This is a genomic window from Nocardioides allogilvus, assembly GCF_003047285.1.
GTDB classification, from domain to species: Bacteria; Actinomycetota; Actinomycetes; order Propionibacteriales; family Nocardioidaceae; genus Nocardioides; species Nocardioides allogilvus.
Window position 1 is genome coordinate 1 of sequence record NZ_PZYX01000007.1, and the last position, 56,671, is coordinate 56,671.

Here is a 56,671-nt window from a genome sequence, read left to right on the forward strand (position 1 = left end):
GCCTCCGGTTCGGTGAGATGCGTCGCTGCTCCACACCTCACCCGGAGGCCTTCACCTGTGTCTAGAGCCGCTGCCTAACCTCCGTGGACAGAACACCTAGGGTGTGCCCGTGACGACGTTCTCCGCCGAGCTGGCCCGACAATTGCGTGGTGACGCGGGTCGCCCGTTCATCACGTTCTACGACCACGCCACCGACGAGCGGGTCGAGCTGTCGGTGACGACCTACGCCAACTGGGTGGCCAAGGCGGCGGGGCTGCTCGTCGAGGAGGGCGACCTCGAGCGCGGGATGCGGCTGCGCATCGACCTGCCCACCCACTGGCTCGCCCCGGTGTTCATGGCCGCCGCCTGGACGGTCGGGCTGGCGCTCACGGACGACGACGACCCGGACGCCGTCGTGTGCGATCCCGACACACTGGCCGACTGGGCCGAGCGGGCCGACGACCTGCCGGTGCTCGCGTGCAGCCTGCGCCCGCTCGGGGTGCGGTTCGCGGAGCCGGTCCCGGCCGGCGTGCACGACGTCGGCATCGAGATCTGGACCCAGCCCGACGCCTTCTCGCCGTGGGACCCGCCGACCGGCGACGACGTCGCGTGCGACCTCGAGGGCCTGCGCCGGACGCAGGGAGAACTGATGGAGGCGGCCGCCGCCGGGAGTCTCCTCACCGACGGCGGCCGTCTCTTCTCGGGGACGAACCCGGCTTCCCCACCGGGGATCGCCACCCTCACCGAACCGCTCGCACGCGGCGGTTCGCTGGTCCTGGTGCGACATCTCGCTGCCGAGCGGTCGCAGTCGACGTACGACGCTGAGCGCGCCACCCACCGGGTCTAGCCGGCGAGGTTGTAGGCCCCCATCCCCTCACCGAGGAAGCGCGGACGCGCGACCCCGGAACGGGTGCCGGAGTAGAGGTAGAGGTAGCCGGTGCTCGGCTGCCGCACGAGGTAGTCGCCGGCCCCCTTGGCCTTGATGTCGCTGACCGGGATCACCCAGTCGAAGGGCGTCAGGTCGGTGGGCAGCCCGGTGCGGGCCACCGAGCGTCCTGCCACCGCGCGGCCCGCGCTGATGGACGTGCCCGTGCCGGCGAAGACCGACAGCGCGCCGCCCGGGGGCGTGCCGAGCAGGTCCGGGAAGCCGTCGCCGGTCACGTCGCCCACGGCCGTGATCCCGGCGATGCCACCGAAGCCGGACCCGATCGCCGTCGGCGAGGCGAGCTGGCCTGCACCGTTGCCGCGGTAGAGCCACAGGCTGCCGTCGGTGCCGCGGGTGATCACGTCACCGGCACCGTCCCGGTCCCAGTCGCCGGCGTTGATGATCATGTCCGCGTCGGCGATGACCACGCCGGTGTCGATCGGGGCGCCCAGCTCGAAGGTGCCCTTGTGCGGCACGACGACCAGGCTGTTGCCCTTCACGCCCACCAGGTCGGGCGCGCCGTCACCGACGAGGCTGCCGGCCGACGTCAGCGAGCGCAGGGACCGCATGTTGGCCGCGGGACCCAGCGGCAGCGAGAAGGTGCCGTCACCGTGCGCGAGGTGGATGTAGACCTTGCCCTTGGCGCTGCGCGCGACCAGGTCGCCGCGCCCGTCGCCGTTGAAGTCGGCTCCGCCGGTGATCCGGTTGTACGCCGACCACGACCCGGGCACCGCGGAGCGGTCGCCGAACTTCCCCGTTCCCGAGCCGGCGTACGAGAAGAGCCGGCCCTTGGCGTCGCGGGCGAACACGTCGGGCGCACCGTCACTGTTCTGGTCACCGACACCGATCAGCTGGGTGTAGTTGCCCAGGCCCTTGCCGAGCACCGAGCGGAGGAAACCGCCCTTCTTCGTCCCGAGGAGGGCGACCATGCGGCCCTTGTGCCGGGCGACGAGGTCGTTGCGGCCGTCCTTGTTGAGATCGCCGACCGCCGTCATCAGCGTGTGGTCCTTCGTGGTCTTGACGACCTTGGAGGTGGCCTTGAACTTGCCGTTGCCCTTGCCGGGGCGGATCCGGAGCACGCCCTGCTTGCTGGTCGAGACCAGGTCGAGCACGCCGTCGCCGGTGACGTCGGGCGAGACCAGCACCTCGGGACGGTTGGCCCAGCCCTTGGCGGAGGTCACCGACGCCTTGCTGAACGACGTCAGGCCACCGGTGGGCAGGATGAGCGCGCGGTTGTCGGCGGCGCTGCGCACGACCATGTCGGGGTAGGCGGCTCCGACCAGGTTGGACTGCGGCGCCGGGTCGGTGATCTGGAGCGGCGGCGGCGGGGCCGGGGCTGCCGGTGCGGCCGAGGAGGCGTAGGCCCGGATGTTGGGGAGCTTGGCGTAGAGGTAGCGGCCGGGGCACGCGGTCTTGCCGGCGTCGCGGTGACCGCTGATCGCCTGGAACGTGGACTTGCCGACCTGCTGGGCGGTCGAGGCGGGGTTGACGCCGTTGATGGCGAGCTTCCAGGCGAAGAGCGCGCCGTAGGACTGCAGCATCACCTCGGGGGGCTGGACGACGTCGAAGTTCCCGATCGCCGACATCGCGAAGGAGTAGTCGTTGTAGCCGAGGGTGTGGGCGCCGACAACGTTCTTGTCGACGCCGCCGTAGCGGCCCTCCCAGATGCGACCGAACCGGTCGACGAGGAAGTTGTAGCCGATGTCGCTCCAGCCCCGGGACTTCACGTGGTAGGCGTAGATGCTGCGCATGATCGCCGGCACCTGGGCCTCGGTGTAGTCGTTGGCGTTGACCGTGTGGTGCACGAAGCCGGCGCTGACCGTGCCGTAGCGCAGCGACGACTTGTTGCGGATCGACTCGTCGGCGCCCCACTGGGCGCGGCTGTAGATGGTCGGCATGGCCGGAGCGGTGCGCGCCGCGCGGAGCGAGATGGCGCCCTCGCTGCGGTCCTCGAACTCCTCGTCGTAGGAACCCTGCGCCTGGCTGCCCGACTGGGTGCCGGACTCGGCCGGCGCCTCGGTCTCGGTGTCCTCGGCAGTGCCGGGCTCCACCACCGCGAGCTTGAGGTCGGCCGGCAGCGCGGTGGCGGTCTCGCCGTCGACCGCAGCCTTGACCTGGACGTCGTCGACGTCGCCGATGATCACCGGGTCGGTGCCCGGGCGGGCAGCGGCGGCTTCTGCCGTGTCCGCGTCGGGGGCGTGGTCGTCGTGGTAGTCGATCGTGCTCCAGCCGCTCCACGTGCCGTCCTGGCGCGTGCGGACGAGCACGGTGATGCCGCCCTCGGGGATCTCCTGGCCATGGGCCCACGTGACACCGACCGCGCCGTAGCCGGAGACGCTCTGCGGCCGGCTGGTCACGTGGTCAGCGGCGACCGAGCCGCGCATCAGCGTCGATCCGGCCAGCGGGCGGGCATCGCCGCTCTGCGTGGTCAGCGGCACCTCGGTGACCTCGGAGGGGACGGCCGCCGTCGGCACGGTGGCCGACGCCAGCGCGCCGGTCAGCGCCGGGGCGCCTCCCGGGGCGGGGGCTCCCACGATGTCGAGAGACAGGACACCTGCTGCCGGGGTGAGCACAGCAAGGACCACACCGAGGGCCAGCAGCTGCTGGCACGCAGTGACGAAACGGGCTTGAACAGGACGCATAAGTAACGACTCCAAGTGCGCGGGGAAGGTCACACAGGAAGCAACAATCACACCAGTCACTCTGGTTCGCCAGAGTTCGTGAGTAACTACAACGTTGTAATTTCCACTCGCCACGCCGATGACTTTGCGAAATGTCAAGTTTTGACGCTGATATTCGCACGCAACGACGCCGCGCGGGGTAGTTCAGTGAGGGTTGGTGGCCGTCAGGACGAAATCCGACGAACTCTCACTGAACTACCCCGCGCGGGGGTGACGTGGCGCGGCGACTCAGATGTCGGCGCCGAGCCCGTCGTCGGAGGAGGCCTTGCCACGCTCCTCGTCGTCATCGTCGTCGTAGTGCAGGAACGCGATGCCCTCCTCGACGTCGCCGTCGAAGGCGAGCTTGCCGTGGTCGAGGACGAGCACGCGGCTGCACAGGTTGCGCACGGAGCCGGGGGCGTGCGAGACGTAGAACATCGTCACGCCGGACTTCACGATCTCGTCCATGCGCTTCTTGCACTTGCGCTTGAACGGCCGGTCCCCCACGGCGAGGGCCTCGTCGGCGATGAAGATGTCGGCGTCGACGTTGATCGCGACCGCGAAGCCCAGGCGGGCCTTCATCCCCGAGGAGTAGTAGGCGACCTCGGTGTCGAGGAACTTGCCGAGGTCGGCGAAGTCGACGATCTCGTCGAACTTGCGCAGCGTCTCGTTGCGCGACATCCCGAGGATGGCGGCGTTGAGGAAAAGGTTGTCGCGCCCGGTCAGCTGCGGGTCGAAGCCCGCGCCGGTGGCGATCAGGCCGGCGATCCGGCCACGGGTCAGCACCGAGCCGGCGTCGGGACGCATCACGCCGCTGACGAGCTTGAGCAGGGTGGACTTGCCGGAGCCGTTGAGCCCCATCAGCCCGATCGCCTCGCCCTCCTGGACGGTGAAGGAGACGTCGTCGACGGCGTTGAAGACGTCGTGGGTCTTGCGTCCCCGTGCCTTCGCGAGCGCGAGCTGCTTGAGCGAGCGGTGGTAGGACATCGTGAACGACTTGGTGGCGTTCTCCACCTGGATCATCGTCGTCATCAGAGGCGCTCCGGGACCTTGGCCTCGAGGCGCGAGAAGAGCCGCTGGGCGAGCACGACGCCGACCAGGGCGATCAGCGTCATCACCAGGCCGCGGGTGTAGAGGTCGCCCGGCAGGTGCAGCGCCTGGGTGTAGGTCGGGTCGCTGGTGGTGCCGGTCCAGAACCCGCGCTGGATGAGCAGCACGGCCTCCGCCATCGGGTTGAAGAGGTAGTAGGAGGCGATCGGCTCGCCGAAGCGGTCCTGCACCAGCGTGTAGGGGTACATCATCGGCACGCTGAACGTGACGAACTGGGTCAGCGTCTGGGCGACCTTGCCGAAGTCGCGCATGAAGACGTTGGCCACGCTGAACACCAGGCCGAGCGCGAGCCCGAGGAGCGCCACGAGCAAGAAGCCGAGCAGCGCCGCGGCCATGCCGGCAGCGTCGGGCCGCCAGCCCAGCAGCACGCAGACGAACACCAGGATGACCATCATCGGGAAGGTGTGCCAGGCCGCCACGAGCATGCGGGCGACCGGGAACATCTCGCGGGGTACGGCGAGCTTGGTGATCAGCGACCGGTTCTGCACCAGCGACTGGGTGCCGCCGTTGAAGGTCTCGGTGAAGAAGTGCACCATCACCATGCCGGCGAACAGGTGCACGGCGAAGTTCTCCATGCCGGCACCACGACCGACCATCACCTGGAACAGGAAGTAGAACAGGCAGAAGCGGATCGCGGGCTGCAGGTAGCTCCAGGTCCACCCCAGCACCGTGCCCTGGTAGCGCGACTGGATGGTGTTGCGCACCAGCATCCGCAGCAGGTAGCGGCGGCGGACGACCTCAGCCAGACCCGTCGCCGCCGGCGGCACCAGCGGCAGCGCCTCCAGCTCCTCGGGGGTGCTGCGACGCCGTACCGGCGACGGTGAGCCTGTGGTCATTTCCACGGCTCGAAGGTCTTCTCCCACGCCTCCGGTGAAGTGATGTCGCCCAGGGCTGCGCGATATTCGGCGGCCAGGCGCGGCCACTCCCGCTGGAACTTCGCGTGGATCTCGACGGTGCGCTTCATCAGCTCGCGGAACTTCTCGGGGTCGCGCTGGTAGAGCGCGGCCGAGGTGCCGTCGGGCATCGAGACGACGGCCGAGTCGTAGCGAGCGATGCGGTACCACTTCGCGTCCATCGCCGGGATCTCGGCCTCGGGGTTGCGCTGCGCGGTCGGCCGCACCGACTTGAGCTGGCGCAGCGGCATCGTGGCCGCGCGGACCAGTAGCGACTTGCGGCTCGGCACCCCGGAGTCGTCCTTGCCCTTGCGCGGGGGCTTGTGGCGGCGTACGGCGGGGAAGCTGTCGGGATCGGCCTGCAGCTGGGCATCGGTGAACTGCTTGCGGAACGCGTTGACCTCGGCGAGCTTGCCGGGGAGCATCTCGTGCAGGCCGTAGGGACCCGCCAGCACGTCCTCGAGCGCCTTCAGCCGGAGCTCGACCGTGGAATATTGCATCGAGACCAGGTGGGCGACCTGGTGGTTGAGGCTCTCGCGCACCATGCGGCCGCCCCGCTCGTAGGCCGAATGGAGCAGCGCCGCCACGAACCGGTTGCGCTGGTGGAAGTAGGCCTGCCAGTCGAGGGCGTCGTTCTTGTCGGTCCACGGGATGTGCCAGACGGCCGCACCGGGGAGCGAGACGGTCGGGTAGCCGGCGGCCTTGGCGCGCAGGCCGTACTCGGAGTCGTCCCACTTGAGGAACAGTGGCAGGCTCAGCCCGATCTCCTCGAGCACCTGGCGCGGGATCAGGCACATGAACCAGCCGTTGTAGTCCACGTCGACGCGCTTGTGCAGCCAGCGCGTCGAGCGCAGGTTGCGGGCGCCGAAGTCCCAGTCCTGGAACACGCCGGGGGCCGAGAGCCACCAGAAGCGCCACGGCGTGATGACCTCGCCGAAGCTGTGCAGGCGGGTGCGGGCGTAGATGGAGAACATGTGGCCGCCCACGATCGTGGGGCGGCGGGCGAGGTCACCGAAGGTGATCGATCGGATGATGCCCTCGGGCTCGCAGATGACGTCGTCGTCCATCATCATCGCGTAGGTCGCGGTGCCCTTGCGGACCGACTCGAGCTGGCCGCGGGCGTAGCCGCCGGAACCACCGAGGTTGCCCTGGACGATCACGCGCAGCTTGTCGCCGAGCGCCTCGGCCGCCGCGGGGTAGAACTCGGAGTCCTGCATCAGCTGGGTGCCCTGCTCCATCACCATCACCTCGTCGAGGTAGGGACGGAGCTCGGGGGTGCTGCCCAGCTGACCGATGAGCTTGGCCACGAAGTCGGGCCGGTTCATGGTGGTGATGCAGAGGTCGACGGTGCCGTGATCGGCGCGGTCCTCGGGGACCTCGGCGGTCCACTCGGCCGAGCGGACGACCACGTCGTGCTCGCCGGCGACGACGTCGTACCAGTACCAGCCGCCGTCCACGAAGGGCTTGAGCGGCAGCTCGAAGACGAAGGTCGAGCTCTCCTCCGAGCCCGTGGTCACGGTCTCGACGCGCTGCGAGCGGCCGTTGGCCATCGAGCGGTAGACGGTGACGGTCGCCCCGGCACCCTCGATCTTCAGGGTCAGCGTGACGTCGGTGACGATGGTGTAGCGCCGCCAGTAGGACGCCGGGAACGCGTTGAAGTAGGACCCGAAGGAGATCCGCTGCTCCATCGGCAGGTGCAGCGCCTCGCGGTCGAGGATCTGGTCGGGGTGGATGCTCACCCCGGTCGAGGTCGACTGGCGCATCTGGGCGCTGTTGAGGTCCTGGGCCGCCCGGCTCGATCCGACCTCGTACTTGTCGGCGTCGAGGACCGCGGCCTCCGGGTCGACGTACAACCGGAAGACGTCGGTGTCGCCGTCGATCGGCAGGACCTGTCGCTGGAGCAGACGGGTCACCGTCGCTGCCGCGCTGTGCTTGGGCTTGGTGGCGGTCGTCGTCATTCGTCCACTCCTCCGCTCGTGAGCGGCACTCCGTCGACGAAGTGCGGCTTGAGCTTGTTGTCGAACATCGACAGCGCCGACCCGATGGCCATGTGCATGTCGAGGTACTTGTAGGTGCCGAGTCGACCACCGAAGAGCACCAGCGGCTCCTTCTTGGCCAGGTCGCGGTACTTCAGCAGCTTCGCGCGGTCGTCGGCGGTGTTGATCGGGTAATAGGGCTCGTCGTCGTCCTCGGCGAACCGGCTGTACTCGTGGACCACGATGGACTTGCCGGGCAGGTAGGTGCGCTCGGGGTGCAGGTGCTTGAACTCGAGCACGCGGGTGAACGGGACGTCCGGGTCGTTGGCGTTGACGACGCCGGTGCCCTGGTAGTCGTCGACGTCGACGGTCTCCTGCACGAGGTCGACCGTGCGCCACGACAGGCGGCCCTCGGAGTTGTCGAAGTATTCGTCGACCGGGCCGGTGTAGACGACCGGCACCTTGCCCTTGAACTCGTCCTGCACGTCGAACCAGTCGGTGTCGACACGCACCTCGATGTTGGGGTGGTCGGCCATCTTGTTGAGCCACGCGGCATAGCCCTCGGTGGGCAGGCCCTCGTAGGTGTCGTTGAACCAGCCGTCGGCGAACGTGTAGCGGACCGGGAGGCGCGTGATGATGTCGGCACTCAGCTCGGTCGGGTCGGTCTGCCACTGCTTGGCGGTGTAGCCCTTGATGAACGCCTCGTAGAGCGGGCGCCCGATCAGGCTGATCGCCTTCTCCTCGAGGTTGCTGGCCGTCGCGGTGTCGAACTCGCTGGCCTGCTCGGCGATCAGGGCGCGCGCCTCGTCGGGGGTGTGGGCCTTGCCGAAGAACTGGTTGATCAGGCCGAGGTTCATCGGCAGCGAGTAGACCTGCCCCTTGTACTTGCCGAAGACCCGGTGCCGGTAGTTCGTGAACGTCGTGAAGCGGTTGACGTACGCCCACACCCGCTCGTTCGACGTGTGGAAGAGGTGGGTGCCGTACTTGTGCACCTCGATCCCGGTCTCCTCGTCGATCTCGCTGTAGGCGTTGCCACCGAGGTGGTAGCGCCGCTCGAGCACCAGGACCTTGAGGCCGAGCTCGGTGGCGCAGCGTTCGGCGATGGTGAGGCCGAAGAAACCGGATCCGACGACGACGAGGTCTGGCTGGGAAATCGAGCCCTGGGACAAGGGGGTTACTCCTGAGGTGTGGACGTGCCGGAAAGTCAGGCGCCGCGAGTCTAGCGAGGAGGTGCGGCGGATCCGGAAAGGCTGCGCATCCCCCGTGCCGACCGAATGGCCCGGATCACGTTGCCCGCCTCGCCGCGACCGCCGCGGACCGGGCTGAGCAGCACGACGACGACCATGATGAGCCACGGCTTGAGGCGGACGAGCACGTTGTCGCCGTACCGGAAGTGCACGACGAACAGGTTGCGGAACATGTAGAAGCCCTTCCAGCCAGCCATGTCGTGCTGCTGGTTGAAGTCGAGCTGGCGGACGAGCCGCGCGTCGCGCACGGCCCAGATGCGGAACCCGGCCCGGCGGGCGCGGATCGCGAAGTCGACGTCGTCGTAGAAGATGAAGAACTCCGGGTCGGGGAAGCCGATGGCCGTCACCACCTCGCGGCGCACCATGAAGCCCTCGAAGGCGACGTTCTCGACCTCGACGCGCTCCGGCAGGTCCGCCCGGGTGGCGTACGTCGAGTCGACACTCGCCGTCTTGGGCCGGATGGCCAGGGGGTTGGCCAGGTCGAAGCGAATGGCCGCCTTCTCCACGAGGTTGCCGTCGAGGTCGTCGCGCACCGCCATCAGGCAGGCCTCGTCGGTCGCCATCAGCACCGCGAGGCAGTCCGGGTCGGGCACCACGTCGTCGTCCATCAGCCAGATGCGGTCCCAGCCGGCGTCGTACGCCGCTCGCATCCCGACATGGAAACCGCCGGCGCCGCCGAGGTTGCTCTCGGTGGTGGTGACGTGGAGGGGCAGGTCGGTGCGGGCGTCGAGCACCGAGCGCGTGTGGTCGGTGCTGGCGTTGTCGATGACGATCACCGCATCGGGCAGGTGCGTCTGGGCAGCGAGCCCGTCGAGCATGCCGACCAGCAGGTCGGCCCGGTTGTAGGTGACGATCACGACCGCCACGGTCTCGCTGGTCACGTCAGGAACCTCTCGTGGCCGTCGTACTCCCCCGCCAACCCGTCCCGCATCGCGCGGGCGCTGAGCTTGAGCCGGGCCAGGCTGGGCCTGGTGAACGTGTAGAACCAGATGGTCTTCGCCACGAACGCCAGCGCGTGCAGCGGACCCCGGTAGTCACGGAGGTTGACGAGGTTGTTGCGAGCCATGCAGTAGTGCTTGAGCTCGCTCGGGCTGTGGTTGTAGGTCGTGCGGCCGAACGCCATCGGCGTGCCGAGCTCGCCCACGCTGGGGTGTCGCACGACCGCGTCGGTCACCGTCGCGACGCGGGCGCCTGCCTCGCGGGCTCGCCACAGGTATTCGACGTCGTCACCCCAGATGAAGAACTCCTCGCGGGGCAGCCCGATCCGGTCGACGAGCTCGCGGGTGACGAGCACCCCGTTGAAGGGGATGACGATGTCGGCCAGCACGCCGTCCCGGTCCTTGGCCCGGACCTGCGCCACGGTGCGCAGCGCGGTCGGGCTGCCGGGCGGGCGGACCGGGAAGACGAGGGTGTCGCTGTCCTCCTCGTCCACGACGAGCGGGCCCCAGAAGTCGTAGTCGTGCTCGAGCAGCCGTGCGAGGCAGTCGCGGTCGGGCAGGCCGTCGTCGTCCATCAGCCAGACCAGGTCGGCATCGCGATCGAGGGCCCAGCCGAGGCCGTCGTGGAAGCCGCCCGCGCCGCCGCGGTTGCGCTCGAGGGTGCGCGCCAGCACCGGGGTCTCCCCCGTCGTCGGGACGCCGGCCAGCCAGGCGCCCGTGCCGTCGGTCGAGGCGTTGTCGATCACCAGCACCTCGTCGAGCCCGGCGACCTCGCCCAGCCGCTCGACCAGCCGTTGCACGAGGGCGAGCCGGTTGAAGGTGACGACGACCGCTACGACGCGTCGATCCGGTCCGTGGGCCACGCCGTACACCCTAGGGTCAGCAGACCGATCCGAGGTCGTCGGCCTGGTTCGCGGCGTAGCCCTCCTTGAGCGAGCCCAGGGAACCACCCGTGACAGGCGGCGTCGCGGTCGGCGTGGCTGCCGGTGCCTTGGTGCCGGCGCCGCCCTCGGCCGGCGCCGCAGCGACGTCCTCGGTGGCCGGTGTCGGCGTCTCACCCTCGGCCCGGTCGATCGCGTCGGCCACCATCGCGTGCACGACGTCGATGTCGGGGTCGGCCGTGACGACCTTCGGCGGCACGAGGCTGACGGTGCCGATCTTCTGCGACTTGGCCTTGATCGCCAGGTCGAGGAAGCGGTCGACCTCGCTCTTCGGCACGTTGGTCGAGATCATCTGCGACGACGCCGCGGCGATCTTGGAGAAGTTCCGCAGGGCGTCCTGGGGGCTGATCTGCTGGAGCATGGCGTTCATGACGCACTTCTGGCGCGCCATCCGCGAGTAGTCGTCCGAGCCGTCGCGGGCCCGGGCGAACCACAGTGTGTCCATGCCGTCGAGCTTGCGCGTGCCGGGCTCGATGAAGCGGTAGAAGTCGTCGGAGGGCAGCCCCACGGGGATCCGGTCGCGGACGGTCAGCGTGACGCCGCCGACGGCGTCGACGAGGCTGCGGAAGCCGGCGAGGTTGACCATCGACCAGTAGTTGATCTCCAGGCCGGTGATGCCCTCCACGGCCATCACGGTCGCGTCGACACCGGGTGTCCTGGAGCCCTTGAACAGGTCGGTGTGGTCGCCGGCCCAGGTGCTGACGCCGTTGAGGTAGCAGTCGTCGCAGTCGAAGCCCTTCGGGAACTGCTCGGCCATGACCGAGCCCTCGGCGAAGGGGAAGTTGGCCATGTTGCGCGGCAGGCCGACCAGCACGGTCTTGCCGGTGCGCGCGTCGATGCTGGCCACGGTCAGCGAGTCGGGGCGCAGCCCCCAGCGTCCCGCGCCGGCGTCCCCGCCGAGCAGCAGCACGTTGAAGCGACCGTCGTGGGCGCCGACGACGTCGCCGTCCCCGAACATCGTGATCATGAAGTTTCGCTGCACGCCGGCCATGTGGGCACCGAAGAGCAGCGCCGCGACCACGGAGAAGCAGAGGACACCGTTGACACCGACCACGGCGAGCCGGTGCTGGCGCTGCAGGCCGAGCGGCTGCCCGAGTCGCCAGGCGTCCATGAACAGCAGCGCCCAGCCGACGGCGAGCGCCATCAGCACGATCCGCACCAGTCCGAGCACCCAGGTGTTGGAGATCGCCCAGAAGGCGAAGCCGTGCGAGAAGTAGGAGATGACGACCGACAGCAGCCCCGTCGCGATCAGTCCGAGCCAGACGCGCATCGCGATGCGGCCCACCCGTCTGTTGCCGGCGACGAGCTGGGCGGAGCCGGGGACCAGCACGGTCATGACCATCAGCGCGACGGCGCGGCGGAAGCGGACGCGCTGCGCGCGGTCCAGGGTCGTGAACCGGGCGACCTGCGACCCGGGGGAAGATGCGGGCGGCATCAGGGTGCTCCTCTGCTGGGGGAAGTCAGCAGAGCCAGTATCACCAGTCACACGCGTTACATGCGGGTCCGACGCGCCGTGATCCTCAGGTCACGAGTCGCGACCCTGCTCGATCTCCATCTTGCGGGCGAGGCGGTGGGCCCGGCGGATCTCGGCCTCGCGCTGGCGACGGACCTCGGTCGGCGTCTCGGTGATCAGGTCGGGCACGGGCCGCGACTCCCCGGACTCGTCGATCGCGACGAAGACGAAGTAGGCGCTGGCGACATGCACCGGTTCGTCGGTGGCGTTGCCGAAGGGCTGAGCCTCCACGCGCACCCCGATCTCCATCGACGAGCGGCCGGCCCAGTTCACCTCGGCGTACGTCCTGATGATGTCGCCGACGTGCACGGGCCGCAGGAAGGTCATCTCGTCCATCGCCGCCGTGACCGCGGGACCGTCGCTGTGCCGGAACGCCACCGCGCCCGCTGTCGAGTCGGCCAGCTTCATGATGTCGCCACCGTGGACGTTGCCGAGCACGTTGGCGTTCGTGGAGCTGGCGACGATGGCCAGGGACACTCGCGAGAAGGACACCGGACGCGCGGTGAGCGGTTCACTCATGCCGGCACGGTAGCGTCTCGCGCATGGCTGAACGTCCCCCCGGGAAGGGTGGTCCCGAGGAGGGCACCCCCGAATACGACTGGCTCTACGGCTCCCGCGGCACCGCGCGCCCTGACGACGCGACCCGCATGGTCCCCCAGCAGGACCGAGCAGGAGAGCGTCCCGACGAGACCCGCATCATGCCGGCACAGCCGCGAGCGACGCCGCGTACGCCGCCGGCTACTCCGGCACCGAAGCCCGCCCGCACCCGTCGACGCCCACGCTTCCGCTTCGGGTTCGTGAAGCTGGCCCTGCTGCTGTGGCTGGTCTTCATGGTCGCCGTACCCTTCTGGGCCTGGTCCAACATCGACAAGGTCGACGCGGAGCCCAGCGGCGCACGGCCCGACGACCAGCCCGGCACCAACTACCTCATCGTCGGATCCGACAAGGCCGACGACCTCACCGCCGAGCAGCAGAAAGCGCTCGGGACCGGGCCGCGGGGCGGCACCAACACCGACACGATCATCGTCCTGCACACCGGCTCCGGGGCCGACACCCGGATGTCGATCCCCCGCGACACGCTGGCCGAGGTGCCGGGACACGGGACGCAGATGATCAACGCGGCGTTCTCCCTGGGCAAGGCTCCCCTGCTGGTCGCCAGCGTCGAGAAGCTGACCGGCATCCACATCGACCACTACGTCGAGCTCGGCTTCGGCAGCGTCATCAACACCGTCGACGCCCTCGGCGGCATCGAGATCTGCCCCAAGACCGACATGGACGACCCCCGCGCCCGGCTCGACATCAAGAAGGGCTGCCAGGAGGTCGACGGCGAGACGGCGCTGGCCTACTCCCGCTCGCGCTACGTCAGCGCGCTCAGCGACCTCGACCGCGTCGGTCGCCAGGGTGAGGTCATCGGCGCCCTGGGCGCCGAGGCCAAGTCGCCGTGGACCTTCCTCAACCCCGTCCGCTACTGGCGCCTCACCGACGCCTCGGCCAAGGCCATCCGCATCGACGAGGACATGGGCCCGATCTCGCTGGGCCGCTTCGCCCTGGCGATGACCGGCGACAGCCGCACGTGCACCATGCCCAACATGGCGGCACCCAGTGACCCCAACCGGATCGTCGCCGATCCCGACCGGGCGCCGGCGGTCTTCAAGGCGATCATCAACGACGACGCCGTCCCCAAGTCCCTCTGCACCCCGACCGGGAGGGCCCGCCAGTGACCTACGAGACCCTCACCGTCGAGACCGACGACGACGGCGTCACCCTGCTGACGCTGTCGCGGCCCGAGGCGATGAACTCGTTCACGGTCACGATGGCCCGCGAGCTGGAGGCGTTCTTCCTGGCCGCTGCCGCGGACGACGAGATCAAGGCCGTCGTGGTGACCGGGGCCGGCAAGGCGTTCTGTGCCGGCATGGACCTCTCGGCCGAGGGCAACGTCTTCGGCCTCGACGAGTCCCTCTCCCCCACGGCCGCCGACCTGCGCGAGCACCTCGGCGAGGAGCCCTGGCAGACCGGGGTCCGCGACACCGGCGGCAAGGTCACGCTGGCCATCCACGCCTGCCCCAAGCCGGTGATCGCGGCGATCAACGGCGCCGCTGTCGGCATCGGCGCGACGATGACGCTGGCGATGGACATCCGGCTCGCCTCGAGCCGGGCCCGGATCGGCTTCGTGTTCGGCCGGCTCGGCATCGTTCCCGAGGCCTGCTCCTCGTGGTTCCTGCCGCGCATCGTCGGCACCCAGCAAGCGCTGGAGTGGGTCTACTCGGCCGACATCCTGACCGCCGAGCAGGCACTGGCCGGTCGCCTGCTGCGCTCGGTCCACGAGCCCGACGACCTCGTCCCGGCCGCCCTCGCGCTGGCCCGCTCGTTCGTCGTCGACCGCTCCCCCGTCGCGCTGGCCCTGGCCAAGCGCCTCATCTACGCCGGCACCGCCGCGCCCCATCCGCTCGACGCCCACATCGCCGACTCACTGGCGATGTTCCACACCTCGATCGGGGACGGCAAGGAGGGCGTGGCCGCCTTCCGCGAGAAGCGTGCGCCCGAGTTCACCGGCCGCGCGTCCGACCTGCCGGAGATCTTCTGAGGCTCTGCCTCTTGAACCTCGTGTTCACTCGTGTCTACTATCGCGATATATCGCAATAGGTTGGCGATATCCTGACGACTGACGTGACGAGGGAGACGAGCATGGGACACAGACACGGCCCTTGGGACCAGCGGTTCGGACACGGCGGTCCCCCGCCCTGGGTGCAGGGCCTCCTCGGCTGGGGCGGCGCACCCGGCGCGACGCCGAGCAGCCCCGGTCCACGAGCCAAGCGCGGCGACGTTCGCCTCGCGATCCTCTCCGTGGTCGCCGAGGCCGCCCGCCGGGAGGAGCCGATCAACGGCTACCAGGTCATCCAGCAGATCGCCGAGCGCAGCGACGGCGCGTGGCGACCCAGCCCCGGCTCGGTCTACCCGACCATCCAGCAGCTCCAGGACGAGGGCCTCGTCGAGGCCGACGACGCCCGGGGTCGCCGGACCCTGCAGCTCACGGCCGAGGGTCAGGCGTACGTCGCCGCGCACACCACCGACCTGGAGGCCGTGTGGGCGCCGTACGAACGCGCCACGCAGCGCGCCACGACCGGGACCTCCGGCGACCTCAAGTCCGAGATCGGACAGATGATGAGCGCGGTGTGGCAGATCGTCACCCAGGGCTCCGACGCCCAGCGCAAGGCCGCGATCGGCGTGCTCGTCGACACCCGGCGAGCGCTCTACGGCATCCTCGCGGACGGAGCGGCGCCGACCGGTCGTGGCCCCGACGGCGCTGACGAGCCCGACGACGGGAGCCTGTGATGGAGCCGCGCATCGGCGACGCCGAGCGGGACGTCGCGACCGCCCGGCTGGGCGACCACTTCGCCGCCGGTCGCCTCGACCACGACGAGTACGACGAGCGGCTGGACGCCATCTGGTCGGCACGCACCGGCGCGGACCTCGACCAGGTGTTCTGGGACCTGCCCCGGGCCGTGGCCCCGGTCGCGCCCCCGGTCGTGCAGCGACGCCCCCGCGACTGGCGGACCCCGGCGTGGGCGCTCGCGCTCGGCGCCGTACTGCTGATGGCAGCGCTCGGCGTCGACTGGTGGGTCTGGCTGATCGCCCTGGTGATCTTCCTGAAGCGACCCTGGGCACGCGGGCACCGCCTCCACGGCCACTGCCTCAACGCCGCGAATGGGCACAACAGCCACGTCACCCGCTCACGCGCATGAGAGAATCGCCGCCTCGAACTGCCTGAGTCCCGACGTCCGCCCGCTCCGGAGGTATCGCGTTGACCCTGTCCCCCGACGCGGCGTCGTTCGCCGACCTGGTGCTCGACCTGCACGAGACGTCGAGCCTCGACGAGACCGTCGAGCGCATCATCGAGTTCGCCTGCAAGATGTTCGACTGCGCCTACGCCGGCGTGATCCTCGTGCACCCGGGGTCCCGGGTCGAGACGGTCGCCAGCAACCACGAGGTCGTCGCCCACCTCGACAAGATCCAGCTCGAGGCCGGGGCCGGTCCCGACATCGAGATCATCGCCGACCGGCCCGGCGTCCTGGTGCGCGACGTGCGCCAGGAGCAGCGGTGGCCGCAGTGGACCGCCGCCGTCGAGGCGGCCGGCATCCGCAGCATGCTGGGGGCCCGCCTGCACACCAACCGCCAGGTGCTCGGCAGCCTCAACCTCTACGCCCTCGAGGTCGATCGGTTCGACGAGGTCGACGTCGACGTCGCCCACATGCTGGCGCGGCACGCGGCCGTCGCTCTCGAGTCCGCCCGGGGCACCGAGCACCTGCGCGGGGCCGTCGACGCGCGCAACCTGATCGGCCAGGCCCAGGGCATCTTGATGGAGCGCTTCAACATCGGTGCCGACCAGGCCTTCCAGGTGCTCAGGCGCTACTCCCAGGACAACAACCTCAAGCTCCACTCGGTGGCCCAGCGCCTCATCGACACCCGGTCCCTGCCGCGCTGAGTCGGTCAGACGGTCGGTCAGCGCCGGGATCTGCGTAAGTCCGGCGCCGGCCGACACGTCTGGTCAGGGTGCGGGGTACGGCGACGCGCGCAGCACCTTCGCGAGGTGGGCCGCGCTCGCGGCGGCCGCGGTGATCGCCTTGCCCGTCGCCTCGGGACGCTCGTCGAGGTCCTGGTAGTCGGTCTTGTGCATCGCCTCGCCCACCCAGTAGGCGCCGGCGGTGGCGGGGATGGTGAAGCCCACGTCGTTGAGGGCCTGCAGGCACTCGGCGACGACGTGGTGGGCGCCGTCCTCGTTGCCGACGACCCCGACCAGGGCGACCTTGTCGGTCATCGACATCCGCCCCTGGTCGTCGGTCTCCGACAGCTCGGCGTCGAGTCGCTCCAGCACCACCTTGGCCACGGAGGCTGGCTGACCGAGCCAGATGGGCGTGGCCAGCACCAGCACGTCCGCAGCCAGGATGCGGGCCCGGATGCCCGGCCAGGCATCACCGTCCCCCTCGTCGGTGGAGACACCGAACCGGACGTCGTGGTCGGCCACGCGGATCACCTCACCGGTGACTCCGTGCGTGCCGAGCTCGTCGAGCAGCTGCCGCCCGATCAGCTCGGAGCTGGACGGAGCCGGCGACGGCTTCAGGGTGCAGACGAGGACAAGTGCTCTCAGCTGGCTCATGGCAGCGCCGTACCCCGCAGCGTGCGGCGCCATGCGCGGTCGGCCGACGACGGCTCAGGCACTGAGCGTGCCCGAGTCGTCGCGCATCCGGGCAGGGCCGAGGTAGCCGTGACGCACTCCCCACAGCACCGCCTGGGACCGGGACGTGACGCCCATCTTGCGGTAGGCCGAGCGGATGTAGGACTTGACCGAGTTGATGCTGATGCACGCGGTGTCGGCGATGCTCTGGTTGTCCAGGCCGCTGGTGATCATCGCGATCACGTCCGCCTCACGCGGGGTCAGCGGGTCGGGGCGCTGTCGCCGCGGCGAGGTGTGTCCCTCGCCGAGATCGACGACGACGCGTCCGTGGTGGATGGCCTCCAGCGCGCGGACGAGGACCTCGCCCGGCAGCGCCTTCGACAACACCCCGCACGCACCGCTGCCCAGCGCCATCTCGGTCAGGTCGGGTCGCGCGTTCCAGGTCCAGGTGACCAGCCGCCCGTCGTGCGGGACGGGGTCGCCCAGCACTCCGGGGAGCACCTGGATGTCGGCGAGCGAGTCGAAGAGGGTCAGGTCCACGCCTTCGGCGGGCGTGCCGCCGTGGGCGGGGAGCACGGCGACCCGGTCGGCGTACGGCGCCATCAGCGCGTTGAAACCACGCGTCACCAGCTCGCTCTCGCGAGCCAGGGTGACGCGGACAGGGCGCTTGTTCATGCACGAGGTCGTCATGCACCGGCCGTACCCGAAACCGGCTGTCGCATGCGCCGCGGTCACCCGCGGCGCATGCGTGGGCTCAGAGCTCGGACTGGATCCCTGCGAGGAGCTGGCGAGCCATGACGATCCGCTGCACCTGGTTGGTGCCCTCGTAGATCTGGGTGATCTTGGCGTCGCGCATCATCCGCTCGACCGGGTAGTCGCGGGTGTAGCCGTAGCCACCGAGCACCTGCACGGCGTTGACGGTGACCTCCATGGCGACGTCGGAGGCGAAGCACTTGGCCGCGGCACCGAAGAACGTGAGGTCCTTGTCGCCACGCTCGGAGCGACCGGCGGCCGCGTAGGTCATCTGGCGGGCAGCCTCGACCTTCATGCCCATGTCGGCGAGCATGAACTGCAGGCCCTGCTGCTCGGCGATCGGCTTGCCGAACTGGATCCGCTCCTTGGCGTACTCCAGCGCGTAGTCGAGCGCACCCTGCGCGACACCGACCGCCTGCGCGGCGATGGTGACGCGGGTGTGGTCGAGGGTCCGCATCGCGATGTCGAAGCCCTGGCCCTCCTCGCCGATGATGCGGTCGGCCGGGATGCGCACGTTGTCGAAGTAGACCTCGCGCGTGGGCGAGCCCTTGATGCCGAGCTTCTTCTCCGGCGCACCGAAGGAGACGCCCTCGTCGGACTTCTCGACCACGAAGGCGGTGATGCCGCGGGTGCGCTTGGAGGCGTCGGTCATCGCGAGCACGGTGTAGAACTCGGAGACACCGGCGTTGGTGATCCAGCGCTTGACGCCGTTGAGCACCCAGAAGTCGCCGTCGCGGACCGCGGTGGTCTTCTGGTTGGCCGCGTCGGAGCCGGCGTCGGGCTCGGAGAGGCAGTAGGAGAAGCCGCCCTCACCCGCGGCGAGCTTGGTGAGGTACTTCTTCTTGATCTCCTCGCCACCGCCGATCTGGACCGGCAGGGAGCCGAGCTTGTTCACGGCGGGGATCAGGGACGAGGCGACGCACGCGCGCGCGACCTCCTCGATCACGATCACGGTCGCCAGCGCGTCGGCACCGGCACCGCCGTACTCCTCGGGCACGTGCGGGGCGTGGAAGTCGGCGGCCTGCAGGGCGTCGTGCGCCTCCTGCGGGTAGCGGGCCTCCTCGTCGACGGCAGCGGCGTACGGCGCGACCTTGGCGTCGCAGACCGCGCGGACGGCCTCGCGGATGGCCTGGTGCTCCTCGGAGAGGGAGTAGAGCGGGAAGTCGGACACGCTGATCACCTCGGGCGTCATCGGGACAGGTTGATACTGAGTACGATAACAGCGGAACTGCGTTTCATCACCAGGAGGACCTGTGCCAGACCGCACCGTGGCCGACCGTCTGCGCGAGGCCGCCTTCTCCCTGTTCGCCGAGCGGGGCTACGACGCGACGAGCGTGGAGCAGATCGCCGAGCGCGCCGGGGTCGGCCGCTCCACCTTCTTCCGCGCCTACCCCACCAAGGAAGCGGTGATCTTCCCCGACCACGACGCGGTGCTCGCGCGGATCGAGGCGCGGCTCGAAGCGGCCACCCCCGGCCAGCACTTCCTCGCGGTCCGCGAGGCCGCGCGCCTGGCCCTGCGCCACTACCTCGACGAGGACGACCACGCCCGGGCGCGCTACCGGCTGACCCGCAACGTGCCGGCGTTGCGCGAGCGTGAGATCGCCGGCATGCAGCGCTACCAGGAGGTCTTCCGCTCCTTCATCCGCAGCTGGGACGTCGGGTCCGACCCGGCGACCGCGCGACGGGTTGACCTGCGTGCGGAGCTGCTCGCCGCCGCCGTGGTCACCGCTCACAACCACGTCCTGCGCCGGTGGCTGCGCGGCACGACCGATGCCCCTGAGGCCGAGTTCGACACCGCGATGGCCGAGGTCGAGCAGCTGTTCGCTGCTCGCGAGCCCGGTGGCGGCCACGTCGTGGTGCTCGGCCCGGGAGCCGACCTCGACCGCGCGCTCGCGGCGGTCCGTGAGGTCCTGTCGTAGGTTCGACCCATGAGCCAGTGGCAGGAACGCGCGAACATCGACCTCATGCTCGACGACTGCGAGACCTGGGCGATCGTCGGCCTCTCCGACAACCCCGCCCGCACTGCCTACTCCATCGCAGCCATGCTGCAGGAGCGCGGCAAGCGGATCGTGCCCATCCACCCCGACGCCCCCGTCGTGCACGGCGAGCAGGGCTACGCCACCCTCGCCGAGGTGCCGTTCCCGATCGACGTCGTCGACGTGTTCCGGCGCTCCGAGGACGCCGGCCCGTTCGCCGACCAGGCGGTGGCGATCGGTGCGAAGGGGGTGTGGTTCCAGCTCGGGGTCATCGACGAGGCCGCCTTCGAGCGGACCGTCGCGGCCGGCGTGCCGATGGTGATGGACACCTGTCCCGCGATCGAGTGGCGCAACCGCAGCCGGTGAAGCCGCCCCCGATGCGGGTCCCACCCGGGCCCGGCCTGCCCGACGGGCTCGCCATCCCCGACAGCGACCTCGTCGAGCGCTTCTCCCGCTCCCCCGGCCCCGGTGGCCAGTCGGTCAACACCAGCGACAGCCGGGTCGAGCTGGAGTACGACGTGCGTACGGCGACGACGCTCTCCGAGGCACAGCGACGACGCGCCCTGCAGCGCTGGCCCGGCGGCGTGATCGCGATCGCGGCCTCCGAGCACCGCTCGCAGCACCGCAACCGGACCGCGGCCCGCGAGCGCCTCGCCGACCTGCTCCGGACCGCGCTGGCCCCACCGCCGCCACCACGGCGTCCGACGAAGCCGACCCGGGGCTCGAAGGAGCGGCGGCTCAAGTCCAAGAAGGAGCGCAGCCACCTCAAGTCGATGCGCGGGCGCGTCACCGACTAGATCTCGACGCGTCCCTCGACGGCCGTGATGCCCAGCTGAGTGAGCGTCTCCTCCAGCACCCACTGGACGCCGAGCGTGTCCTCGAGCGGCATGACCGGGCTCTCGGTCAGGCCGGCGTCGAGGCAGCGGCCGACCTCGAGGACCTGGTGGCTGTAGCCCCGCCCGGCAGGAGGCAGTGCGACCGCCTCCGCCGCCTCGCCGTTGCGACGGACGACGATCGTGTCGGGGTGGTGGAAGCGGGGCGCGATCTCGACCGAGCCGCCGGTCCCGATGACGACCGCGCGTCCGGGCGTCTCCGCGGCGAGCGAGCACCACAGGGAGGCGGCCCGCCCGTCGGCGTACGCCAGGTGGATCGCGGCCGAGGCGTCGGCCCCGTTGGGATAGCGGGTGCCGTGGGCGGTGACGCTCACCGGGGTGCCGAGGAAGTGCTGGGCGATCGACACGGCATAGACCCCGAGGTCGAGGGTCGCGCCGCCGCCGAGCTCCGGGGCGAAGAGGCGGCTGTCCTCGTCATAGGCGCGGAAGGCACCGAGGTCGGCCTGCACACCGATCACCTCGCCGATCTCGCCGGCCGCGACCAGCTCCCGCGCCCGCACGACCGCGGGCTGGAAGCGGGTCCACATCGCCTCCATGCAGAAGACCTGCGCCGACCGGGCGGCCCAGACGACCTCGCGCGCGCCGGCCAGCGTCGCGGTGAACGCCTTCTCCACCACCACCGCCTTGCCCGCCGCGATCGCGGCCAGGGCCAGGTCGCGGTGCTGCGGGTGCGGCGTCGCGACGTAGACCACGTCCACGTCGGCGGCCAGCAGCCCCGCATGGGTGTGTGCGTGGTCGATGCCGTGGACCTCGGCGAACTCGCCGGCCCGTTGCTGGGTGCGGCTGCCGACGGCCACGACCCGGTGACCGGGCGTGTGGGCGAAGTCGGCGAGGAACGCCGCCGCCATGGCGCCGGTGCCCGCGATCCCCCAGCGCGTGGTCATGGGTTCAGAAGCCGGTCCGGCGGATGCCCTGCGACGCGTCGCGCACGACCTGGCCCTTGGCCCGGGCGGTCTCGACCAGGGACGCCTCGAACTCGACGAGCTTCTGCTGGAGCGCCTCGTCGGAGGAGCCGAGGATCCGGGCGGCGAGGATGCCGGCGTTGCGGGCATTGCCGATCGCCACCGTCGCGACCGGGATGCCGGCGGGCATCTGGACGATCGACATCAGGGAGTCGAGGCCGTCGAGGTACTTCAGCGGGACCGGCACGCCGATGACCGGGAGCGGCGTGACCGAGGCGAGCATGCCGGGCAGGGCGGCCGCACCGCCGGCGCCCGCGATCAGCACCCGCAGCCCGCGGCCGTGGGCCTGCTTGCCGTAGTCGAGCATCTCCTGGGGCATGCGGTGGGCGGACTGGACGTCGGCCTCCCACGCGATGCCGAACTCGTCGAGGACGTCGGCGGCCGCCTGCATCACCGGCCAGTCGGAGTCCGAGCCCATCACGATGCCGACGCTCGGGCCAGGGCTGGTGGCGCTGTCACTCACTGGTGTCTCCTAGGTCTCCGCGGAACCACGCGGCGGCGTGCCGCGCCCGCTCCAGGCAATCATCGAGGTCGTCGCCGTAGGTGTTGACGTGTCCCACCTTGCGGCCAGGACGCAGGTCCTTGCCGTAGAGGTGTACGCGCAGGTGCGGGTCGCGGGCCATGGCGTGCGGGAAGCCGTCGTAGAGGCGGCCGGTGTCGGTGGGTCCCCCCAGGATGTTCACCATCACCGTCCAGCGCGACCGCGGGGCGGGCGAGCCCAGCGGGAGGTCCATGACAGCGCGCAGATGATTCTCGAACTGGGACGTCACGGCGCCGTCCTGGGTCCAGTGGCCGGTGTTGTGGGGACGCATGGCCAGCTCGTTGACCAGGATGCGACCGTCGGCGGTCTCGAAGAGCTCGACGGCGAGGATGCCCGTGACGTCGAGCGCACCGGCGACGCGCAGCGCGATCTGCTGCGCCTCCCCGGCCAGGGCAGGCGAGAGGTCCGGCGCCGGCGCGATGACCTCGTGGCAGACGCCGTCGAGCTGGGTGGACGCCACCACCGGGTAGGCCGCGGCCTGACCGCTTGGCGAACGCGCCACCAGCGCCGAGAGCTCGCGGCGGAAGTCGACGAGCTCCTCGGCCAGGATCTGCACCCCAGCGGCGTCGGCGGCCGCGAACGCGGGCTCGGCGTCGGCGAGGTCGCGCACGACCCAGACGCCCTTGCCGTCGTAGCCGCCGCGGGTGGTCTTCAGCACGCACGGCAGGCCGAAGGCCTCGACCTCGGCGGTGGAGGCGACCACGGCGTTGCGCGGGCAGGGCACGCCGAGCTCGGCGAGGCGCGCACGCATGACCGCCTTGTCCTGGGCGTGCACGAGCGCGTCCGGTCCGGGTCGTACGGCGATGCCGTCGGCCTCGAGGGCGTGCAGGTGGGCCGTCGGGACGTGCTCGTGGTCGAAGGTCACGACCGGGCAGCCGGCGGTGACGGCACGCAACGTGTCGAGGTCGGTGTAGTCACCGACGACGTGGTCGGGAATGACCTGGGCGGCCGAGACACCGGGCGCCTCGGCCAGGAGCCGGAGCGGCAGCCCCAGCGCGATGGCGGGCTGCGCCATCATCCGGGCGAGCTGACCGCCACCGATCACGGCAAGGGTGGGTGCTCGCATCGACACGCGGGCACCCTACGACAGCGGCGGGTCGACCTCGAATCGCAGCCCCGCTCCGCGCACGGTGGTGATCAGCCCGGGCGAGCGCGGATCGTCCCCGAGCTTGCGGCGCAGCCACCCGAGGTGGACGTCGATCGTCTTGGACGAGGACCAGAAGGTCGTGTCCCAGACCTCGTGCATGAGCTCGGCGCGGGTCACGACATCGCCCGCACGGCTCATCAGCGCGTGCAAGAGGTCGAACTCCTTGCGTGAGAGCGTCAGCTCCCGATCCCCCCGCCACACCCGTCGCTCGTGCGGGTCCACCAGAACATCCTGTACGGACAGCACCCGGACAAGGTAGGAACGCCCGGCCGGACGTGCGGCTCGTTCGACGAAAGTCGCCGGACTGGTCTAGACCCTCAGCGGCGGCGTACGGCGACCGGCTCGACCAGCCCGAAGCCGCGGACCGGCCGCGCGGGGAGCCGCCGGGACTCGAAGGCGTCCTCCGGCAGCAGGTCGGCGGTGACCTGGTCGATGATCAACCGGTTCCGCCTGGCCACCGCCGTCAGCCGCGACGCCAGGTTGACCGGCGGTCCGAAGACGTCGCCGAGCCGGGGGACGACCGGTCCCGAGGCCAGCCCGATGCGCACGTCGGGCATCCGCGGGTCGCGACCGATCACGTTGATGATCCCCTCGGCGACCTCGATCGCCGGCACCGCGTCGTTGAGCACGAACAGGACCGAGTCACCGAGGCTCTTGATGATCCGGCCGCCGTGCACGGAGACGACGTCCTGGCAGCGGGTCTCGAACTTCTCGACGAGGTCGCCGATCTGCTCGCGGTCCAGCTGGTTGGACAGCGCCGTGAAGGAGACCAGGTCGGCGAAGCCGACGGTCACGTCGACGGTGTGCAGGTCCTCGTGCTCGGCGCCCATGGCCTCCATCCGCGCGACGGCGGCGGCGAGGTGGCGGCGCCAGGCATAGATCAGCATCTCCTCGAGGGGCTCGCTGAGCTCCTCGATCAGTCGCAGCGCGGAGCCCACGCGCGAGCCGGTCGCCTGCTCGCCCGCCTCGAGCTCCTCGACCCTGCTGGCCAGCGTCGAGACCTCCCAGTCGGCCAGCCGCGCCATCGTCTGGCCGGCGCCACGGGTGAGACCCACGGCCATGTCGAAGTCCACGGCCCCGGAGTCGACGATCGACATCATCGCCGACACCGCCTCGACATCGGCCGCGCTGAAGGCGCGCTCGCCGCCCATCTCGGGGAAGCCGAGGGCGCGCCACAGCCGCCGGGCCTGGTCGATGGTCACGCCCGTCTCGGCGGCCACCTCGGCGGCGTTCAGGGTCGGAGACTGCTTGAGCACGGCGAGGTCGAGTCGCTCGGGCACGCTCAGCTCGGCCTCGGCAGCAGCGTCGGACTTGTCCGAGGACGAGCGGCGACCCTCACGTCCCATCGTCGGCCCGGTCGCTGCTGGAGAGGGAGTGCAGCTCCTCGGCGACCTTGAGCTGCACTTGCTCGACGCGCGGGATGTCGTCGAGCAGCACCCGACCGTTGGTGCTCGCGTCGGAGACGATGAGCGTGCCGCAGCCGAAGAGGCGATCGATCACGCCGACCTCGAAGTCGACCCCGCTGATCCGGTTGAGCGGGATCGTGCGGCCCTCCTTGGCGATCAGCCCCGAGCGCTTGATGAAGCGACGGTTGGTGAACGTGTAGGTCGTCGTCAGCCACGCGATGAACGGCCGCAGCACCCACCACACGACGATGCCCGCCGCGACCGCTCCGGCGACGGCGCCCAGCACCGTCGAGTCGCTGCGGCTCGCCAGGAACAGCACCGCCGCCACGACGAGCACGAGGATCAGCGCGGGAGCGAGCAGTGCCTTCGGGTGCGTGCGGGTGGAGATGACGACGTGCTCACCGTCGTTGAGGAGCTTGGTCGGGTAGGCCACGACGCGATCATGTCACTGCTGTGGGCGGACGTGAATCACATCGCCGGCGCCGACGGTGAACGTCCCCTCGGCCGAGCTCACGACCAGGGCGCCACGCGAGTCGATGTCGAGGGCCTCGCCCCGACGGACGTCCCCTCCGGGCAGGTGGACGTCGACCGAGCGCCCAAGGGTCGAGCACACGTCGACGTACGCCGCGCGCAGCGCCTCCGGGTCGCGGAGCAGGCCCTGGAGCCCGTGCAGGGAGCCGAGCACCTGGCCGAGCAGGCCCGTGCGCTCCACGGGCTCGCCGGTCTCGAGCTCGATGGAGGTGGCCAGTGCGACCGGCAGCTCCTCGAGGGTCTGGGAGACGTTGATCCCGATCCCGATCACGGCCGCCGGGCCGAGGGGCGTGTCGATCCGCTCGACCAGGATGCCGGCGACCTTGCGCTCCTCGACGAGCACGTCGTTGGGCCACTTCAGGGCGATGTCCGGCAACCGGTCGGCGAGCGCCGCCTGCACGGCATAGCCGGTCAGCAGCGGGAGCCACGGCCAGTCCTGCGCGGGCGCGTCGGGTCGGAGCAGCACGGAGAGCGTCAGCGACGACCTGGCCGGCGTCTCCCACACCCGGTCGAGACGCCCGCGACCGGCGGTCTGGTGCTCGGTGACCACGACCACGCCCTCGTCCTCGCCGGCGCGGGCACGCTCGGCGACGACCGCGTTGGTGGAGGGCGAGGCCTCGGTGATCTCGACCCGCCAGCCCTGCGGCGTGACGAGGCGGTCGGGATCGAGGACTGGGCGCGGTGCGGGAACGGAGGTCATGGGCACTAGATTGGCGCAGCAGACAACAGGAGGCCACTGGAGTGAGTGCACAGGTGCAGCCCGGCGAGGGCACAGACGTCCCCACGGACATCGACATCCACACGACCGCGGGCAAGCTCGCCGACCTCGAGCGTCGTCTCGACGAGGCCGTGCACGCCGGGTCGGCCAAGGCGATCGAGAAGCAGCACGCGAAGGGTCGCAAGACCGCCCGCGAGCGCATCGAGATGCTCTTCGACGAGGGCTCGTTCGTCGAGCTCGACGAGCTGGCGCGCCACCGTTCGGTGGCCTTCGGCCTCGAGAAGCGCCGCCCCTACGGCGACGGCGTCGTCACCGGCTACGGCACGGTCGACGGCCGCCAGGTGTGCGTCTTCTCCCAGGACTTCACCGTCTTCGGCGGCTCGCTGGGCGAGGTCTACGGCGAGAAGATCACCAAGGTGATGGACCTCGCCATCAAGACCGGCTGCCCGATCATCGGCATCAACGAGGGCGCCGGCGCCCGTATCCAGGAGGGCGTCGTCTCGCTCGGCCTGTACGGCGAGATCTTCAAGCGCAACGTGCACGCCTCGGGCGTCATCCCGCAGATCAGCCTGATCATGGGCAACTGCGCGGGCGGCCACGTCTACTCCCCCGCGGTCACCGACTTCACGATCATGGTCGACCAGACCTCGGCGATGTTCATCACCGGTCCCGACGTCATCAAGACGGTCACCGGCGAGGACGTCACGATGGAGGAGCTCGGCGGCGCCCGCACGCACAACACCAAGTCGGGCAACTCGCACTACATGGCCTCCGACGAGGAGGACGCCATCGAGTACACCAAGGCGCTGCTGTCCTACCTCCCGCAGAACAACCTCGACGAGCCCTTCACGTTCGACGAGCCGGCCGACCTCGAGGTCAGCGACCTCGACCGGGAGCTCGACACGCTCATCCCCGACGGGGCCAACCAGCCCTACGACATGCACACGGTCATCGAGTCGGTCCTGGACGACCAGGAGTTCCTCGAGGTGCACGCGATGTTCGCGCCCAACATCATCGTCGGCTACGGCCGCGTCGAGGGCCGCCCCGTCGGCATCGTGGCCAACCAGCCGATGCAGTTCGCCGGCTGCCTCGACATCGATGCCTCGGAGAAGGCCGCGCGCTTCGTGCGCACCTGCGACGCCTTCAACATCCCGGTGCTGACCTTCGTCGACGTGCCCGGCTTCCTGCCCGGCACCGACCAGGAGTTCAACGGCATCATCCGCCGCGGCGCGAAGCTGATCTACGCCTACGCCGAGGCGACGGTCCCGCTGGTCACCGTCATCACCCGCAAGGCCTACGGCGGCGCCTACGACGTGATGGGCTCCAAGCACCTCGGTGCCGACATCAACGTCTCCTGGCCCACCGGCCAGATCGCGGTGATGGGCGCCCAGGGCGCGATCAACATCCTCTACCGCGGCGAGATCGCCGAGGCGGTCGCGGCGGGCAACGAGCCCGAGCGCCGGGCCGAGCTGGTCCAGGAGTACGACGACACGCTGGCCAACCCCTACATCGCGGCCGAGCGCGGCTACATCGACGCGGTGATCATGCCGCACGAGACCCGCTCGGAGATCGTCCGGTCGCTGCGGCTGCTGCGCTCCAAGCGGGCCACGCTGCCGGCGAAGAAGCACGGGAACATCCCGCTCTGATGAGTGCCGACCAGCCCGACGCCCCGATCCTCAAGGTCGTCAACGCCGACGCGACACCGGAGGAGATCGCCGCCCTGGTGGCGGTCTTCTCCGCGCTCGGGTCGGCGACGGAGGACGTCGCCCCGCGGCGTACCCCCGAGTGGTCCCAGCCTGCCCGGCGCGTGCGCACCCCGCACGCGCACGGCCCCGGCGGCTGGCGCGCGAGCAGCCTGCCCCGCTGAGCAACAACTCCGTGGCCGTCGCCGGCGCACGGGTGGCAGGGTGTGCGCGTGATGACGCGCACCATTGATGCCCTGTGTGACCAGTTCGTCGAGGACTACGCGGCCCTCGACCCGATCACCGCGACCTTCCTCGGTGTACCCGGACACGACGACCGGCTGACCGACCTGTCGCCGGCTGGTTACGACGCCCGGATCGCGCTCGTGCGGGCCGCTGTCGAGGCCGTCGAGGCCGCGACCCCGGTCGACGACCTCGAGGCTGCGGCGCGTGACTCGTTCCTGGAGCGCAACCGTCTCGAGCTCGAGCTCGAGGCCGCCGGGCTGAGCCGATCGCGGATGTCGGTGCTGTGGAGCGCGCTGCACGAGATCCGCGAGGTCTTCGACCTGATGCCGACCGAAGGCGCGGAGGCGGTCGCGAACATCGGCGCGCGTCTGGCGGCCGTGCCCGCCACCCTCGAGGACCTCCGCGTCACGCTCTCCGACGAGGCGCGCAAGGGCCATGTCGCCGCGGCCCGGCAGTACGCCGAGGTCGCCGAGCAGGTACGCCGCTGGACCGGCCAAGCAGGTGAGGGCGGCGACTTCTTCGCCGGCCTCGTGGAGCGACTGCAGGCACCCAAGCTGACCGAGCAGGCGAAGGCCGCGAGCCGGGCGTTCGCCGGCTTCGGGCTCTTCCTGTCCGACGAGCTGGAGCCGCAGGGGCGCGACAAGGAGGGCGTCGGGCGCGAGCACTACGCCCTGGCCAGCCGCTACTTCCTCGGCGCCGAGGTCGACCTCGACGAGACCTACGCCTGGGGCTGGACCGAGCTCCAGCGGCTCTCCGACCTGATGGCGCGGACCGCCGAGGAGATCCTGCCGGGCGCGAGCGTCGACGAGGCAGTGGCCCACCTCGAGGCCGACGCCTCCCGGGTCGTCAAGGGCCGCGAGGCGTTCCGCGAGTGGATGCAGGACCTCGCCGACCGGACCATCGCCGACCTGGCCGACACCCACTTCGACATCCCCGAGCCGATCCGCCGCATCGAGTGCAAGCTCGCCCCCACCAACGACGGCGGCATCTACTACACCGGCCCCTCCGAGGACTTTTCCCGCCCGGGACGCATGTGGTGGTCGGTGCCCGACGGCATCGAGGACTTCCACCCCTGGCGCGAGGTCACGACCGTCTTCCACGAGGGCGTCCCCGGCCACCACCTGCAGGTCGCCCAGACCGCCTACCGCAAGGAGAGCCTCAACCGCTGGCAGCGGCTGATGTGCTGGTGCAGCGGCCACGGCGAGGGCTGGGCGCTGTACGCCGAGAGGCTGATGGAGGAGCTCGGCCACCTCGCCGACCCCGCGGACCGGCTCGGCATGCTCGACGGCCAGTCGCTGCGCGCGGCCCGGGTCATCGTCGACATCGGCATGCACCTCGAGCTGGAGATCCCGGCGGACAACACCCTCGGCGCCGACGGCAGCGCGTTCCACCCCGGGGAGACCTGGACGCCGGAGCTGGGCCTGGAGTTCATGCGCCTGCACTGCCGGATGGACGACGAGGTGATCCAGTTCGAGGTGAAGCGCTACCTCGGCCTGCCGGGTCAGGCGCCGTCGTACAAGGTGGGCGAACGCATCTGGCTCGATGCACGCGCCGAGGTGCAGCAGCGCCACGGCGACGCCTTCGACCTGAAGGCCTTCCACCGTGCCGCCCTCGACCTCGGCTCGCTCGGCCTGGACCCGCTGAGGGCGGCGCTCGCCCGCCTGTGATCGGCCGGCGGGGCGCCGTACGACCGCACTGCGGTGCTGGTGCCGCTCATGCGGTGTCCGGCCACCGCCGCAGCGACAAGAGCGCCGCATAGGGTCGGCGGCATGCAGCTCGTCCTCGCCTCCGCCTCCCCCGCCCGGCTCGCGACCCTCAGGAGCGCGGGCATCGACCCGACGGTCATCGTCAGCGGCGTCGACGAGTCCCAGCTCGACGGACTGCCGCCGGCCGAGCTGGCGCTCCAGCTGGCCGAGCTGAAGTGCGCCGCGGTCGCCGAGCGCGACGACCTGCCGGCGGGGTCCCTCGTGCTCGGGTGCGACTCGGTGCTCGAGCTCGGCGGCGAGGCGCTCGGCAAGCCGGAGTCGCCGGAAGTCGCGGTCGAGCGCTGGCGCGCGATGCGCGGCAACCAGGGCGTCCTCCAGACCGGCCACTGCCTGCGGGACACCTCGACCGGCCGGGTCGCGGCCGCGACGGCCAGCACGGTGGTGCACTTCGCCGACCTGAGCGACGCGGAGATCGAGGCCTACGTCGCGACCGGCGAGCCGCTGCACGTCGCCGGCGCCTTCACCGTCGACGGCCTGGGGGGTGCGTTCGTCACCCGCATCGATGGCGACCACCACAACGTGGTCGGCGTCAGCCTCCCGCTGCTGCGCGACCTGGTGGCCGAGCTCGGCCACCAGTGGACCGAGCTCTGGCGCCCGGTCAGCGCCTGAGGCGCTCGAGCCCGTCGGTCTCGTCGCGTACGCCGAACACGAGCTGTCGCGTCAGCACGAACCGGGCCGCGTTGCTGAGCGCGAGCCCGATGACGTTGGCCGAGATGTTGTCGGAGAAGGGGTCGTCGAGGCCCAGGATGTTGCGGCTGAACCACAGGCAGCCGATCGGGATGATCATCGTGCCGATGCTGATCGCCACGAACGCGGTCCGGCCGCCGTCGATGTGCGTGGTCGAGCGGTGCCGGAACGCCCACCACCGCGTGCCGCGGTAGCTGATCGCCGTACCGACGAGATTGGCGATGAGGTAGCCCAGGATCGGGTGCCCGTTGAGGGGTGCGACGTGCGCCATGTTGAAGCCGTGCACGAGCCCGTTGAACAGGATGAAGGACACGATGGTCGCGCCCAGGCCCACGGCCAGGTAGCGCCCGATCTCCCCCGCCAGCTGGCGTCGTCTCGGCGTCACGCCTGCAAGGCTACGGCCCGCGGCTCAGCGGGCCCGCATCTCGCGCCAGGTCGCGCCGAGGTCATCGGAGGTCCACGCGGTGGTCTGGTCCGGCCCGATCGCGGTGATCAGCGCGGCGTCCGCGGTCACGTCGATGTCGGTCACCATGGGCTCGAACGGTGCGGCAGTCCTGAAGGGCGCGCCCGATTCGATGCGTTCGTACGTCGACCAGTCATCGCCCTCGGAGACGTAGATCCCCGGCGGGGTGCCCCTCGGCTGCTCCCCGGCCAGGCCGTTGTCGCTCCAGGACTGGACGCTGGCAACGAAGCGACCGTCGGGCAGGACCGCCGTGGGGCCGAGGTAGGCCATGGGGTCGTCGACGGGCTCGACCACCGACCAGTCCCCGTCGTCCTCGAGCCGGCGGAGCTGCGAGAAGGGGAAGAGGGTGGCGCCGTCCCCACCTCCGACGACGACGTGCCTGTCATCCGTGGAGGTGACGAAGCCGGGCAACAGGTGCGGATCAAGTGCATCGAAGTGCCGGTTCCAGGTCGCGCCGCCGTCGTCTGACCACGCATACGAAGAGTCCGAGGTGATCGCGCGCAGCTGACCGGTGTCCGTCTGGATGAGCTGATGGGTTCCGTCCGGCACCGGCACCAGGTGTGCCGTCGCTGTCGCCGGGTCCGTCGCCCAGAACCGGTTCCTCGCCGGCCGGAAGACCATGCCGGCGACCACCTCGCCGCGCGCGACCGGCGCGACGTCCTTGACCATGTCCACGGGCAGCACTGACCCGTCGGCCCGGACCACGTCGAGGCTCAAGCCACGCTGGTAGTCGAGGACGACGACCTCACCGCCGGCGGAGAGCCGGACGAACGCGTGGTGCCAGGTGGCGTCGGCCAGGGTCCTGGTCCTGAAGCCGTCGGCCGTCACAGCGATGGCCAGCCGCCGGGGGCCGCACCCGTCAGCGAAGCACGTGCTCCACAGGGCGACCCGGGTGTCCGGGTCACCGGGGGCGACCTGCACCTCTCGCAGCACGGACGCAGGATCGTCGACGATCTCCTCGGGGCTCGGTCGGTCGAGAACGACGCTCCCGGTCGCTGTCGGCGTGGGGGTCGGAGCCGGGGGCGGGGGCGTGGGATCAGCCGCCTGGGTGCACCCCGCCAGCAGCATCAGCGGAAGGAGCGGCGCCACGAGGCGCCGTACGAACAGACCAGGCATGGGCGCCCCTCTCGTCACGAGAGAGACGCGCCGCAGCCCCAGCAGGTTGCCCCGGTCTACTCCACCGGCAGGCCGAGGCCTCGGGCGATCAGCATGCGCTGGATCTCGGAGGTGCCCTCGCCGATCTCGAGCACCTTGGCGTCGCGGTAGAACCGGACGACGGGGTATTCCTCCATGAAGCCGTAGCCGCCGAAGATCTGGGTCGCGATCCGGGTCGCGGTGACGGCCGACTCGGTGGAGTAGAGCTTCGCGATGGCGGCAGCCTGCTTGAAGTCCTTGGTCGAGACGCCGGCTCCGGCGTCCATCGCGTCCTTCATGGCGGCGGCCTTGTAGGTCAGCAGGCGCGAGGCCTCGAGCATCACCTGGAGGTCGGAGACCTGGAAGGCGACGCCCTGCTTGCGCCCGATCGGACCGCCGAAGGTCTGGCGGTCGAGGGAGTACTCCAGGGAGAGGTCCAGGCAGGCCTGGATGCAGCCGACGGCGAGCGCCGCGATCGCGACCCGGCCGTCGTCGAGGGTGGCGAGGAACTGGGCGTAGCCGCGACCACGGTCACCGAGCAGGTTGGCCTCGGGGACGCGCACGTCCTCGAAGGACAGCGGGTGGGTGTCGGAGGCGTGCCAGCCGAGCTTGTCGTAGGCCTTCTCGGCGGTGAAGCCGGGCGTGCCGCTCGGCACGATGATGGTGGAGATCTCGGGACGGCCGCCCTCGCGCTCACCGGTCTTCGCGGTGACGGTGACCAGCGAGGTGATCGAGGAACCGGAGTTGGTGATGAACTGCTTGGCGCCGTTGACGACCCACTCGCCGTCGACGAGCTCGGCCTTCGTGCGGGTCGCGCCCGCGTCGGAGCCCGCGCCCGGCTCGGTCAGGCCGAAGCCGGCGAGCTGCTCACCGGCGACCAGGGAGGGGAGGTACTCCGCCTTCTGCGCGTCGGTGCCGTAGGTCAGGATCGGATTGATGCCGAGCCCGACGGCCGCCTCGAGCGTGATGCCCATCGACTGGTCGACCCGGCCGATCTCCTCGATCGCCAGGCACAGCGACGTGAAGCCGCCGTCCTCGCCGGCCAGCCCTGACCCGCCGTACTCCTCCGGAGCGGTGAGCCCCATCAGGCCGAGCGCCCCCATCTTCTGCACGACGTCGGTCGGGAAGTGGTGGTCTCGGTCCCACTGCGCGGCATGGGGCGCGATCTCTGCCTGCGCAAAGTCACGGACGCTGCGACGGAACTGCTCGTGCTCGGGCGACAACTCGAAGGTCATGGGCGGCAGCGTAGCGCGAGAGGTTAACGATCGCTAACCTCAACTCCCCGGGGTAAGGTTAGGCGGCCCTAATGACCGAGTCGAGGACGTCCCCTGTGAGCACCAAGCCCCTGCGCCGCCTTGCCGGCATCGCCGCCGCCGCCGCGCTGGTCGCGCCGCTGAGCGCCTGCAGCATCCTCAACCCGCCCGACCTGGTCGTCTACAACGCCCAGCACGAGGAGCTCCTCGACGAGCTCGTCCCGTTGTTCGAGGAGGAGTCGGGCCTCGACGTCGAGCTGCGCAGCGGCAAGGACCTCGAGATGGCCAACCAGATCGTCGCGGAGGGCACCGACTCCCCCGCCGACGTCTTCCTGACCGAGAACTCCCCGGCCATGAGCATCGTGGACAACGCCGACCTCTTCGCCCCGGTCCCGGCGGGCGCCCTGGAGACGATCCCGGCGGCCTACGTGCCGAGCTCGAAGAACTGGGTCGGCTTCCTCGCCCGCTCGACCGTGGTCATGTACAACACCGACAGCCTCACCGAGGCCGACCTGCCGCAGAGCATCCTCGACTTCGCCGAGCCCGAGTGGGAGGGCCGCGTCGGCTTCTCCCCCACGGGTGCCGACTTCCAGGCGATCGTCAGCGCCGTCCTCGAGCTCGAGGGCGAGGACGCCACCCGCGCCTGGCTCGAGGGCCTCAAGGCCAACGGCGTCATCCTGCAGAACAACCTCGTCGTCATGCAGGAGGCCAACGAGGGCGCGATCGACGCCGGCATCGCCTACCACTACTACTGGTACCGCGACCAGGAGGAGAGTGGCGCCGACTCCGACAGCTCCGCGCTGCACTTCTTCGGCGACCAGGACCCGGGCGCCTTCCTGTCCGTCTCCGGCGCCGGCATCCTCAAGAGCTCCGAGCACGCCGCGGCCGCCGAGGAGTTCGTCGAGTGGCTGACCGGCACCGAGGCCCAGCAGGCGATGGCCGAGTCCTACGCCCTCGAGTACCCCCTCAACCCCGAGGCCACCCTCAACCCCGACGTCAAGCCCTTCGACGAGCTCGAGCCGCCGACCGTCGACGTGTCCAGCCTCAACGGTCCCCGGGTCACCGAGCTGATGACCGAAGCCGGCCTGCTCTGAGCAAGAGGAACACCACACCGACACCACCCCTGCTGCTCGCGGCCGGGGTGGTCGTCGCGCTGCTGGCACTCATCCCGTTGGTGTACGTCGCCGTCTACACCGTCATCATCGGGCCGGTCGAGCTCTGGCAGCTCGTGGTGCGGCCGCGGATCCTGGAGCTGCTCCGCAACACCGTCACGCTGGCTGTCGCCTGCATGGCCGCGACGGCGCTGCTCGGCGTAGCGCTGGCCGTCCTCGTCGAGCGCACCGACCTGCCCGCACGGCGGCTGTGGCACGGACTGCTCGTCGCGCCGCTCGCCGTACCGGCCTTCGTCAACGGCTATGCGTGGATCTCGCTGGACCGCTCGATCCAGGGCTTCGGCGGTGCCTTCCTGGTCATCACGCTCTCCTACTACCCGCTCGTCTACCTCCCGGCCGTGGCCGCGCTCCGAGGTCTCGACCCGGCGCTCGAGGAGGCGTCGTGGTCGCTGGGCCACAGCCGGTGGCAGACGTTCGCCCGCGTCGTGCTGCCCCAGCTCCGACCGGCCCTGCTCGGCGGCGTGCTGCTCGTCGGCCTGCACCTGCTGGCCGAGTTCGGCGCCCTCGCGCTGCTCCGCTTCCCCACCTTCACCACGGCCATCTACGACCAGTACGGCTCCACCTTCAACGGCTCCGCGGCCACCGCGATGGCCGGCGTGCTGGTCATGCTCTGCCTGTTCCTGCTCCTTGCCGAGCTGCGCCTGCGCGGCAGTCGCCACTACGCCCGCATCGGCCACGGCGCCGCCCGCCTCTCCGAGCCCGCGCGCCTGCGCGCCCTCCGCTGGCCGCTGGTGGCGCTGGTCGCCGGACTGGTCGCCCTCGCCGTCGGCGTGCCGGCCTATGCCCTCGTCCACTGGCTCGTCGTCGGCTCCTCCACCGAGTTCCCCCTCGGCGAGCTGCTCGCCGCGACCGGCAGCACCGTCGCGCTCGCCGGAGCGGGCGCGATCGCCACGACGCTGGCCGCGCTCCCCGTCGCCTGGCTGGCGGTGCGCCACCGCAACCGCGTGAGCACCCTCGTCGAGCGCAGCACCTACATCGCCAACGCGCTGCCCGGCATCGTCGTCGGCCTCGCCCTCGTCGTGGCGAGCCTGCGACTGGTCCCGGTGATCTACCAGAGCGCCCTGCTGCTCGTCGTCGCCTACGCCATCCTCTTCCTCCCGCGCGCGGTCGTGACGGTGCGCTCCGGGCTCGAGCAGGCGCCGATCGTGCTCGACCACGTCGCGCAGAGCCTCGGCTCCGGCCCGATCACCACCGCCCGCCGGGTCACGCTGCCGCTCATCGCGCCCAGCCTCGGCGCCGGCGCCGCCCTCGTCTTCCTCGCGATCTCGACCGAGCTGACCGCCACGCTCATGCTCAGCCCCATCGGCACCCGCACGCTGGCCACCGAGTTCTGGTCCGCGTCCTCGGAGCTTCGGTACGGCGCCGCGGCGCCGTACGCCCTGCTGCTGGTGCTCATCTCGGTGCCCGCGACGTTGCTGCTGATGCGTCAGGAGAGACTGACGCCATGAGCGCCCTGACCATCACCAAGGTGCGCAAGGCATTCACCGACACCGTCGCCCTCGACGACGTGAGCCTGCACGTGCCGCACGGCTCGCTGACGGCCGTGCTCGGACCGAGCGGCTGTGGCAAGACCACCCTGCTCCGCCTGATCGCCGGCTTCCTGGCCCCCGACGCCGGCACCATCGCCTTCGACGACCGTGTCGTCGCCGGCGCCGGCCGACCGGTGCCGCCCCAGGACCGCAAGGTCGGCTACGTCCCGCAGGAGGGGGCCCTCTTCCCCCACCTCGACGTCGCCGGCAACATCGGCTTCGGCCTGCCGCGGGCCGAGCGCGTGGGCGACCGGATCGACGAGATGCTCGACCTGGTCGAGCTCCCCCGGTCCTTCCGCTCCCGTCAGCCCCACGAGCTCTCCGGCGGCCAGCAGCAGCGCGTCGCCCTGGCACGGGCGCTCGCGCCCGGACCCACCGTGGTGCTGCTCGACGAACCCTTCTCCTCCCTCGACGCCTCGCTGCGCGAGTCGACCGGCCGGGCCGTCGCCCGCGCCCTGCGCGCGGCCCACGCGACCGGGCTGCTCGTCACCCACGACCAGTCGGAGGCGCTCTCGCTGGCCGATCAGGTCGCCGTCTTGCGCGAGGGGCGGCTCATCCAGGCCGGCTCCCCCGCCGACGTCTACCTCACGCCGCACGACCCCGAGCTGGCCCGCTTCGTCGGCGGCGCCACCTCCCTCGAGGGCCGTGCCGGCGCCGGGAGCACGGCGACGTGCGCCCTCGGCACGGTCACGCTGACCCATCCCGCGTCGGCCGACGACGTCGTGCTCGTCATCCGGCCCGACCAGGTCGTGCTGGACACGGCCGGGGTCGACGCCCACGTCGACGAGGTGAGCTTCTACGGCCACGACGCGGCCATCCGGCTGACCGTGGGCGGCGCGGCTCTCGTGGCCCGGGTGTCCGGACCGAGCGCCCCGGCGGCCGGTGACAGCGTGCGGATCAGCGTGCGCGGCGCCGTACACGCCTATCCCGCACCCGTCCGCGACTGAGACCTCGGTCGGGACGCAGGAGCGGGGACGATAGTCTCCGCAAGGAAGTCATCGAGGAAGCCAGGAGTATTTCGTGCCCGAGAACCAGGGGTTGCAGAAGGTCCTCATCGCCAATCGCGGCGAGATCGCAGTGCGCGTCATCCGCGCCTGCAAGGACGCCGGCATCGGCAGCGTCGCGGTCTACGCCGACCCGGACCGGGATGCCCAGTTCGTGCGCCTGGCCGACGAGGCCCACGCCCTCGGCGGTGCGACCCCGGCCGAGACCTACCTCGACATCGAGAAGATCATCAAGGTCGCGACCGACTCCGGTGCCGACTCCGTGCACCCCGGCTACGGCTTCCTCGCCGAGAACGCCGTCTTCGCCCAGGCCGTCATCGACGCCGGGCTGATCTGGATCGGCCCCTCGCCCGAGGCGATCGAGGGCCTCGGCGACAAGGCGAAGGCCAAGCAGATCGCCCTCGCGGCCGGCGCTCCCCTGGCCCCGGGCCTCAAGGACGCGGTCAAGGACGCCGACGAGATCGTCGGCTTCGCGAAGGAGCACGGCCTGCCGGTCGCCATCAAGGCGGTCTTCGGCGGCGGCGGTCGCGGCCTCAAGGTCGCGCGCACCCTCGAGGAGATCCCCGAGCTCTACGAGTCGGCGGTCCGCGAGGCGATCAGCGCCTTCGGTCGCGGCGAGTGCCTGGTCGAGAAGTTCCTCGACAAGCCGCGCCACGTCGAGACCCAGTGCCTGGCCGACCAGCACGGCAACGTCGTGGTCATCTCGACCCGCGACTGCTCGCTGCAGCGTCGTCACCAGAAGCTGGTCGAGGAGGCGCCCGCGCCGTTCCTCACCGACGAGCAGAACAAGCGCCTCTACGACTCCTCCAAGGCCATCCTCAAGGAGGCCGGCTACGTCGGCGCCGGCACCTGCGAGTTCCTCGTCGCGGCCGACGGCACGATCTCCTTCCTCGAGGTCAACACCCGCCTCCAGGTCGAGCACTGCGTCTCCGAAGAGGTCACCGGCATCGACCTGGTGCGCGAGATGTTCCGCATCGCGGCCGGCGAGGAGCTCGGCTACGACGACCCCGAGGTCCGCGGCCACTCGATCGAGTACCGCATCAACGCCGAGGACGGCGGCAACAACTTCATGCCCGCCCCCGGCACCCTCACCGCCTGGCAGCCGCCCGCCGGCCCCGGTGTCCGCGTCGACTCCGGCTACATCAACGGCGAGACGATCCCGGGCAACTTCGACTCGCTCGTCGCCAAGCTGATCGTCACCGGCAAGGACCGCACGCAGGCGATCGAGCGTTCGCGCCGCGCGCTGTCCGAGTTCGAGGTCGACGGCATGCCGACCGCCATCACCTTCCACGAGGTCATCGTCAACGACCCGGCTTGGGTCGGCGCCTCGACGCCGTCCGGCGAGGGTGAGTTCACGGTCTACACGACCTGGATCGAGACCGACTTCGACAACCAGATCACGCCCTACTCCGGTGCCTCGGCCGACGCCGACGAGCCCGAGGAGCGCCAGCGCGTCACCGTCGAGGTCGGCGGTCGTCGCCTCGAGGTCGTGCTCCCGGCCGGCCTCGGTGGCCTGTCGTCGGGCGGCGGAGGCGGTTCGGCCAAGAAGCCGAAGCGCGCGGCCAAGAAGGCCGGCGCCGCGGCGTCGGGCGACTCGGTCACCTCGCCGATGCAGGGCACCATCGTCAAGGTCGCCGTCACCGACGGCCAGGTCCTCGCCGAGGGCGACGTCGTCGTCGTGCTCGAGGCGATGAAGATGGAGCAGCCGCTCAAGGCCCACAAGGCCGGCACCGTCACCGGCCTCGTGGCCGAGGTCGGCGCCACCGTCACCAACGGCGCGGTCATCTGCGAGCTCAAGGACTGATCGACTCGGTCCCCGGGGCGATCACCGGGGCACGTGGTTGCGCACGACCGCGTCACGAGGCGGTGCTGCCCGCTCGACCTCGGGCGCGGTGTCGCCGGTGATCGCAACGAACACCTCGGACGCGACGCCGTGCATGCCGGCGAGCACGGGGTGGAACGGCGCGGCGATGCCCACCCGCATCTGCGGGCCGTTGATCCACGCAGACCTGCCCGCGCAGACGTCGTGGCCCTCCGAGGCCGGGTCGACATCGACGTACGACGCTCCCGCGGACTCCGCGCCCGCCCGCAGCGACGCGTTGAGCCGGTCGGCGATGCTGGCCGCTGCCGCCAGCTGCTCCGCCGCCAGCGGTACGGCCCGGCAGGTCTCCTCCGGCGGGAGCACCTGGGGATAGCCCACGACATAGACCGCGGCGTCGGGCGCCCGCTTCGCGATGGCGCGTACGGCGCCCGCCACCCGTTGCTCCACCCGGCCGGCGTCGCGCAGCAGCCCGCGCTCGTGCTGCGGCGAGCAGCCCTCGATGCAGGCGAGCAGGGAGGCGAAGATGCCGAAGTCGTTGCCGCCCATGCCGAGGGTGACCAGGTCGGTGTCGGCGGACACAGCGGCGAGCTGCGGAGCGACCCGCTTGCCGTCGAGCAGCCGCTGGCGGCGCGTGAGGTCGCGGGTGTCGGCCGCCGAGCAGGTGACGTCGGTGTAGGACTCGACCGAGAGCCAGCCGGCCAGGAAGGCCGGGTAGTTGTCGGTGGAGCGGACGCAGCCCGACGGGTCGGACCGGATCGTGGTGATGAGCGGGCCTGCGCTGTAGGAGTCGCCGAGTGCGACGTAGTCGATCTCGGCGGGCAGGTCGCCGAACACCCGCGACTCGCGCAGGTCGGCGCCGGCATCGCCGGAGCAGGCCGTGAGTGCCAGCAGGAGTGACGCCACGAGGGCGATGAGGCGCATCGGCAGATCATGTCACCGGACACCAACGACCGGTCTCGCCACGGTACGGACGAGTAGCAACGCCGTGTGAGCCAGGTCTCGTTAGCCTTCGGCCCATGTTCACCAAGGTGCTCGTCGCCAACCGCGGCGAGATCGCGATCCGTGCTTTCCGTGCCGCCTACGAGATCGGGGCGCGCACTGTCGCGGTGTTCCCCCACGAGGACCGTGGCTCCGAGCACCGCCTGAAGGCCGACGAGGCCTACGAGATCGGCGAGCGCGGCCACCCGGTCCGGGCCTACCTCGATCCCGACGCGATCGTCGCGGTCGCCCTGAAGGCAGGCGCGGAAGCGGTCTACCCGGGCTACGGGTTCCTGTCGGAGAACCCCGCACTGGCCGAGGCGTGCGCCAACGCCGGCATCACCTTCATCGGCCCGACCGCCGACGTGCTGACCCTCACCGGCAACAAGGCCCGCGCGATCGCCGCGGCCAAGGCGGCGGGCGTGCCGACCCTGCGCAGCGTCGAGCCCGGCACCGACGTGGACGCCCTGATCGCCGCCGCGGAGGAGATTCCCGCCCCGCTCTTCGTCAAGGCTGTCGCCGGCGGCGGCGGGCGCGGCATGCGCCGGGTCGACGATCGCTCGCAGCTGCGGGAGGCGATCGAGACCTGCATGCGCGAGGGTGAGGCCGCCTTCGGCGACCCGACGGTCTTCATCGAGCAGGCCGTCGTCGATCCGCGCCACATCGAGGTGCAGATCCTGGCCGACGGCGAGGGCAACGTGATGCACCTCTTCGAGCGCGACTGCTCGGTGCAGCGTCGGCACCAGAAGGTCATCGAGATCGCGCCCGCGCCCAACCTCGACCCCGAGGTCCGAAAGAGGATGTGCGCCGACGCCGTGCGGTTCGCCACCGAGATCGGCTACCGCAACGCCGGCACCGTCGAGTTCCTGCTCGACCCGGCGGGCAATTACGTCTTCATCGAGATGAACCCGCGCATCCAGGTCGAGCACACCGTCACCGAGGAGATCACCGACGTCGACCTCGTGCAGTCGCAGATCCGGATCGCGGCCGGCGCGACGCTGGCCGACCTCGGTCTCTCCCAGGAGACGGTCACGGTCCGTGGCGCGGCGCTGCAGTGCCGGATCACCACCGAGGACCCGGCCAACGGCTTCCGGCCCGACACCGGCAAGATCACGACCTACCGCTCCCCCGGTGGTGCCGGGGTCCGCATCGACGGCGGCACGACCTACACCGGCGCCGAGGTCAACGCCCACTTCGACTCCATGCTCGCCAAGCTGACCTGCCGGGGCCGCACGTTCGACAAGGCCGTCGAGAAGGCCCGGCGCGCGGTCGCGGAGTTCCGCATCCGGGGTGTCTCCACCAACATCGCGTTCCTCCAGGCCGTGCTCGACGACCCCGACTTCGCCGCCGGCCACGTCACGACCGCCTTCATCGAGGAGCACCCGCACCTGCTCTCGGCACGCGCCTCTGGCGACCGCAGCAGCAAGCTGCTGACCTACCTCGCCGACGTCACCGTCAACCAGCCGCACGGTCCGGCGCCGGTCACGATCGACCCGGTCACCAAGCTGCCCGACCTCGACCTGGGCGTGCCTGCTCCCGACGGCACCCGGCAGCAGCTCCTGCACCTCGGTCCCGACGAGTTCGCCCGCCGGCTGCGGGCCCAGGACACCGTGGCGGTCACCGACACCACCTTCCGCGACGCGCACCAGTCGTTGCTCGCGACCCGGGTCCGCACCCGCGACCTGCTCGCGGTCGCCGGCCACGTGGCCCGCACGACGCCCGAGCTGTGGTCCCTCGAGGCGTGGGGTGGAGCGACGTACGACGTCGCGTTGCGCTTCCTCGCCGAGGACCCGTGGGAGCGGCTGGCCCAGCTGCGCCAGGCCGTGCCGAACATCTGCCTGCAGATGCTGCTGCGCGGCCGCAACACGGTCGGCTACACGCCGTACCCGACCGAGGTCACCGAGGCGTTCGTGCAGGAGGCCGCGGCGACCGGCATCGACGTGTTCCGGATCTTCGACGCCCTCAACGACGTCGAGCAGATGCGCCCGGCGATCGAGGCAGTGCGCGCCACCGGCACCACCGTGGCCGAGGTGGCGCTCTGCTACACCGGCGACCTGTCGAACCCCGCCGAGAAGCTCTACACGCTCGACTACTACCTCGAGCTGGCCGGGCGCATCGTCGACGCGGGCGCGCACGTCATCGCCATCAAGGACATGGCCGGGCTGCTGCGAGCGCCGGCCGCGCGCACGCTGGTGACCGCGCTGCGCCAGGAGTTCGACCTGCCGGTGCACCTGCACACCCACGACACGACCGGCGGCCAGCTCGCGACCCTGCTGGCCGCCATCGAGTCGGGCGTGGACGCCGTCGACGCCGCCTGCGCATCGATGGCGGGCACCACGTCCCAGCCGCCGCTCTCGGCGTTGGTCGCGGCGACCGACCACGGGCCGCGTGAGACCGGACTGACGCTGGCGCACGTCAATGCGCTCGAGCCCTACTGGGAGGCGACCCGCCGCGTCTACGCGCCCTTCGAGTCGGGGCTGCCCGCCCCGACCGGCCGCGTCTACCGCCACGAGATCCCCGGCGGTCAGCTGTCCAACCTGCGCCAGCAGGCGATCGCGCTCGGCCTCGGCGAGAAGTTCGAGCAGGTCGAGGACATGTATGCCGCGGCCAACGACATCCTCGGCAACGTCGTGAAGGTGACGCCGTCGTCCAAGGTCGTCGGCGACCTCGCGCTGCACCTCGTGGCGGTCGGCGCCGACCCGCGAGCGTTCGAGGAGGACCCGGGTTCGTTCGACATACCGGACTCCGTCATCGGCTTCCTCAACGGCGAGCTCGGCGACCCGCCCGGCGGCTGGCCCGAGCCGTTCCGCACCAAGGCGCTCGCGGGCCGCAGCTGGAAGGAGCCCGCATCCACGCTGACCGACTCGCAGTCGACGGGGCTGGCCACCGACCGTCGAGCGACCCTCAACGCGCTGCTCTTCCCCGGCCCGACCAAGGACTTCCTCGAATCGCGGGAGACGTACGGCGACGTGTCGGTGCTGCGGACCCTCGACTACCTCTACGGCCTGCGCCGTGGCGAGGAGCACGCGGTCTCGCTCGGCGAGGGGAAGACCCTGCTGATCGGGCTCGAGGCGATCGGCGAGCCCGACGAGCGCGGCATCCGCACCGTGATGTGCACGATGAACGGCCAGCTCCGACCGGTCGGCATCCGCGACCACGCCGTCGCCTCCGCCGTGGCGGCTGCGGAGAAGGCCGAGACCGGCAACGCCGGCCACGTCGCGGCGCCGTTCGACGGTGTCGTCACCGTCGGCGTGGCCGAGGGCGACACCGTCGAGGCCGGCCAGACCGTCGCGACGATCGAGGCCATGAAGATGGAGGCCTCGATCACGGCTCCGCGTGCGGGCACGGTCGCGCGCATCGCCGTACCGGGAACCCAGGCCGTCGAAGGCGGCGACCTGGTGCTGGTGCTGGACTAGCGGCCGCGCTGCTCGCGCTGGGTCAGCGGCGAGACGGCGAAGGTGAACCACGACGACCGCAGCCCCAGCAGGGTGCGCAGGGTGTCACCGCTGATGTCGGCGCGCCCGGCGTTGCCGACGAGCGACATCGACTGCACGCGCCCGCCCCACTCGCCGTTGCCGTCGCGGGTCGCGACCTCGATGGAGGTCAGGTCACCGATGGCCGGGTAGTGCTTCTCCAGGGCCGCGTCGTCCACCTCGACGCTCCAGGTGTGGACCTTGTTGCCGGCCCAGCCGTCGTAGGGGTCCTCCTTCGCCACGAGGTAGGGCGTCGACCCGGCCGAGGTCCAGCCGCCGCTGCTCGCGGAGAACTGGGTGAAGGCCGGCCGCCCGTCGTAGGTCAGCCCCCGGCGCGCGGTGGCCTTGATCGCGGCCGTGGCGTTCGGGTGCTCGACGTCGTAGCCGCCGTAGACCTGGCACTGGGTGGTGTCGCAGAGGTCGTAGTGCGCGGCGTTGGGGTGCGAGCGCTCGGCCGCGGCATAGGTCCTGGCAGCCACCGACTGCGCGCTCACCGCGTCCTTGCTCCACAGCGCGGGGATCTCCAGCGGCACGACGCCCTTGAGGTAGGCCTCGAGGCTGAGGATGTTGACCGTGTCACGCGTCCCCGGGCCCGACGAGGGCATCGCCGAGCGCAGGCGACCGCGGTACGTCGACGTGGTGCCGCCCGCCACGAGGTCGACCCGCTTCGAGGCGGCCGAGAGCTCCGCCTCGCCGGGGAACGACTTCCACGTCTTCCACCCACCCGACTTCTTGGACTGCACCAGGGTCTTGGCACCCGCGGGCTGCAGCCGCCACCGCTTGGCACCGTTGGCCGGCAGCGCCCACGTGGTGCGTGGCCGGAGCCGCGTCACCTTGAGCCCGGGCTGGGCCAGCACCTGCACGTCGCTCGAGGTGTCGTCCGAGATCAGCACCTTGATCGAGCCCCGAAGATCCCCCCATGAGGTTCCCGGGTAGTAGAACTCGACGATCTGCTGCCAGCCGAGCCCCTGCTGGGCGGCCCCCTCGGCGCCGTACTGCGAAAGCCCGTGGCCGTGGCCGTAGCCGTGGCCGTGGATGGTGATCGTGGCCGCGCCGCTGACCGCGAACACCTCCACCTTGCGCCGCGCCTCGGCGGGCGCGACGACGGTCGTGGCAGCGACCACGGCGGCGAGGGCGACGGTGGTGAGGACTCGGGAAAGGCGGCGCATGAGGCGTCGGGCTCCGTGACTGTGGGGTGCGTGTGGGACGGGTGTGACTGGGGTGACGATTGATCAGAACACGTCATTTCCGGGGGGACAACAGCGCGGCGATAACTACAAGCCTGTAGTTGTGGCGCCTCGGGGCTAGGGTCGCCGCCATGGTGTGGAACCCGTTCGGCAAGGCCCGTGACCGCGAGCTCGAGGCGCTCGATCGGTGGCGTACGGCGCGCAAGCTGGCCGGCGCCGACCTCACCGATCTCGAGGAGCAGCTCGCGGGCGAACCGGCGGGCCATGCGGCGTCCCACCACCACTCGTCGGCCCTCGAGATCCACGAACGGGCGCGCGAGGCGCTGCGGTCCTCGACCACGGCCGAGGACGTGTTCACCGTCGAGCCGCTGCTCGTCGACGCGCGCTACCACCTCGCGGCCGCTCGCGCGTTGTCCGCAGGCGAGCCCGTGCCCGAGCGCCGGGAGCCCTGCTTCTTCGACCCGTGCCACGGCCCGAGCACGACCGACGAGCTGTGGTCGCCGCCCGTCGGTGACTCTCGACGCGTGTCGGTCTGCTCCCTCGATGCCGAGCGTCTCTCGACCGGAACGGAACCGCTGACCCGGATGATCCGGGTCGGCGACCGCTACGTCCCCGTGCACGAGGTCGGTGGATATCGAGGCGTCCTGGAACACCACCACTCCCTCTTCCAGGACGAGGCCGCGTCGCACAACGGCAAGAAGGGAATCGGCTCGCGTCACGTGCGCCGACCGGGCCGTTCGCTCGGGCAGAGTCACAGTCTCGGTATCAACGACAGCGCTCGCTTCGGCGACTGACAAGATCACGCCGTGATCCTCGAACACGCCCTGCTGCCCGTCATCCCCGGCCGCGAGGCGGAGTTCGAGCAGGCCTTCGACCGGGCGAAGCAGATCATCGCCTCGATGCCCGGCTTCGCCGGCCTGACGCTGTCGCGCTGCCTGGAGCGGCCCTCGGGCTACCTGCTGCTGGTGCAGTGGGAGACGCTGGAGGACCACACGGAGGGCTTCCGCGGGTCCCCGGAGTACCAGGAGTGGCGGGCCTTGCTGCACCACTTCTACGACCCGTTCCCGGTCGTCGAGCACTACGAGACGGTGCACACCGCGTAGCTCCTCGGTCCGCCTCAGGACAGGTCGACCACGACGATCGCGTGGTTGTCAGGTTCACCCGCATCGGCGACGGCGGCCGCGACCGCGTCGGCGACGCCCTGCGGCGCGGTCGCTGCGGCGAGCAGCGGAGCGAGGTCGTCGACGAAGGAGTGGACGCCGTCAGTGGTCAGCACCAACCGGTCACCAGGGCGCAGGTCCACCACGATGGCGTCGGCCACGACCCCCGGCGCCAGCGCCCGGTTGAGCAGGTTCCGGTGTTCGTGCGAGCGAGCCTCGTCGACGCTCAGCTGACCGGCCTCGAGCAGCGCCGCGACGACCGTGTGGTCGTGGGTGATCTGTCGCAGCTCGTGGTCTCGCACCAACCAGACCCGCGCGTCACCGATGTGGGTGATGCGCGCGGTTGCGCCGTCGAGCGCCACTGCGGTGAGGGTGGTGCCGGAGTCGGGCTGGCCGGGCAGGGCTGTGCTGACCTCCGGTGCGATCTCGGCGATGGCCGCGTCGAGACCGCCTGCAGCAAAGGCGGCGAGCGCCGCGGCAGCCAGGTCGTCGCGGCCGCCGAAGCCGTCGGCCACGGCCACCAGCTCCGGTGTGGCGATCAGGGCGTCCTGCTGCCGGTCGCGCCGGCCCCGTCGGAGACTGGCGCCAAGCTCGGCGTGGAGGGTGTCGGTCGATGTGGTCATGGTGTGCGCCTCGTTCCTCAACTGATGGACGAGGGTGGTGACGAGGTCACGGCGAGTCACCGTGTCGGCCTCGACCTGACTCCAGTACGTCTCGATCTCCTGCGCCGCCTCGGCACTCGAGAGATCGAGGACCTGCTTGATCCGCGCCAGCGGCATTCCCAGCAGTCGCAGCGTCGCCACGAGTCGGGCGGGCTCCAGCTGCCACGCGCCGTAGCGGCGGTAGCCCGAGTGCTGGTCTACCTCCGCAGGAGGCAGCAGTCCCAGGTCGTCGTACAGCCTCAACGCCTTCGACGTCAGCCCCGCAGCGCGGGCGAAGTCGCCGATGGTCATGAAGGTCTGCGGGTCGGTCATCGTCTCCATCCTCCCCGGTGTCGGTCACCGGTGCGACGACACTGGTGCTTGCCGCTGGGGCAAGGTCAACCCGGAACTGCTTCTGCGAGGCTGTGAGCGTGAGCTCCCTGCCGCGTGCCGAGCCGTCCGGAGCGTTCAGGCGCTTCTTCTGGGCAGAGGCGGTCTCCGGCCTTGGAAGCGCGATCACCTCGTTGGCACTGCAGACACTCGTGCTGGTGACCCTGCACGGCGGTGCGGCACAGGTGGGTTGGCTCAACTCCGCGCGCCTGCTGCCGTACTTGCTTCTCGGCGTGGTCGTGGGGGCGCTCGTCGACCGCGTCCGTCGGCGGCCGGTCATGGTGATCACCGACGTCGTTCGCGCCGGCCTCCTGGGACTGATCCCGCTTGCGTGGGGATTCGACTTCATCTCCTTCCCACTGGTGCTGGTGGTCGTGGCCCTGTTCGGCACGGCCTCGTTGGTCAACGATGCGGCGTCCATGTCATTCGTCCCCAGGCTCGTACCGCGAGATCGCCTCCAGCGCGCACACGCGCGCCTGGACGGCGCCAGCGCGGTTGCCCAGACCGCGGGTCCCGCCGTGGCGGGTGTGCTGATCCGGATCCTGGGAGCGCCACTGTCGGTGCTCGTCGATGCCTTCACCTACCTGTTCTCGGCACTGATGGTCGCGTCGATGAAGGATGTCTCGGAGCCCCCCAGCGCCAAGCCCGCTGGGGTCGGGGCGCGTGGGCTGGTCGCGGAGATGATGGACGGCGCCCGATGGGCCTACGGAGCATCCGGCCTGCGTCGCCTCGCCCTCTCGACCCACGTGTGGTTCGCCGGCCAGGCGGTCCTGCTGGTCCTGGTCGTCCCCTACGGGTATCGCCAGCTGGGCCTATCGGCGCTGCAGATGGGTCTGGTGTTCGCTGTCGCAGGCGTTGGTGCGCTCATCGGCGCGACCCTCAGCACGCGACTCGGTCTTCGCCTGGGCACGGGCGGCGCGATCATCTGCTCGCGCGTGGTATCCGCACTGGGAGTGCTGATCATGTTGGCAGCGACCTCGGTCCCCGCAGGCTGGACTGCCGCAGCCGTCCTGGCAGCAGGACAGCTGTGCCACGGCTGGGCCATGGGCACCAGCAACTCCCACGAGATGACCTTCCGCCAGGCGCTCACCCCTGACGACTTGCAGGCACGCACGAACACCACGCTGCGCTCGTTCAACCGCGGCGTCATGGTGCTCATCTCACCCGTGGCCGGGCTGTTGGGCGATGCCGTCGGGTACGGCGAGACGCTGTGCGCTGCGGCGGCGATCTTCGCCATCTCTGCCCTCATGCTGGTCGTGTCACCGTTTCGCAATGTGCGTATCGACTAGAACCAGCATTCCCGCCCCGGGCCACTTCTGGTCGATCTGCCTGTGGAAAACCAATCATCACAATTGGTCTGTGGATAACTCGAACACCTGTTCCTATCTATAGTTTTCGGGCGTAGAATCACGCCATGGAAACCATTCACGACAAGCCTCCGCAGCACCCGCTGCTGGACGTTGTCGCGAGCATTTCCGAGGCCTTCGACAAGGCCACCACGTTCAACCCGATCTTCGTTCCCACCCGCGACAGAGCGGCTGCGATGCGCGACCTGTCCACTGTCATCACCCGCGCCCAGGGCCTGCTGCTGTCCGTGATGGCCGTCTCGGGTGACGTCGCCGACGAACAGGGCGCCAAGCGCGTCGGCGATTGGTACGCGACCGCCACTCGCCACGACCACCGACCCAGCATCGGCCTCGACCACCTCGCCCGGTCCCTCGACACCGACCACGTGCACCTCCAGGCCGCGGTGCTCGACGGTCGGGTCAACCTCGACCAGGCCAGGGTCATCGTGCACGCCCTCGACGAGCTGCCCATCGAGTTCGTGACCGATGACATCCGCGAACGCGCCGAGGTCCACCTGATCGCTCTCGCCGAGGACTTCGCTCCCACCCAACTGCGGCGCCTCGCCCACAAGGTGCTCGAGGTCATCGCCCCCGAGATCAGCGAAGAGGCCGAACGCAAGGCCCTGGAGAGAGAGGAACAGCTCGCCGCCGAACACACGCGCCTGACCCTGGCACCGCTGGGTGACGGCACCACCCGGATCGGCGGCCGGATCTCCGATGCCGCCGCCGGCCGGTTGCGGACCTACCTCGAAGCGTTCGCCTCGCCTCGACGCACCGCGTCCGAGCACGACGGGGAACGCGTCTCGACGCCACGCCTCCTGGGCTTGGCGTTGACCGACCTCCTCGAGTCACTGCCGGCGCAGGTGCTGCCCGCACACGGCGGCACCGCCACCACCGTGACGGTCCGCCTCGACCTGGACCAGCTCACGGCGGCGTTGGAGAGGTCCGGCATCGCGACCCTGGACACCGGCGACACCATCACCGCGTCACAGGCCCGGCGCCTCGCCTGCCAGGCCAAGATCCTGCCCGCCGTCCTCGGCGGCAAGTCCGAAGTCCTCGACCTCGGCCGCAGTCGCCGCCTCCACTCCGCGGCGCAACGCAAGGCACTCCGCATCCAGCAGAGCCAGTGCCAAGCAGACGGGTGCAGCGTCCCCGCAGCCTGGTGCGAGACCCACCACCCCCACGCTTGGTCAACCGGCGGGAAGACCGACCTCGACAACGCCGCCCTGCTCTGCTGCCATCACCACCACCGCGCCCACGACACCCGCTACCTCACGCAGCAACTGCCCAATGGCGACTATCGCTTCTCCAGGCGCACGTAGACCGACGGGAGAGTGCGCGGTTCACGTTGTGCGCTCAACTGCCGAGTTTAAGTGCGCGCGTTGCAGGTCGAACCCGGTCGACTGCTCCTAGGGTTCCAGCATGTTCCAGGATGACGTTTGGCGATATCTTCCGATCGGCCCGGTTCCGAGCATGGCGCTCGCCCTTATCGGCTCTGCAGTCCTCGTCTACACGGCGGTTTCGACTTCGCCCAGGGCGCGGAGCCTGGCCGTCGTCACGCTGGTCGGGACCGTTCTGGTCGTGCTCATGTTCACGAACCGAGGTGCGCTCGGGAACACGGATGGCGCGTTTTCGTGGCGCGTTGGCGAGTCGATCAAGAGCGAGTGGAACAGCATCAACCGCTCCCTCGGGATGGTGAACGTCTTCGGGAACGTCGTCATGTTCATTCCCTTCGGCTGGCTCGTGGCCGTCCTTGCTCGACGACGATTCGAAGTCCTCGTCGGTACGTGCACCGGCCTCGCGTTCTCGGTCGCCATCGAGGTTTGGCAGATGCTCTCCGGGTCATTCGGCGACGTTGACGACCTGCCGCTGAATGCAGCCGGTGCGGCGGCGGGAGCGATCGTTGCCACCATGCTCATGCAGTTCTGGCGTGAGCCCCGGCTGTCCTCCGCGTCGGCTACAGCGGAAGCACGGACCGCTTGAGCGGACGCGACAACACCCGCACGCTTCTGCCGCTGATGGTGCGCGGAACTGCCGATGAGCGCCGGTAGATGTCAGGCGGTCGCGCCCTTGCTCTACCGAATGTCCAGCGTAGGTGGATGCGTCCCGTCAATTTTGTGCTCTGATTGGCCTCCGTGGCATTGGAGGCCCCTGTGGAGTTGCTCGTCGGAGTGCTTGTGCCTGGGGCTCTTGTGGCGATCTTCCTTCATCTCAGGCGGAGTCGAGCCGACGTCATGGGATACCACGGCATTGATACTCCCCGCATCAGCGAGGCCACTCACGGTGGCGGCGGCGGTGGAGGCGGAGGCGGCTGACCAGCTGTTCGCGCGGCTAGGTGTACTCGGCACCGCCTAGGTGTAGGTCGACTCCCTGTGGAGTGCATCCGGATCTAGCTCCCCTCTGTGTCAAGAAGCTCGTCTGAGTGGAGTCGTAGCCTTGCCAGACACCGGTCCTGAGATCAATGAAACAAGTAGCCGCCGAGCGGTTGGACCCCGATGCCACTACCGGACCCCCGGTGGCGCCCGTACCGTCAAAGCACGATGAGCACCCCGACAGAGGTTCAACCTCCCTACCGTCCACCCCCCATGGCGGGGGCTGGGCGCATCGCCCTTGGCGTTCTCGTCTTGGCGATCGTCCTAGCGATGGGTGTCTGGTGGGCGGGATCTCGCGGCTACGTTCCTCCGATGTGGGAGGGCGGCTGGGGGTGCAGCGACGTGGGCTACCCGAGCCCTCCGCCCTCGTTCGACGAACTGGTCAAAGAGCACGAAGAGAGCCCCTACTGCGCCCGGCGTGTACGCGGCGAGGAGTGGTTCTGACGGTTCCGACGGCAGACCCAACCGGGCGGGACAACCCGAGGGCGATCCAGGTCTGGCCGACGTTGGGCCTCACGGCCGTAGAACGCTCAGACCTTGTGCAGCCTGCGCGCTGCTTCCGCGATGGAACCGCTCAGCGACGGGTAGACCGTGAAGGCCTGCGCGAGCTTGTCGGCGGTCAGCGACTCGGCGACGGCGAGCGACACGACGTGGATGAGCTCGGAGGCGCGCGGGCCGACGACCACTCCCCCGACGATGATGCCGGTGCCGGGACGGATGAAGAGCTTGACGAAGCCGTCGCGCACGCCCTGCATCTTGGCGCGGGCGTTGCCTGCGAGCGGCAGCATGACGACGTCGGCCTTGATCTCGCCCGCGTCGACGGCCTGTTGCGACCAGCCGACGGTCGCGATCTCGGGGGCGGTGAAGACGTTGGAGGAGACCTTCTTCAGGTCGAGCGGGGCCACGGCGTCGCCGAGGAAGTGCCACATGGCGATCCGGCCCTGCATCGCGGCCACCGAGGCGAGCATCAGGACACCGGTGCAGTCGCCAGCGGCGTACACCCCGCGAGCAGACGTGCGCGAGACGCGGTCGACCTTGATGAAGCCGCCCTCGTCGGTCGCGACGCCGGCCTCCTCGAGGCCGAGGTCGGCGGTGTTGGGGACCGAGCCGAGCGCGAGGATGCAGTGCGACCCGGTGACCTCGCGGCCGTCGGTGAGGCGCACGGTCACGACGTCGCCCTCGCGCGTCACCGACTCCATGCGCGAGCGGCCCAGCACCTCCATGCCGCGGCGGATCGACACCTCTTCGAGCACGGCGCTGGCGTCGGCGTCCTCACCGGGCAGCACCCGGTCGCGCGAGCTGACCAGGGTGACCGGGATGCCGAGTGCGAGATAGGCGCTGGCGAACTCGAGGCCGGTGACGCCCGAGCCGACGACGATGAGCCGCTCCGGCACCTCGGTCAGGTCGTAGACCTGCTCCCAGGTGAGGATGCGCTCGCCGTCGGGCTGGGCGCTCGGGAGCGTGCGCGGGGCAGCTCCGGTCGAGACGAGGATCGAGTCGGCCTGGAGGGTCTCGCCGCCGACCGTGACGGTGAGGTCGGGACCCAGCCGACCGCGGCCCTTGATGACCCGCACCCCATCGCGCTCGAGCCGCGCGGCGATGTCGCTGGACTGGTCGCTCGCGAGCTGCTTGACCCGGGTGTTGACCTTGGCGAGGTCGACGCGGATCGTGGCGGCCGTGTCGCCCTCGTGGTCGGTGAAGTCGATGCCGAGCTCGGCGGAGTTGGTCACCTCGGCCATCAGCTCGGCCGTCGCGATCAGGGTCTTGCTGGGGACGCAGTCGGTGAGCACGGCCGAGCCACCCACGCCGTCGGAGTCGACGACGGTGACGTCGGCCCCCAGCTGCGCAGCGACGTGTGCCGCTTCGTAGCCGCCGGGACCGCCGCCGATGATGACGACGCGGTTGGAGGAGGTGGGCATCAGAAGTTGATCATGTGGCCGGTGATGCCGTGGACGGCTTCCTTGACGGCCTCGGAGAGCGTCGGGTGGGCGAACACGTTGCGCGAGACCTCGTCGGCGGTGAGGTCCCACTGCTGCGCCAGGGTCAGCACCGGCAGCAGCTCGGTGACGTCGGGGCCGATCATGTGGGCGCCGATGATCTCGTTGTGCTCACCGTCTGCGACGACCTTGACGAAGCCGACGGCCTCGCCGAGTCCCATCGCCTTGCCGTTGGCGGTGAAGGGGAAGGTCGCCGTCTTCACGTCGTAGCCCTTCTCCTTCGCCTGCGCCTCGGTGTAGCCGAACGAGCCGATCTGCGGCATGCAGTAGGTCGCCCGCGGGATCATGTCGTAGTTGATCGGCATCGTCTCGGCGCCGCTGATGGTCTCGGCCGCGACGATGCCCATGGCCTCGGCGACGTGGGCGAGCATCATCTTGCCGGTGCAGTCACCGATGGCGTAGACGCCTGCGACGTTGGTGCGCATGAAGTCGTCGACCTCGATCGCACCGCGCTCCGAGACCGCGACGCCGATGGTCTCCAGGCCGAAGCCCTGGACGCGCGGGGCGAAGCCGAAGGCGGCGAGGAACTTGCCGGCCTCGAGCACCTGCTCGTCGCCACCCGCGGCGGGGGCGACCGTGACGCGCACGCCGGAGCCGGTGTCCTCGACGTTCTTCACGGCGGTGCTGGTCAGCACCTTCACGCCGAGCTTCTTGTAGTGCTTGGCGAGCTCCTTGGACACGTCGGCGTCCTCGGTCGGCACCATCCGGTCGAGGAACTCGACGATGGTGACGTCGACGCCGAAGTTGGCCATGACGTAGGCGAACTCGACGCCGATCGCGCCGGAGCCGCCGATGATGATCGACTCGGGCAGCTGGTCGGAGAGGATCTGCTCCTCGTAGGTCACGACGTTGTCCGACAGCGTCACGCCGGGGACGAGGCGGACGGTCGCGCCGGCGGCGATGATCAGGTTGTCGAAGGTGTACGGCGTCGTCGTACCGTCCTTCGTCTTCACGTCGACCGACGTGGGGCTGGTGATGGTGCCCCAGCCGTCGACCTCGGTGATCTTGTTCTTCTTCATCAGGAAGTGGACGCCCTTGACGATGCCGGCGCTCACGTCGCGCGAGCGCTTGTGCGTGGGGCCGAAGGCCATCGTCGCGTCGCCCTCGATGCCGAACTTCGCCTTCTCGTGCTGGAGCGTGTGCGCCAGCTCGGCGTTCTTGAGCAGCGCCTTGGACGGGATGCAGCCGACGTTGAGGCAGACACCGCCCCAGTACTTCTCCTCCACGACGGCGACCTTCTGGCCGAGCTGTGAGGCGCGGATCGCGGCGACGTAGCCACCGGGGCCGGCGCCGAGGACAAGGGTGTCGAAATGCGTGTCGGTCACGGGTCACACCCTAGCCGTCGGCATCGACCTCGCTACCCTGTGCCCCGTGACGCTCTATGCCGCCTACGGGACCAATCTGGACCCGGGCCGCATGAGCGAGCGCTGCCCCCACTCGCCGCTGCGCAGCACGGGCTGGCTGACGGGCTGGCGGCTGACGTTCGGCGGCGAGGAGCACGGCTGGGACGGAGCCCTCGCGACCATCGTCGAGGACCCGATCGAGCAGGTCTACGTCGCGGTCTACGACGTCACCCCCGAGGACGAGACCGAGCTGGACCGCTGGGACTCCGCCGACACCGGCCTCTACCGCAAGACCCGGGTGCGGGTGTCCACGATGAGCGGCGAGCTCGTCGTGTGGGCCTACGTCCTGGACGCCTACGAGGGCGGGCTGCCCTCGGCCTCCTACCTCGGCATCCTCGCCGACGCCGCCGAGGCGGCCGACGCACCGGTCGACTACGTCGCCGCGCTCCGCCGCCGCTCCTGCCGCTCGACCGGCCTCTGACCCGGGGTCAGCGCCGGTCCAGCCAGGCGCCCAGCGCCACGTCGACGAGCCCGACGTGCGGCGCCTCGGGCACCGACGCGATCGGCACCCACTCGGCGTAGTCGGTCGAACCGCCCACCTCGAGCGTGCCGAGCGTGCCGCCGACGACCCTCGCGGTGAAGACGAGGCGGAGGTGCCGCACCCAACGGTCGGTGACGATCACGCGCTCCGCCGGAGCCTTGACGAAGGAGTCGACCGTCAGCAGCCCGGTGAGCTCGACGTCGAGACCCGTCTCCTCGCTCACCTCGCGGACGACGCCCTCGGCCGGTGTCTCCGGCAGGTCGACGCCGCCGCCGGGCAGCGACCACGCCGGCTCGCCGTGGCCCTCGCCGTTCCACCAGGAAAGCAGGATCCTGTCGTCCTCGACGATCACCGCGTACGCCGCCACGCGGGTGTCGTAGTCGTGGAACTCGAGGCCGGCAGGCATGTCATGTTCGTTCGTCAGCACGCCCATAGCCTGAACGGCGGACCCGTCGTTGACCAGCCATGCGCCGTACAGCCGTCACCGCCGTGGCCCTCGCCCTGCTCACCACCACCCTCGCCCTGACCGAGACCGACAGCCCGGCAGCAGCCGCGAGCAAGGGCCTGCGGGACGTGATGTTCGTCGGCAACAACTGGGCGGGGACGGCGACGATCGTCGACGCCCACACGCACAAGGTCCTCAGGACCGGGATCGACCTGGTCCCCGACCAGGAGCAGGAGCTCGCGGACATCCGGAGCAACCCCGCCCACCTCGCCCTCTACCTCGCCATCCAGCAGGGTCCGGGCGAGGGGCACGACCAGCTCGTCGACGACATGTTCTCCACCCGGGACGGCCGCTACCTCGCCGTCAGCCGCCCGAGCTTCGCCGACGTCGTGTGGGTCGACATCGCCAAGGCGATCGCCGGCGACCCCGACGCCATCGTGCGCGAGCAGCAGATGGACGGTCGGCGCACCGACCACATGGGCCTGTCCCCCAACGGCAAGCGACTGCTCGTCTCGGACTCCACCGAACGCCAGGTCATCGAGTACTCCATGGTCGACCAGACCTGGCGCAACGGTCGGACCATCAAGATGGGCGACCGGCTGCGCACCTTCGAGTCGGGCGAGACACCGCACGAGAACAACTACTCGGCTGACGGCAAGAAGGTCTTCCACGCCTCGATCGGCAAGGTCTACACACCCGGGGACGCGAGCACCGCCGGCCCGGTCAAGATCGGCCCCCTGCACGACGCGCTCAAGGGCGACCGCTGGTTCGAGATCGTCCGCAACGCCGACTTCAAGATCACGCGACGCTGGGACATGGGCAAGGAGCTCGCCGAGGCGGGCCACCCCGACATGAGCGCGGCGGTGCGCCCGATGGCGATCGCGCCGGGCGAGCGGTTCATCTACTTCCAGGTCTCCTACTTCCACGGGATCGTCGAGTTCGACACGGCTGCGAAGGACCTCAACGGCGCGGTGGACTACTCGACCGGCGCCCGTCCCGAGCCGCGGACCGGCGCCGTACGCCGCGTGATCCCGCTGCCCAACCGGGTGCCCGAGATGCCGCTCGAGCTCTACGTCAACGACTCCGCCCACCACGGCCTGGCGATCGACCACGCCGGCACCACGCTGTGTGCCGCGGGCACCATGGACGACTACGTCGCCCTGGTCGACCGCACCACCACCGACCACGTGATCTTCGACCGCGCGACCACCGGGCACGACTACCTCAAGCCCTACTGGACGACCGAGGGCCCCGACAACACCTGCTGGGTCTCCCTGAGCGGCAGCGACGCCGTCGCCGTCATCGACTTCGCCACCGGGAAGGAGCTCGCCTTCCTGCCCGTCGGCGACCACCCGCAGCGGGTCCGCGCCGGCGTCGTGACGGTCGACGCGCTGAGGAAGGGCTGATAGACAAGCCTGGTGCCGGACACGTCCGAGCGGGACGACGACCTTGGCGCCGGGCGGATCGCTGAGCGGCTGGCCGGCCGGCACCTCCTGCTCACCGGCGTCACCGGCTTCGTCGGCGAGGCGCTGCTCGAGCTGCTGCTGAGCGAGACGCCAGCCACCACGCTGACCCTGCTGGTCCGACCCAGGGGATCGACGTCCGGGGCCGACCGGGTCCGAGCGCTGTTGGGCAAGCCGATCTTCGCGCGGGCCGTCGACGACGCCGGCGGCATCGACGCCGTCCTGGCCGCGCGCGTGCGTGTCCTCGAGGGCGATCTCGGCGCCGTACCCGCCTTGCCCGCCGGGCTCGACGCCG

Annotated in this window: 54 protein-coding genes (1 of these 54 cut by a window edge); 26 read left to right on the forward strand and 28 right to left on the reverse strand. The window is 70.4% G+C overall.

Features of this window, described 5'->3' with window-relative positions; translation table 11 throughout:
- The first annotated feature begins 109 nt into the window (after nt 1–109).
- Nucleotides 110–826: a TIGR03089 family protein gene (locus C9J87_RS11780; protein WP_107705622.1), complete on the forward strand. Its 717-nt coding sequence runs from the start codon at nt 110–112 to the stop codon at nt 824–826.
- Here the strand turns inward: C9J87_RS11780 and C9J87_RS11785 are convergent.
- The 9 genes from C9J87_RS11785 to C9J87_RS11825 all read right to left on the reverse strand — a co-directional run bounded on the left by C9J87_RS11785 (nt 823) and on the right by C9J87_RS11825 (nt 12,701).
- On the reverse strand, nt 823–3,546 hold the full coding sequence (locus C9J87_RS11785; RefSeq protein ID WP_107705623.1) for an FG-GAP-like repeat-containing protein: 2,724 nt from the start codon (nt 3,544–3,546) through the stop codon (nt 823–825). The genes C9J87_RS11780 and C9J87_RS11785 overlap by 4 nt on opposite strands.
- Before the next feature lie 267 nt (nt 3,547–3,813).
- Entirely contained in the window at nt 3,814–4,596 is a 783-nt protein-coding gene (locus tag C9J87_RS11790) for an ABC transporter ATP-binding protein (RefSeq protein WP_010833826.1), read from the reverse strand.
- Nucleotides 4,596–5,510, reverse strand: coding sequence for an ABC transporter permease (locus C9J87_RS11795; protein WP_010833827.1), 915 nt, complete (start codon nt 5,508–5,510; stop codon nt 4,596–4,598). Before C9J87_RS11795 ends, C9J87_RS11790 begins: the two co-directional genes overlap by 1 nt.
- Nucleotides 5,507–7,525 (reverse strand): glycosyltransferase, encoded by a 2,019-nt coding sequence (locus C9J87_RS11800; RefSeq protein WP_107705624.1) that lies wholly within the window; start codon nt 7,523–7,525, stop codon nt 5,507–5,509. The genes C9J87_RS11795 and C9J87_RS11800 overlap by 4 nt, the downstream gene beginning before the upstream one ends.
- Nucleotides 7,522–8,712, reverse strand: coding sequence for a UDP-galactopyranose mutase (glf, locus tag C9J87_RS11805; RefSeq protein ID WP_010833829.1), 1,191 nt, complete (start codon nt 8,710–8,712; stop codon nt 7,522–7,524). The genes C9J87_RS11800 and glf overlap by 4 nt, the downstream gene beginning before the upstream one ends.
- 50 nt (nt 8,713–8,762) lie before the next feature.
- Nucleotides 8,763–9,671: a glycosyltransferase family 2 protein gene (locus tag C9J87_RS11810; RefSeq protein ID WP_107705625.1), complete on the reverse strand. Its 909-nt coding sequence runs from the start codon at nt 9,669–9,671 to the stop codon at nt 8,763–8,765.
- Nucleotides 9,668–10,591, reverse strand: a complete 924-nt coding sequence (locus C9J87_RS11815; RefSeq protein ID WP_107705684.1) for a glycosyltransferase family 2 protein — start codon at nt 10,589–10,591, stop codon at nt 9,668–9,670. Before C9J87_RS11815 ends, C9J87_RS11810 begins: the two co-directional genes overlap by 4 nt.
- Nucleotides 10,592–10,607: 16 nt before the next feature.
- On the reverse strand, nt 10,608–12,104 hold the full coding sequence (locus tag C9J87_RS11820) for an LCP family protein (protein ID WP_107705626.1): 1,497 nt from the start codon (nt 12,102–12,104) through the stop codon (nt 10,608–10,610).
- Nucleotides 12,105–12,194: 90 nt separating this feature from the next.
- Nucleotides 12,195–12,701 carry an acyl-CoA thioesterase gene (locus tag C9J87_RS11825; RefSeq protein ID WP_107705627.1) on the reverse strand — a complete coding sequence of 169 codons (507 nt, stop codon included), beginning with the start codon at nt 12,699–12,701 and terminating at the stop codon, nt 12,195–12,197.
- Between the two features lie 23 nt (nt 12,702–12,724).
- Between C9J87_RS11825 and C9J87_RS11830 the strand changes: the two genes are divergently transcribed.
- The 5 genes from C9J87_RS11830 (at nt 12,725) to C9J87_RS11850 (ending at nt 16,665) form a co-directional block, all read left to right on the forward strand.
- Entirely contained in the window at nt 12,725–13,903 is a 1,179-nt protein-coding gene (locus tag C9J87_RS11830; protein WP_107705628.1) for an LCP family protein, read from the forward strand.
- Entirely contained in the window at nt 13,900–14,766 is an 867-nt protein-coding gene (locus tag C9J87_RS11835) for a crotonase/enoyl-CoA hydratase family protein (RefSeq protein ID WP_107705629.1), read from the forward strand. Before C9J87_RS11830 ends, C9J87_RS11835 begins: the two co-directional genes overlap by 4 nt.
- A gap of 101 nt (nt 14,767–14,867) precedes the next feature.
- The gene (locus tag C9J87_RS11840; RefSeq protein ID WP_107705630.1) at nt 14,868–15,515 is read left to right on the forward strand and encodes a PadR family transcriptional regulator; all 648 of its coding nucleotides are present in this window, start codon (nt 14,868–14,870) and stop codon (nt 15,513–15,515) included.
- Entirely contained in the window at nt 15,515–15,925 is a 411-nt protein-coding gene (locus tag C9J87_RS11845) for a DUF1707 SHOCT-like domain-containing protein (protein ID WP_010833837.1), read from the forward strand. The genes C9J87_RS11840 and C9J87_RS11845 overlap by 1 nt, the downstream gene beginning before the upstream one ends.
- 59 nt (nt 15,926–15,984) lie before the next feature.
- Nucleotides 15,985–16,665, forward strand: coding sequence for a GAF and ANTAR domain-containing protein (locus tag C9J87_RS11850; RefSeq protein ID WP_232820037.1), 681 nt, complete (start codon nt 15,985–15,987; stop codon nt 16,663–16,665).
- Between the two features lie 63 nt (nt 16,666–16,728).
- Here C9J87_RS11850 and C9J87_RS11855 read toward each other — a convergent pair whose 3' ends face one another.
- From C9J87_RS11855 to C9J87_RS11865, 3 genes are all read right to left on the reverse strand, one after another.
- Nucleotides 16,729–17,337, reverse strand: a complete 609-nt coding sequence (locus tag C9J87_RS11855) for a flavodoxin family protein (RefSeq protein WP_036493236.1) — start codon at nt 17,335–17,337, stop codon at nt 16,729–16,731.
- A 54-nt stretch (nt 17,338–17,391) separates the two neighbouring features.
- On the reverse strand, nt 17,392–18,030 hold the full coding sequence (locus C9J87_RS11860) for a response regulator transcription factor (protein WP_036491102.1): 639 nt from the start codon (nt 18,028–18,030) through the stop codon (nt 17,392–17,394).
- A 79-nt stretch (nt 18,031–18,109) separates the two neighbouring features.
- Complete coding sequence (locus C9J87_RS11865) at nt 18,110–19,300, reverse strand: acyl-CoA dehydrogenase family protein (RefSeq protein ID WP_198652340.1); 1,191 nt, start codon at nt 19,298–19,300, stop codon at nt 18,110–18,112.
- Nucleotides 19,301–19,361: 61 nt separating this feature from the next.
- Here C9J87_RS11865 and C9J87_RS11870 point away from each other — a divergent pair, with 61 nt between their 5' ends.
- From C9J87_RS11870 to arfB, 3 genes are read left to right on the forward strand one after another with little or no spacing between them, the layout of a single operon-like run.
- Nucleotides 19,362–20,027, forward strand: a complete 666-nt coding sequence (locus tag C9J87_RS11870) for a TetR/AcrR family transcriptional regulator (protein WP_010833842.1) — start codon at nt 19,362–19,364, stop codon at nt 20,025–20,027.
- Between the two features lie 9 nt (nt 20,028–20,036).
- On the forward strand, nt 20,037–20,450 hold the full coding sequence (locus C9J87_RS11875) for a CoA-binding protein (RefSeq protein WP_010833843.1): 414 nt from the start codon (nt 20,037–20,039) through the stop codon (nt 20,448–20,450).
- 11 nt (nt 20,451–20,461) lie between these two features.
- The gene (arfB, locus tag C9J87_RS11880; RefSeq protein WP_010833844.1) at nt 20,462–20,881 is read left to right on the forward strand and encodes an alternative ribosome rescue aminoacyl-tRNA hydrolase ArfB; all 420 of its coding nucleotides are present in this window, start codon (nt 20,462–20,464) and stop codon (nt 20,879–20,881) included.
- Here the strand turns inward: arfB and C9J87_RS11885 are convergent.
- The 7 genes from C9J87_RS11885 to C9J87_RS11915 all read right to left on the reverse strand — a co-directional run bounded on the left by C9J87_RS11885 (nt 20,878) and on the right by C9J87_RS11915 (nt 26,264).
- On the reverse strand, nt 20,878–21,861 hold the full coding sequence (locus C9J87_RS11885; RefSeq protein WP_107705631.1) for a Gfo/Idh/MocA family protein: 984 nt from the start codon (nt 21,859–21,861) through the stop codon (nt 20,878–20,880). The two genes, arfB and C9J87_RS11885, sit on opposite strands and share 4 nt — an antisense overlap.
- A gap of 4 nt (nt 21,862–21,865) precedes the next feature.
- Nucleotides 21,866–22,357, reverse strand: coding sequence for a 5-(carboxyamino)imidazole ribonucleotide mutase (purE, locus tag C9J87_RS11890; protein ID WP_107705686.1), 492 nt, complete (start codon nt 22,355–22,357; stop codon nt 21,866–21,868).
- Between the two features lie 37 nt (nt 22,358–22,394).
- The gene (locus C9J87_RS11895) at nt 22,395–23,546 is read right to left on the reverse strand and encodes a 5-(carboxyamino)imidazole ribonucleotide synthase (protein ID WP_010833847.1); all 1,152 of its coding nucleotides are present in this window, start codon (nt 23,544–23,546) and stop codon (nt 22,395–22,397) included.
- Between the two features lie 15 nt (nt 23,547–23,561).
- Nucleotides 23,562–23,873 (reverse strand): winged helix-turn-helix domain-containing protein, encoded by a 312-nt coding sequence (locus tag C9J87_RS11900; RefSeq protein ID WP_010833848.1) that lies wholly within the window; start codon nt 23,871–23,873, stop codon nt 23,562–23,564.
- Nucleotides 23,874–23,944: 71 nt separating this feature from the next.
- Nucleotides 23,945–24,973 (reverse strand): adenylate/guanylate cyclase domain-containing protein, encoded by a 1,029-nt coding sequence (locus C9J87_RS11905; RefSeq protein ID WP_010833849.1) that lies wholly within the window; start codon nt 24,971–24,973, stop codon nt 23,945–23,947.
- Complete coding sequence (locus C9J87_RS11910) at nt 24,963–25,466, reverse strand: PH domain-containing protein (RefSeq protein ID WP_010833850.1); 504 nt, start codon at nt 25,464–25,466, stop codon at nt 24,963–24,965. The genes C9J87_RS11905 and C9J87_RS11910 overlap by 11 nt, the downstream gene beginning before the upstream one ends.
- Before the next feature lie 12 nt (nt 25,467–25,478).
- Nucleotides 25,479–26,264, reverse strand: a complete 786-nt coding sequence (locus tag C9J87_RS11915; protein WP_010833851.1) for a biotin--[acetyl-CoA-carboxylase] ligase — start codon at nt 26,262–26,264, stop codon at nt 25,479–25,481.
- A 41-nt stretch (nt 26,265–26,305) separates the two neighbouring features.
- Between C9J87_RS11915 and C9J87_RS11920 the strand changes: the two genes are divergently transcribed.
- The 4 genes from C9J87_RS11920 (at nt 26,306) to C9J87_RS11935 (ending at nt 30,585) form a co-directional block, all read left to right on the forward strand.
- Nucleotides 26,306–27,928: an acyl-CoA carboxylase subunit beta gene (locus tag C9J87_RS11920; RefSeq protein ID WP_232211517.1), complete on the forward strand. Its 1,623-nt coding sequence runs from the start codon at nt 26,306–26,308 to the stop codon at nt 27,926–27,928.
- Nucleotides 27,928–28,149 carry an acyl-CoA carboxylase subunit epsilon gene (locus C9J87_RS11925; RefSeq protein WP_036491105.1) on the forward strand — a complete coding sequence of 74 codons (222 nt, stop codon included), beginning with the start codon at nt 27,928–27,930 and terminating at the stop codon, nt 28,147–28,149. Before C9J87_RS11920 ends, C9J87_RS11925 begins: the two co-directional genes overlap by 1 nt.
- Nucleotides 28,150–28,200: 51 nt before the next feature.
- Nucleotides 28,201–29,877, forward strand: coding sequence for a DUF885 domain-containing protein (locus C9J87_RS11930; RefSeq protein ID WP_107705687.1), 1,677 nt, complete (start codon nt 28,201–28,203; stop codon nt 29,875–29,877).
- A 102-nt stretch (nt 29,878–29,979) separates the two neighbouring features.
- Entirely contained in the window at nt 29,980–30,585 is a 606-nt protein-coding gene (locus C9J87_RS11935) for a Maf family protein (RefSeq protein ID WP_010833854.1), read from the forward strand.
- Here C9J87_RS11935 and C9J87_RS11940 read toward each other — a convergent pair.
- The 3 genes from C9J87_RS11940 to C9J87_RS11950 are packed head-to-tail and all read right to left on the reverse strand — an operon-like array spanning nt 30,575 to nt 33,495.
- The gene (locus tag C9J87_RS11940) at nt 30,575–31,048 is read right to left on the reverse strand and encodes a GtrA family protein (protein WP_107705632.1); all 474 of its coding nucleotides are present in this window, start codon (nt 31,046–31,048) and stop codon (nt 30,575–30,577) included. The two genes, C9J87_RS11935 and C9J87_RS11940, sit on opposite strands and share 11 nt — an antisense overlap.
- Before the next feature lie 24 nt (nt 31,049–31,072).
- On the reverse strand, nt 31,073–32,242 hold the full coding sequence (locus tag C9J87_RS11945; RefSeq protein ID WP_107705633.1) for a beta propeller repeat protein: 1,170 nt from the start codon (nt 32,240–32,242) through the stop codon (nt 31,073–31,075).
- Nucleotides 32,243–32,298: 56 nt separating this feature from the next.
- The gene (locus C9J87_RS11950) at nt 32,299–33,495 is read right to left on the reverse strand and encodes an acyl-CoA dehydrogenase family protein (RefSeq protein WP_010833857.1); all 1,197 of its coding nucleotides are present in this window, start codon (nt 33,493–33,495) and stop codon (nt 32,299–32,301) included.
- A 95-nt stretch (nt 33,496–33,590) separates the two neighbouring features.
- Here C9J87_RS11950 and C9J87_RS11955 point away from each other — a divergent pair, with 95 nt between their 5' ends.
- The 4 genes from C9J87_RS11955 to C9J87_RS11970 all read left to right on the forward strand — a co-directional run bounded on the left by C9J87_RS11955 (nt 33,591) and on the right by C9J87_RS11970 (nt 39,022).
- Nucleotides 33,591–34,607: an iron ABC transporter substrate-binding protein gene (locus C9J87_RS11955; protein WP_232820038.1), complete on the forward strand. Its 1,017-nt coding sequence runs from the start codon at nt 33,591–33,593 to the stop codon at nt 34,605–34,607.
- A gap of 47 nt (nt 34,608–34,654) precedes the next feature.
- Entirely contained in the window at nt 34,655–36,133 is a 1,479-nt protein-coding gene (locus C9J87_RS11960) for an ABC transporter permease (protein WP_010833859.1), read from the forward strand.
- Nucleotides 36,130–37,161, forward strand: coding sequence for an ABC transporter ATP-binding protein (locus C9J87_RS11965; RefSeq protein WP_010833860.1), 1,032 nt, complete (start codon nt 36,130–36,132; stop codon nt 37,159–37,161). The genes C9J87_RS11960 and C9J87_RS11965 overlap by 4 nt, the downstream gene beginning before the upstream one ends.
- A gap of 73 nt (nt 37,162–37,234) precedes the next feature.
- Nucleotides 37,235–39,022, forward strand: coding sequence for an acetyl/propionyl/methylcrotonyl-CoA carboxylase subunit alpha (locus C9J87_RS11970; RefSeq protein ID WP_107705635.1), 1,788 nt, complete (start codon nt 37,235–37,237; stop codon nt 39,020–39,022).
- Nucleotides 39,023–39,043: 21 nt separating this feature from the next.
- Here the strand turns inward: C9J87_RS11970 and C9J87_RS11975 are convergent, their stop codons facing one another.
- Nucleotides 39,044–39,961, reverse strand: coding sequence for an SGNH/GDSL hydrolase family protein (locus C9J87_RS11975; RefSeq protein WP_107705636.1), 918 nt, complete (start codon nt 39,959–39,961; stop codon nt 39,044–39,046).
- Nucleotides 39,962–40,056: 95 nt separating this feature from the next.
- Between C9J87_RS11975 and C9J87_RS11980 the strand changes: the two genes are divergently transcribed.
- Nucleotides 40,057–43,434, forward strand: a complete 3,378-nt coding sequence (locus C9J87_RS11980) for a pyruvate carboxylase (protein WP_107705637.1) — start codon at nt 40,057–40,059, stop codon at nt 43,432–43,434.
- Here the strand turns inward: C9J87_RS11980 and C9J87_RS11985 are convergent.
- The gene (locus C9J87_RS11985; RefSeq protein ID WP_107705638.1) at nt 43,431–44,660 is read right to left on the reverse strand and encodes a SpoIID/LytB domain-containing protein; all 1,230 of its coding nucleotides are present in this window, start codon (nt 44,658–44,660) and stop codon (nt 43,431–43,433) included. The genes C9J87_RS11980 and C9J87_RS11985 overlap by 4 nt on opposite strands.
- 149 nt (nt 44,661–44,809) lie before the next feature.
- Here C9J87_RS11985 and C9J87_RS11990 point away from each other — a divergent pair, with 149 nt between their 5' ends.
- Complete coding sequence (locus C9J87_RS11990; protein WP_107705639.1) at nt 44,810–45,472, forward strand: hypothetical protein; 663 nt, start codon at nt 44,810–44,812, stop codon at nt 45,470–45,472.
- A 12-nt stretch (nt 45,473–45,484) separates the two neighbouring features.
- Nucleotides 45,485–45,781 carry an antibiotic biosynthesis monooxygenase family protein gene (locus C9J87_RS11995; RefSeq protein WP_010833866.1) on the forward strand — a complete coding sequence of 99 codons (297 nt, stop codon included), beginning with the start codon at nt 45,485–45,487 and terminating at the stop codon, nt 45,779–45,781.
- 14 nt (nt 45,782–45,795) lie between these two features.
- On the opposite strand, the gene C9J87_RS12000 is transcribed toward C9J87_RS11995, so the two are convergent.
- Nucleotides 45,796–46,812 (reverse strand): MerR family transcriptional regulator, encoded by a 1,017-nt coding sequence (locus tag C9J87_RS12000; RefSeq protein ID WP_036493249.1) that lies wholly within the window; start codon nt 46,810–46,812, stop codon nt 45,796–45,798.
- Between the two features lie 98 nt (nt 46,813–46,910).
- Here C9J87_RS12000 and C9J87_RS12005 point away from each other — a divergent pair, with 98 nt between their 5' ends.
- From C9J87_RS12005 to C9J87_RS12015, 3 genes are all read left to right on the forward strand, one after another.
- A complete protein-coding gene (locus C9J87_RS12005) occupies nt 46,911–48,158 on the forward strand; it encodes an MFS transporter (protein WP_107705688.1) in 1,248 nt (415 codons plus the stop codon).
- Between the two features lie 125 nt (nt 48,159–48,283).
- Nucleotides 48,284–49,537: an HNH endonuclease signature motif containing protein gene (locus C9J87_RS12010; protein WP_010833869.1), complete on the forward strand. Its 1,254-nt coding sequence runs from the start codon at nt 48,284–48,286 to the stop codon at nt 49,535–49,537.
- A 100-nt stretch (nt 49,538–49,637) separates the two neighbouring features.
- Nucleotides 49,638–50,198, forward strand: coding sequence for a VanZ family protein (locus C9J87_RS12015; protein ID WP_010833870.1), 561 nt, complete (start codon nt 49,638–49,640; stop codon nt 50,196–50,198).
- Nucleotides 50,199–51,117: 919 nt separating this feature from the next.
- On the opposite strand, the gene C9J87_RS12025 is transcribed toward C9J87_RS12015, so the two are convergent.
- Complete coding sequence (locus C9J87_RS12025; RefSeq protein ID WP_107705640.1) at nt 51,118–52,506, reverse strand: NAD(P)H-quinone dehydrogenase; 1,389 nt, start codon at nt 52,504–52,506, stop codon at nt 51,118–51,120.
- Nucleotides 52,506–53,909, reverse strand: a complete 1,404-nt coding sequence (gene lpdA / locus C9J87_RS12030; protein ID WP_107705641.1) for a dihydrolipoyl dehydrogenase — start codon at nt 53,907–53,909, stop codon at nt 52,506–52,508. Before lpdA ends, C9J87_RS12025 begins: the two co-directional genes overlap by 1 nt.
- A 46-nt stretch (nt 53,910–53,955) precedes the next feature.
- Between lpdA and C9J87_RS12035 the strand changes: the two genes are divergently transcribed.
- Entirely contained in the window at nt 53,956–54,408 is a 453-nt protein-coding gene (locus C9J87_RS12035) for a gamma-glutamylcyclotransferase (protein WP_036491114.1), read from the forward strand.
- Between the two features lie 7 nt (nt 54,409–54,415).
- On the opposite strand, the gene C9J87_RS12040 is transcribed toward C9J87_RS12035, so the two are convergent.
- Nucleotides 54,416–54,895, reverse strand: a complete 480-nt coding sequence (locus C9J87_RS12040; RefSeq protein ID WP_232211519.1) for an NUDIX domain-containing protein — start codon at nt 54,893–54,895, stop codon at nt 54,416–54,418.
- 38 nt (nt 54,896–54,933) lie between these two features.
- Between C9J87_RS12040 and C9J87_RS12045 the strand changes: the two genes are divergently transcribed.
- Both C9J87_RS12045 and C9J87_RS12050 read left to right on the forward strand, forming a co-directional pair.
- Nucleotides 54,934–56,319 (forward strand): YncE family protein, encoded by a 1,386-nt coding sequence (locus C9J87_RS12045; protein WP_010833875.1) that lies wholly within the window; start codon nt 54,934–54,936, stop codon nt 56,317–56,319.
- Between the two features lie 12 nt (nt 56,320–56,331).
- A protein-coding gene (locus C9J87_RS12050) for an HAD-IB family hydrolase (protein WP_010833876.1) crosses the window boundary here: on the forward strand, nt 56,332–56,671 show its 5' portion. It continues 1,955 nt past the right edge of the window; only the first 340 of its 2,295 coding nucleotides appear in the window; its start codon is at nt 56,332–56,334; the stop codon falls past the right edge of the window.

Coding starts and splice junctions, on each gene's coding strand:
- C9J87_RS11785 (WP_107705623.1), bottom strand. CDS start 3,546: ATGCGTCCTGTTCAAGCCCGTTTCGTCACTGCGTGCCAGCAGCTGCTG.
- C9J87_RS11790 (WP_010833826.1), bottom strand. CDS start 4,596: ATGACGACGATGATCCAGGTGGAGAACGCCACCAAGTCGTTCACGATG.
- C9J87_RS11795 (WP_010833827.1), bottom strand. CDS start 5,510: ATGACCACAGGCTCACCGTCGCCGGTACGGCGTCGCAGCACCCCCGAG.
- C9J87_RS11800 (WP_107705624.1), bottom strand. CDS start 7,525: ATGACGACGACCGCCACCAAGCCCAAGCACAGCGCGGCAGCGACGGTG.
- C9J87_RS11820 (WP_107705626.1), bottom strand. CDS start 12,104: ATGCCGCCCGCATCTTCCCCCGGGTCGCAGGTCGCCCGGTTCACGACC.
- C9J87_RS11825 (WP_107705627.1), bottom strand. CDS start 12,701: ATGAGTGAACCGCTCACCGCGCGTCCGGTGTCCTTCTCGCGAGTGTCC.
- C9J87_RS11830 (WP_107705628.1), top strand. CDS start 12,725: ATGGCTGAACGTCCCCCCGGGAAGGGTGGTCCCGAGGAGGGCACCCCC.
- C9J87_RS11840 (WP_107705630.1), top strand. CDS start 14,868: ATGGGACACAGACACGGCCCTTGGGACCAGCGGTTCGGACACGGCGGT.
- C9J87_RS11845 (WP_010833837.1), top strand. CDS start 15,515: ATGGAGCCGCGCATCGGCGACGCCGAGCGGGACGTCGCGACCGCCCGG.
- C9J87_RS11855 (WP_036493236.1), bottom strand. CDS start 17,337: ATGAGCCAGCTGAGAGCACTTGTCCTCGTCTGCACCCTGAAGCCGTCG.
- C9J87_RS11860 (WP_036491102.1), bottom strand. CDS start 18,030: ATGAACAAGCGCCCTGTCCGCGTCACCCTGGCTCGCGAGAGCGAGCTG.
- C9J87_RS11865 (WP_198652340.1), bottom strand. CDS start 19,300: ATGACGCCCGAGGTGATCAGCGTGTCCGACTTCCCGCTCTACTCCCTC.
- C9J87_RS11875 (WP_010833843.1), top strand. CDS start 20,037: ATGAGCCAGTGGCAGGAACGCGCGAACATCGACCTCATGCTCGACGAC.
- arfB (WP_010833844.1), top strand. CDS start 20,462: ATGCGGGTCCCACCCGGGCCCGGCCTGCCCGACGGGCTCGCCATCCCC.
- C9J87_RS11885 (WP_107705631.1), bottom strand. CDS start 21,861: ATGACCACGCGCTGGGGGATCGCGGGCACCGGCGCCATGGCGGCGGCG.
- purE (WP_107705686.1), bottom strand. CDS start 22,357: ATGGGCTCGGACTCCGACTGGCCGGTGATGCAGGCGGCCGCCGACGTC.
- C9J87_RS11895 (WP_010833847.1), bottom strand. CDS start 23,546: ATGCGAGCACCCACCCTTGCCGTGATCGGTGGCGGTCAGCTCGCCCGG.
- C9J87_RS11905 (WP_010833849.1), bottom strand. CDS start 24,973: ATGGGACGTGAGGGTCGCCGCTCGTCCTCGGACAAGTCCGACGCTGCT.
- C9J87_RS11915 (WP_010833851.1), bottom strand. CDS start 26,264: ATGACCTCCGTTCCCGCACCGCGCCCAGTCCTCGATCCCGACCGCCTC.
- C9J87_RS11925 (WP_036491105.1), top strand. CDS start 27,928: ATGAGTGCCGACCAGCCCGACGCCCCGATCCTCAAGGTCGTCAACGCC.
- C9J87_RS11930 (WP_107705687.1), top strand. CDS start 28,201: ATGACGCGCACCATTGATGCCCTGTGTGACCAGTTCGTCGAGGACTAC.
- C9J87_RS11935 (WP_010833854.1), top strand. CDS start 29,980: ATGCAGCTCGTCCTCGCCTCCGCCTCCCCCGCCCGGCTCGCGACCCTC.
- C9J87_RS11945 (WP_107705633.1), bottom strand. CDS start 32,242: ATGCCTGGTCTGTTCGTACGGCGCCTCGTGGCGCCGCTCCTTCCGCTG.
- C9J87_RS11950 (WP_010833857.1), bottom strand. CDS start 33,495: ATGACCTTCGAGTTGTCGCCCGAGCACGAGCAGTTCCGTCGCAGCGTC.
- C9J87_RS11965 (WP_010833860.1), top strand. CDS start 36,130: ATGAGCGCCCTGACCATCACCAAGGTGCGCAAGGCATTCACCGACACC.
- C9J87_RS11975 (WP_107705636.1), bottom strand. CDS start 39,961: ATGCGCCTCATCGCCCTCGTGGCGTCACTCCTGCTGGCACTCACGGCC.
- C9J87_RS11980 (WP_107705637.1), top strand. CDS start 40,057: ATGTTCACCAAGGTGCTCGTCGCCAACCGCGGCGAGATCGCGATCCGT.
- C9J87_RS11985 (WP_107705638.1), bottom strand. CDS start 44,660: ATGCGCCGCCTTTCCCGAGTCCTCACCACCGTCGCCCTCGCCGCCGTG.
- C9J87_RS11990 (WP_107705639.1), top strand. CDS start 44,810: ATGGTGTGGAACCCGTTCGGCAAGGCCCGTGACCGCGAGCTCGAGGCG.
- C9J87_RS12000 (WP_036493249.1), bottom strand. CDS start 46,812: ATGACCGACCCGCAGACCTTCATGACCATCGGCGACTTCGCCCGCGCT.
- C9J87_RS12010 (WP_010833869.1), top strand. CDS start 48,284: ATGGAAACCATTCACGACAAGCCTCCGCAGCACCCGCTGCTGGACGTT.
- C9J87_RS12015 (WP_010833870.1), top strand. CDS start 49,638: ATGTTCCAGGATGACGTTTGGCGATATCTTCCGATCGGCCCGGTTCCG.
- C9J87_RS12025 (WP_107705640.1), bottom strand. CDS start 52,506: ATGCCCACCTCCTCCAACCGCGTCGTCATCATCGGCGGCGGTCCCGGC.
- C9J87_RS12045 (WP_010833875.1), top strand. CDS start 54,934: ATGCGCCGTACAGCCGTCACCGCCGTGGCCCTCGCCCTGCTCACCACC.